General features: G+C 67.3%; 55 protein-coding genes (2 of these 55 cut by a window edge). 22 read left to right on the top strand and 33 right to left on the bottom strand.

Going from position 1 to position 53854, the window contains the following annotated elements; translation table 11 throughout:
* Positions 1–1182, top strand: partial view of a lytic transglycosylase domain-containing protein gene (locus tag A7V84_RS18080; RefSeq protein WP_115638916.1) — the 3' portion only. It extends 936 nt beyond the left edge of the window; 1182 of the gene's 2118 nt are visible here — the last part of the coding sequence; its start codon lies beyond the left edge, outside the window; the stop codon is at positions 1180–1182.
* Positions 1179–2267, top strand: coding sequence for a tRNA CCA-pyrophosphorylase (locus A7V84_RS18075; RefSeq protein ID WP_025514092.1), 1089 nt, complete (start codon positions 1179–1181; stop codon positions 2265–2267). The genes A7V84_RS18080 and A7V84_RS18075 overlap by 4 nt, the downstream gene beginning before the upstream one ends.
* A gap of 27 nt (positions 2268–2294) precedes the next feature.
* On the opposite strand, the gene A7V84_RS18070 is transcribed toward A7V84_RS18075, so the two are convergent.
* The 5 genes from A7V84_RS18070 to A7V84_RS18050 all read right to left on the bottom strand — a co-directional run bounded on the left by A7V84_RS18070 (position 2295) and on the right by A7V84_RS18050 (position 7979).
* On the bottom strand, positions 2295–3473 hold the full coding sequence (locus tag A7V84_RS18070) for a class I SAM-dependent methyltransferase (RefSeq protein WP_063491725.1): 1179 nt from the start codon (positions 3471–3473) through the stop codon (positions 2295–2297).
* Positions 3474–3548: 75 nt separating this feature from the next.
* Positions 3549–5324: a DEAD/DEAH box helicase gene (locus tag A7V84_RS18065; protein ID WP_025514088.1), complete on the bottom strand. Its 1776-nt coding sequence runs from the start codon at positions 5322–5324 to the stop codon at positions 3549–3551.
* Positions 5325–5588: 264 nt separating this feature from the next.
* Positions 5589–6347 carry a uracil-DNA glycosylase gene (locus A7V84_RS18060; protein ID WP_025514085.1) on the bottom strand — a complete coding sequence of 253 codons (759 nt, stop codon included), beginning with the start codon at positions 6345–6347 and terminating at the stop codon, positions 5589–5591.
* Between the two features lie 4 nt (positions 6348–6351).
* Positions 6352–7110 (bottom strand): 5'-methylthioadenosine/adenosylhomocysteine nucleosidase, encoded by a 759-nt coding sequence (locus tag A7V84_RS18055; RefSeq protein ID WP_063491726.1) that lies wholly within the window; start codon positions 7108–7110, stop codon positions 6352–6354.
* A complete protein-coding gene (locus tag A7V84_RS18050; protein WP_025514081.1) occupies positions 7107–7979 on the bottom strand; it encodes a LysR family transcriptional regulator in 873 nt (290 codons plus the stop codon). The genes A7V84_RS18055 and A7V84_RS18050 overlap by 4 nt, the downstream gene beginning before the upstream one ends.
* A gap of 73 nt (positions 7980–8052) precedes the next feature.
* Between A7V84_RS18050 and A7V84_RS18045 the strand changes: the two genes are divergently transcribed.
* Complete coding sequence (locus A7V84_RS18045) at positions 8053–9543, top strand: MFS transporter (protein ID WP_033535142.1); 1491 nt, start codon at positions 8053–8055, stop codon at positions 9541–9543.
* Here the strand turns inward: A7V84_RS18045 and A7V84_RS18040 are convergent.
* Entirely contained in the window at positions 9520–10302 is a 783-nt protein-coding gene (locus tag A7V84_RS18040; protein WP_147297410.1) for an AraC family transcriptional regulator, read from the bottom strand. The two genes, A7V84_RS18045 and A7V84_RS18040, sit on opposite strands and share 24 nt — an antisense overlap.
* A gap of 125 nt (positions 10303–10427) precedes the next feature.
* On the opposite strand from A7V84_RS18040, the gene A7V84_RS18035 reads away from it, so the two are divergent.
* Positions 10428–10859 carry a transcriptional repressor gene (locus A7V84_RS18035; protein ID WP_025514077.1) on the top strand — a complete coding sequence of 144 codons (432 nt, stop codon included), beginning with the start codon at positions 10428–10430 and terminating at the stop codon, positions 10857–10859.
* The gene (locus A7V84_RS18030) at positions 10856–11269 is read left to right on the top strand and encodes a hypothetical protein (RefSeq protein WP_025514075.1); all 414 of its coding nucleotides are present in this window, start codon (positions 10856–10858) and stop codon (positions 11267–11269) included. Before A7V84_RS18035 ends, A7V84_RS18030 begins: the two co-directional genes overlap by 4 nt.
* Before the next feature lie 9 nt (positions 11270–11278).
* On the opposite strand, the gene A7V84_RS18025 is transcribed toward A7V84_RS18030, so the two are convergent.
* The 4 genes from A7V84_RS18025 to A7V84_RS18010 form a co-directional block, all read right to left on the bottom strand.
* The gene (locus tag A7V84_RS18025) at positions 11279–11749 is read right to left on the bottom strand and encodes an HIT family protein (RefSeq protein WP_025514074.1); all 471 of its coding nucleotides are present in this window, start codon (positions 11747–11749) and stop codon (positions 11279–11281) included.
* Positions 11746–12198, bottom strand: coding sequence for a GNAT family N-acetyltransferase (locus tag A7V84_RS18020; protein WP_025514072.1), 453 nt, complete (start codon positions 12196–12198; stop codon positions 11746–11748). Before A7V84_RS18020 ends, A7V84_RS18025 begins: the two co-directional genes overlap by 4 nt.
* 29 nt (positions 12199–12227) lie before the next feature.
* Positions 12228–13694 (bottom strand): polyphosphate:AMP phosphotransferase, encoded by a 1467-nt coding sequence (gene pap, locus A7V84_RS18015; protein WP_025514070.1) that lies wholly within the window; start codon positions 13692–13694, stop codon positions 12228–12230.
* Between the two features lie 74 nt (positions 13695–13768).
* Positions 13769–14632: an MBL fold metallo-hydrolase gene (locus tag A7V84_RS18010; RefSeq protein WP_025514067.1), complete on the bottom strand. Its 864-nt coding sequence runs from the start codon at positions 14630–14632 to the stop codon at positions 13769–13771.
* Between the two features lie 81 nt (positions 14633–14713).
* Between A7V84_RS18010 and A7V84_RS18005 the strand changes: the two genes are divergently transcribed.
* From A7V84_RS18005 to A7V84_RS17995, 3 genes are read left to right on the top strand one after another with little or no spacing between them, the layout of a single operon-like run.
* A complete protein-coding gene (locus A7V84_RS18005) occupies positions 14714–15049 on the top strand; it encodes an ArsR/SmtB family transcription factor (RefSeq protein ID WP_025514065.1) in 336 nt (111 codons plus the stop codon).
* On the top strand, positions 15046–15477 hold the full coding sequence (locus A7V84_RS18000; protein WP_025514063.1) for a YeeE/YedE family protein: 432 nt from the start codon (positions 15046–15048) through the stop codon (positions 15475–15477). Before A7V84_RS18005 ends, A7V84_RS18000 begins: the two co-directional genes overlap by 4 nt.
* A 1-nt stretch (position 15478) precedes the next feature.
* On the top strand, positions 15479–15898 hold the full coding sequence (locus A7V84_RS17995) for a DUF6691 family protein (protein WP_025514061.1): 420 nt from the start codon (positions 15479–15481) through the stop codon (positions 15896–15898).
* A gap of 19 nt (positions 15899–15917) precedes the next feature.
* Here the strand turns inward: A7V84_RS17995 and A7V84_RS17990 are convergent, their stop codons facing one another.
* From A7V84_RS17990 to A7V84_RS17960, 7 genes are all read right to left on the bottom strand, one after another.
* On the bottom strand, positions 15918–17183 hold the full coding sequence (locus tag A7V84_RS17990; RefSeq protein ID WP_025514059.1) for a phenylacetate--CoA ligase family protein: 1266 nt from the start codon (positions 17181–17183) through the stop codon (positions 15918–15920).
* 51 nt (positions 17184–17234) lie between these two features.
* The gene (locus A7V84_RS17985) at positions 17235–18065 is read right to left on the bottom strand and encodes an ABC transporter ATP-binding protein (protein WP_025514057.1); all 831 of its coding nucleotides are present in this window, start codon (positions 18063–18065) and stop codon (positions 17235–17237) included.
* 55 nt (positions 18066–18120) lie between these two features.
* A complete protein-coding gene (locus tag A7V84_RS17980; RefSeq protein WP_033535141.1) occupies positions 18121–19452 on the bottom strand; it encodes an ABC transporter substrate-binding protein in 1332 nt (443 codons plus the stop codon).
* A 107-nt stretch (positions 19453–19559) separates the two neighbouring features.
* Positions 19560–20624, bottom strand: coding sequence for a branched-chain amino acid ABC transporter permease (locus A7V84_RS17975; RefSeq protein ID WP_025514054.1), 1065 nt, complete (start codon positions 20622–20624; stop codon positions 19560–19562).
* Between the two features lie 16 nt (positions 20625–20640).
* Positions 20641–21570, bottom strand: a complete 930-nt coding sequence (locus tag A7V84_RS17970; protein ID WP_025514052.1) for a branched-chain amino acid ABC transporter permease — start codon at positions 21568–21570, stop codon at positions 20641–20643.
* Positions 21571–21586: 16 nt separating this feature from the next.
* Positions 21587–22393: an ABC transporter ATP-binding protein gene (locus A7V84_RS17965; protein WP_025514050.1), complete on the bottom strand. Its 807-nt coding sequence runs from the start codon at positions 22391–22393 to the stop codon at positions 21587–21589.
* 2 nt (positions 22394–22395) lie between these two features.
* The gene (locus A7V84_RS17960; protein ID WP_063491727.1) at positions 22396–24366 is read right to left on the bottom strand and encodes an AMP-dependent synthetase/ligase; all 1971 of its coding nucleotides are present in this window, start codon (positions 24364–24366) and stop codon (positions 22396–22398) included.
* 162 nt (positions 24367–24528) lie between these two features.
* On the opposite strand from A7V84_RS17960, the gene A7V84_RS17955 reads away from it, so the two are divergent.
* The gene (locus A7V84_RS17955; RefSeq protein WP_025514046.1) at positions 24529–25227 is read left to right on the top strand and encodes a Crp/Fnr family transcriptional regulator; all 699 of its coding nucleotides are present in this window, start codon (positions 24529–24531) and stop codon (positions 25225–25227) included.
* Positions 25228–25238: 11 nt separating this feature from the next.
* Here A7V84_RS17955 and A7V84_RS17950 read toward each other — a convergent pair whose 3' ends face one another.
* Entirely contained in the window at positions 25239–25877 is a 639-nt protein-coding gene (locus A7V84_RS17950; protein WP_025514044.1) for a LysE/ArgO family amino acid transporter, read from the bottom strand.
* Positions 25878–26099: 222 nt separating this feature from the next.
* Here A7V84_RS17950 and A7V84_RS17945 point away from each other — a divergent pair, with 222 nt between their 5' ends.
* Positions 26100–26999, top strand: a complete 900-nt coding sequence (locus A7V84_RS17945; protein WP_025514042.1) for a LysR family transcriptional regulator ArgP — start codon at positions 26100–26102, stop codon at positions 26997–26999.
* 5 nt (positions 27000–27004) lie between these two features.
* Here the strand turns inward: A7V84_RS17945 and A7V84_RS17940 are convergent, their stop codons facing one another.
* Positions 27005–27703: a YggS family pyridoxal phosphate-dependent enzyme gene (locus A7V84_RS17940; RefSeq protein WP_025514040.1), complete on the bottom strand. Its 699-nt coding sequence runs from the start codon at positions 27701–27703 to the stop codon at positions 27005–27007.
* A 205-nt stretch (positions 27704–27908) separates the two neighbouring features.
* Here A7V84_RS17940 and A7V84_RS17935 point away from each other — a divergent pair, with 205 nt between their 5' ends.
* Positions 27909–29150, top strand: coding sequence for an aminotransferase-like domain-containing protein (locus A7V84_RS17935; protein WP_025514038.1), 1242 nt, complete (start codon positions 27909–27911; stop codon positions 29148–29150).
* Between the two features lie 128 nt (positions 29151–29278).
* Positions 29279–30295: an amino acid ABC transporter substrate-binding protein gene (locus A7V84_RS17930; protein ID WP_025514036.1), complete on the top strand. Its 1017-nt coding sequence runs from the start codon at positions 29279–29281 to the stop codon at positions 30293–30295.
* Positions 30296–30424: 129 nt separating this feature from the next.
* On the opposite strand, the gene A7V84_RS17925 is transcribed toward A7V84_RS17930, so the two are convergent.
* Both A7V84_RS17925 and A7V84_RS17920 read right to left on the bottom strand, forming a co-directional pair.
* A complete protein-coding gene (locus A7V84_RS17925) occupies positions 30425–30901 on the bottom strand; it encodes a membrane protein (RefSeq protein WP_025514034.1) in 477 nt (158 codons plus the stop codon).
* A 73-nt stretch (positions 30902–30974) separates the two neighbouring features.
* Positions 30975–31883: a hydroxymethylglutaryl-CoA lyase gene (locus A7V84_RS17920; RefSeq protein WP_063491728.1), complete on the bottom strand. Its 909-nt coding sequence runs from the start codon at positions 31881–31883 to the stop codon at positions 30975–30977.
* 284 nt (positions 31884–32167) lie between these two features.
* Here A7V84_RS17920 and A7V84_RS17915 point away from each other — a divergent pair, with 284 nt between their 5' ends.
* A complete protein-coding gene (locus tag A7V84_RS17915) occupies positions 32168–32503 on the top strand; it encodes a hypothetical protein (protein WP_025514031.1) in 336 nt (111 codons plus the stop codon).
* 15 nt (positions 32504–32518) lie between these two features.
* Here the strand turns inward: A7V84_RS17915 and dprA are convergent, their stop codons facing one another.
* From dprA to A7V84_RS17900, 3 genes are all read right to left on the bottom strand, one after another.
* On the bottom strand, positions 32519–33631 hold the full coding sequence (dprA, locus tag A7V84_RS17910) for a DNA-processing protein DprA (RefSeq protein ID WP_025514029.1): 1113 nt from the start codon (positions 33629–33631) through the stop codon (positions 32519–32521).
* 93 nt (positions 33632–33724) lie between these two features.
* Positions 33725–34360: a response regulator gene (locus tag A7V84_RS17905; protein WP_033535139.1), complete on the bottom strand. Its 636-nt coding sequence runs from the start codon at positions 34358–34360 to the stop codon at positions 33725–33727.
* 42 nt (positions 34361–34402) lie between these two features.
* Positions 34403–35770 carry a cache domain-containing protein gene (locus tag A7V84_RS17900; protein WP_033535138.1) on the bottom strand — a complete coding sequence of 456 codons (1368 nt, stop codon included), beginning with the start codon at positions 35768–35770 and terminating at the stop codon, positions 34403–34405.
* Positions 35771–36056: 286 nt separating this feature from the next.
* On the opposite strand from A7V84_RS17900, the gene cstA reads away from it, so the two are divergent.
* Positions 36057–38144: a pyruvate/proton symporter CstA gene (gene cstA, locus A7V84_RS17895; protein ID WP_025514027.1), complete on the top strand. Its 2088-nt coding sequence runs from the start codon at positions 36057–36059 to the stop codon at positions 38142–38144.
* A gap of 14 nt (positions 38145–38158) precedes the next feature.
* Positions 38159–38371, top strand: coding sequence for a YbdD/YjiX family protein (locus A7V84_RS17890; protein WP_051348212.1), 213 nt, complete (start codon positions 38159–38161; stop codon positions 38369–38371).
* 19 nt (positions 38372–38390) lie between these two features.
* On the opposite strand, the gene A7V84_RS17885 is transcribed toward A7V84_RS17890, so the two are convergent.
* Positions 38391–38852 (bottom strand): Lrp/AsnC family transcriptional regulator, encoded by a 462-nt coding sequence (locus tag A7V84_RS17885; protein WP_025514023.1) that lies wholly within the window; start codon positions 38850–38852, stop codon positions 38391–38393.
* 139 nt (positions 38853–38991) lie between these two features.
* Here A7V84_RS17885 and kynU point away from each other — a divergent pair, with 139 nt between their 5' ends.
* The 3 genes from kynU (at position 38992) to fmt (ending at position 41932) form a co-directional block, all read left to right on the top strand.
* Positions 38992–40242, top strand: a complete 1251-nt coding sequence (gene kynU / locus A7V84_RS17880; RefSeq protein ID WP_063491729.1) for a kynureninase — start codon at positions 38992–38994, stop codon at positions 40240–40242.
* 105 nt (positions 40243–40347) lie between these two features.
* Complete coding sequence (gene def / locus A7V84_RS17875; protein WP_033535137.1) at positions 40348–40860, top strand: peptide deformylase; 513 nt, start codon at positions 40348–40350, stop codon at positions 40858–40860.
* A 133-nt stretch (positions 40861–40993) separates the two neighbouring features.
* Positions 40994–41932, top strand: a complete 939-nt coding sequence (fmt, locus tag A7V84_RS17870; RefSeq protein ID WP_025514013.1) for a methionyl-tRNA formyltransferase — start codon at positions 40994–40996, stop codon at positions 41930–41932.
* 13 nt (positions 41933–41945) lie between these two features.
* Here the strand turns inward: fmt and A7V84_RS17865 are convergent, their stop codons facing one another.
* The 8 genes from A7V84_RS17865 to A7V84_RS17830 all read right to left on the bottom strand — a co-directional run bounded on the left by A7V84_RS17865 (position 41946) and on the right by A7V84_RS17830 (position 49583).
* Positions 41946–42572, bottom strand: coding sequence for a pyridoxamine 5'-phosphate oxidase family protein (locus A7V84_RS17865; protein ID WP_063491730.1), 627 nt, complete (start codon positions 42570–42572; stop codon positions 41946–41948).
* Between the two features lie 15 nt (positions 42573–42587).
* The gene (locus A7V84_RS17860; RefSeq protein ID WP_025514009.1) at positions 42588–43235 is read right to left on the bottom strand and encodes an HAD hydrolase-like protein; all 648 of its coding nucleotides are present in this window, start codon (positions 43233–43235) and stop codon (positions 42588–42590) included.
* Complete coding sequence (locus A7V84_RS17855) at positions 43232–43819, bottom strand: LOG family protein (RefSeq protein WP_025514007.1); 588 nt, start codon at positions 43817–43819, stop codon at positions 43232–43234. Before A7V84_RS17855 ends, A7V84_RS17860 begins: the two co-directional genes overlap by 4 nt.
* A 91-nt stretch (positions 43820–43910) precedes the next feature.
* Positions 43911–45239 (bottom strand): 30S ribosomal protein S12 methylthiotransferase RimO, encoded by a 1329-nt coding sequence (gene rimO, locus A7V84_RS17850; protein WP_025514005.1) that lies wholly within the window; start codon positions 45237–45239, stop codon positions 43911–43913.
* Positions 45240–45426: 187 nt separating this feature from the next.
* A complete protein-coding gene (locus A7V84_RS17845; RefSeq protein ID WP_025514003.1) occupies positions 45427–46194 on the bottom strand; it encodes a GntR family transcriptional regulator in 768 nt (255 codons plus the stop codon).
* A gap of 16 nt (positions 46195–46210) precedes the next feature.
* Entirely contained in the window at positions 46211–47785 is a 1575-nt protein-coding gene (locus tag A7V84_RS17840) for an AMP-binding protein (protein ID WP_025514001.1), read from the bottom strand.
* A gap of 10 nt (positions 47786–47795) precedes the next feature.
* On the bottom strand, positions 47796–48833 hold the full coding sequence (locus tag A7V84_RS17835; protein ID WP_025514000.1) for a cyclase family protein: 1038 nt from the start codon (positions 48831–48833) through the stop codon (positions 47796–47798).
* 36 nt (positions 48834–48869) lie between these two features.
* A complete protein-coding gene (locus A7V84_RS17830; protein WP_063491731.1) occupies positions 48870–49583 on the bottom strand; it encodes an SDR family NAD(P)-dependent oxidoreductase in 714 nt (237 codons plus the stop codon).
* A gap of 204 nt (positions 49584–49787) precedes the next feature.
* Between A7V84_RS17830 and A7V84_RS17825 the strand changes: the two genes are divergently transcribed.
* The 4 genes from A7V84_RS17825 to A7V84_RS17810 form a co-directional block, all read left to right on the top strand.
* Positions 49788–50747, top strand: a complete 960-nt coding sequence (locus A7V84_RS17825) for a tripartite tricarboxylate transporter substrate binding protein (RefSeq protein WP_025513995.1) — start codon at positions 49788–49790, stop codon at positions 50745–50747.
* A 5-nt stretch (positions 50748–50752) separates the two neighbouring features.
* On the top strand, positions 50753–51940 hold the full coding sequence (locus A7V84_RS17820) for an acyl-CoA dehydrogenase family protein (protein ID WP_033535131.1): 1188 nt from the start codon (positions 50753–50755) through the stop codon (positions 51938–51940).
* Positions 51941–52010: 70 nt separating this feature from the next.
* Entirely contained in the window at positions 52011–53345 is a 1335-nt protein-coding gene (rsmB, locus tag A7V84_RS17815; protein ID WP_025513992.1) for a 16S rRNA (cytosine(967)-C(5))-methyltransferase RsmB, read from the top strand.
* A gap of 42 nt (positions 53346–53387) precedes the next feature.
* Positions 53388–53854, top strand: the 5' portion of a protein-coding gene (locus A7V84_RS17810; RefSeq protein ID WP_025513989.1) for a DUF4390 domain-containing protein. It continues 118 nt past the right edge of the window; only the first 467 of its 585 coding nucleotides appear in the window; the start codon lies at positions 53388–53390; its stop codon lies beyond the right edge, outside the window.

Genomic DNA, 53854 nt, shown 5'->3' with positions numbered 1-53854 from the left:
TATCTGCAGCGCGAATGGGCCAGCCATCTGCCCAAGCCGCACGTGGCCTGGGTGCGCGGACAGTACGCGCTGACAGCGGCGCTGTCGCAGAATCCTCGTGCGCATGAGTGGTATCGCGCCGCCGGTGACCAGCGCATGACCGACTACAACCATGCCTGGCGCGTGCGGGCCGCCTTGCGCCAGCCACGGATCGACTGGAAGGGCGTGATCGCCGCCATCGACGCGATGGGGCCGGCGCAGCAGTCCGAAGCGGTCTGGGTGTACTGGAAGGCGCGCGGGCAGGCGGCGCTGGGGCAGCACGAGGCCGCGCAGCGCGGCTATGCCAGCATTGCCGACCAGTTCAATTTCTACGGACAGCTGGCCACCGAGGAGCTGGGCCGGCGCATCGTGCTGCCGCCGCAGGCGGCGCCCATCACCGAGGCCGAGTGGCGCGAGGCGCGCAATCATCCCGGCCTGCAGCGCGCCGTGCACCTGTTTCGCCTGGGCTGGCGCGCCGAGGCCGTGCCGGAGTGGAATTTTGCGCTCCATGGCATGACCGACCGCCAGTTGCTGGCCGCCGCTGAGCTGGCGCGCGCCGAAGGCATCTACGACCGGGTGGTCAACACCTCCGAGCGAACCGAGCGGGAATACGATTTCTCGCAACGCTTCATTGCGCCCTTCGAGGGTCGCGTGTCGGCCAAGGCGCGCGCCATCGATATCGATCCGGCATGGGTGTATGGGCTGATCCGCCAGGAGTCGCGCTTCATCATGGATGCGCGCTCGCATGCAGGGGCTTCCGGGCTGATGCAATTGATGCCTGGCACCGCCAAATGGGTGGCCGGCAAGATCGGCATGACCGACTTCAAGCCGGGCAGCGTGAACGATTTCGACGTGAATACCGAATTGGGCACGCAGTACCTGAACATCGTGCTGCAGGGGCTGGACGGCTCGCAGATGCTGGCCAGCGCGGGCTATAACGCCGGCCCGGGCCGCCCGCGCAACTGGCGCGCGGCTTTCGCGCATCCCGTCGAAGGCGCGGTGTTTGCCGAAACGATTCCGTTCACCGAAACGCGCCTCTACGTCAAGAACGTGATGTCCAACGCGGTTTATTACGCGGCGCTCTTCAGCGGCCAGCCGCAATCGCTCAAGGAGCGTCTGGGCAGTGTGCAGCCGACGGCTGCCGCCCTGGCGTCGGCGCCATGAGCGAGCCGGCTGACCGCGCAGTGGCAGGGCTGCAGGTATACATCGTGGGCGGCGCCGTGCGCGATGAGTTGCTGGGGCGCCCAGCCGGCGACCGTGACTGGGTCGTGGTGGGGGCGACGCCGCAGGAAATGACGCGGCGTGGCTTCATCCCGGTGGGCGGCGATTTCCCGGTGTTCCTGCATCCGCAGACCAAGGAGGAGTACGCGCTGGCGCGTACCGAGCGCAAATCGGGGCGCGGCTACAAGGGGTTCACGTTCTATACCGGCACCGATGTCACGCTGGAGCAGGATCTGCGCCGGCGCGATTTCACCATCAACGCCATGGCGCGCAGCCCGCAGGGCGAACTGGTCGATCCCCTGGACGGGCAGGGCGATCTGCGCGCGCGTTGCTTCCGTCATGTGGGCGAGGCCTTTGCCGAGGATCCGGTGCGCATCCTCAGGCTGGGCCGTTTCGCGGCCCGCTTCACCGACTTCGCCGTGGCCGCCGAGACCCTGGCGCTGTGCCGCCGCATGGTGGACGATGGCGAGGTCGATGCGCTGGTGCCCGAGCGGGTCTGGAAGGAGTTGTCGCGCGGTCTCATGGAGGCCCAGCCCGCGCGCATGTTGCAGCTCTGGGAGGCGGTCGGCGCCTTGTCGCGCGTGATGCCCGAGCTGGAGCAGGCCGGGCAGGCCGGCACCGACCTGGATCATGCCGCGCGGCTGGGGCTGCCTCTGGCGGGACGGTATGCCTTGCTATGCCGCCTGAGTCCGCGGCGCGACGCCCTGGCGGCGCGCTTGCGCGTGCCGGCCGAATGCGCCGATCAGGCCCGGCTGCTGCCGCTGTGGCTGCAAGCCCAGCCGGTGCAGGATGCCGAGTCGGCGCTGGCCGTGATCGAGCGTTGCGATGGCCTGCGCAAGCCCGAGCGCTTCATGGCGCTGGCTCAGGCTGCGGGGGTGGTCACCAGCGTGGACGCGCCGCGTTGGCAGGCTGCGCTGGCGGCGGTGCGCGGGGTGGACGCCGGCGCCATTGCCAGAACCTGCGCCGGCGAGCCGGCACGTATCAAGGTTGCCCTGCGCCAGGCGCGGCTGGCGGCGTTGGGCGCCTGACGCGCCGGGTGCGGCCAAAGGGTGACGCTACAGGGTGGCGCGGCGGTCGCCCCGAGCAAAACCCATCGAATCGCAAGGCACGTCGCGTCCCAGGGCCATGACCTTGAACAGCTCGCCCATTTCGGCTTCGGACAATAGTTTCTGCACCGGCGCGACCGTCTGGGCATAGCGGCGCGTGTCGGCCGGATCCAGGCGCGCCAGCATGTCCAGCAGGCCGGCGTTCATGAGAAAGCGCGCCTGCGAGGTGTAGCCCAGGACTTCCAGGCCGCCATCGAGTGCCGCATCGGCGATGGCGGTGAAGTCCACGTGGCCGGTGATGTCCTGCATGCCGGGCGCGACGAAAGGATCGGCATGGGCATGGTGGCGAAGATGGCACATGAGCGTGCCGCCGGCGCGCTGCGGATGGTAGTACTCGTGCCGCGGGAAACCGTAGTCGATCAGCAGGGCCGCACCGCGCTTGAGCCAGCGGCCCATCTCGCGCACCCAGGCTTCGGCTTGCAGATTGATTTCGGAGGCATAGCCCGGCAGCGCGGGCATGCGGGCGGCGAGCGCCTCGGTCAGCGCCGGCTCAGCCGGGCGGTCGACCCAGATGAAGCCATTCTGCCAGCTTACGCCGCGCTCCTGGAGCCGTCCCTGTTCGTCATAGCGGAACAAGCGTAGCGGCATGGCGTCGAGCACCTCGTTGGCCAGCACCACGCCCTCGAACGCTTCGGGCAGGGTGTCGAGCCATTGGACGCGATCGCCCAGGGGCGCCAGACGCGCCTGTTGGCGGGCGCGCAGATCGGTCGAGATTTCGACGATGCGGTAGGAGCAGGGCAGGCCCAGGCGGTCCAGCTCGGCGAGCACGCCTTCGGCCAGCGCGCCGGTGCCGGCGCCGAATTCAAGCACCTCGGTCGTGCCGGTGGCCCGCAGCCATTGGGCGACCTGATGGGCGAGCGTATGGGCGAAGAGGGGGCTGAGTTCGGGGGCGGTGACGAAGTCGCCGGCAGGCAGGGCGGCCGAGGCGACGTCGCTGGCCAGCTTGACGGCGCCTGCGGTGTAGTAGCCCAGCCCGGGCGCATAGAGCGCCTGGGTCATCCATGCTTCGAAGGGCAGCCAGCCGTTGCTGGCGTCGATGTGGGCACGCAGGTGCTCGGTGACGGCGGCGCTGTGGGCGCGGGCCGCGGGATCCAGTTCAGGCAAAGAAGAAGGGCGGGTCGGTTGCATGGGCGTATTTTCCCATGACCCGAGCCCGCCCTGGTGTACTACACCGGCGACAGGGCGCCGGTGGTACTGGCCGGTTTAGCCGCGCCGCGCGCCGGCCGGCTTGTGAAAGGGCTTGCCGCCGCCGCTGCGTTGCGGGCGATCGCCGAAGCTGCGCTGGGGACGGTCGCCGAAGTCACGCTGGGGGCGGTCGCCGAAGTTGCGCTGGGGACGATCGCCGGCGTCGCGCTGGGGACGATCGCCGAAGCTGCGCTGGGGACGGTCGCCGAAGTCGCGCTGGGGGCGGTCGCCGAAGCTGCGCTGGGGGCGGTCGCCGAAGTCACGCTGGGGACGATCGCCGAAGCTGCGCTGGGGGCGGTCGCCGAAGTCACGCTGGGGACGGTCGCCGAAGCTGCGCTGGGGGCGGTCGCCGAAGTCGCGCTGGGGGCGGTCGCCGAAGCTGCGCTGGGGGCGGTCGCCGAAGTCGCGCTGGGGACGGTCGCCGAAGCTGCGCTGGGGGCGGTCACCGAAGTCGCGCTGGGGGCGGTCGCTGAAGCTGCGCTGGGGACGGTCGCCGGCGTCGCGTTGGGGGCGGTCGGCGAAGTCGCGTTGCGGACGATCGCTGAAGTCGCGCTGGGGGCGGTCGCCATAGTTGCGTTGCGGGCGATCGCCAAAGCGCTTGCCGCCAGCGCCCGGACGGGGGCCGCCGGTGCGCGGGCCGCTGCTGCGCGGCAGGCGTTGCGGCTCCAGGCCGGCGATGATTTCCGGGTTGATGGTCTGGCCGATGTAGTGCTCGATACGGCGCACCTTGTGACGCTCGCCGTGCACGGCCAGCGTGTAGGCCAGGCCGTCGCGTCCGGCACGGCCGGTGCGGCCGATGCGGTGCACGTAGTCTTCGGCCTGCAGCGGCAGGTCGAAGTTCACGGCGTGGCTGATGCCTTGCACGTCAATGCCGCGCGCAGCCACGTCGGTGGCCACCAGCACGCGGACCTGGCCGCGTTGCAGCTGGGTCAGGGTGCGGGTGCGCTGGCGCTGGTTCATGTCGCCGTGCAGTGCAGCGGCGGAGAAGCCTTGCTCGCTCAGGCGGTCGGCCAGATCGTCGGCGCCGCGCTTGGTGGCGGTGAAAACGATGGCCTGGTCCAGGCGGGTGTCGCGCAGCAGGTGGTCCAGCAGACGCATCTTGTGCGAGGCGTCGTCGGCATACAGCAGGGTTTGTGTGATGTTGGTGTGCTTGTCGCGGTGGCCGGCGATCTCGATGCGCTCGGGTTCACGCATCATCTTTTCGGCCAGACGGGCGACGCTGCCATCCAGGGTGGCCGAGAACAGCAGGGTCTGGCGGCTGTTGGGCAGGCGCTCGATGATGGTTTCGATATCTTCGATGAAGCCCATGTCGAGCATGCGGTCGGCTTCGTCGAGCACCAGGGTATGCACGGTGTTCAGCTTGACGCGGCCAGCCTTCAGGTGGTCGATCAGTCGTCCGGGCGTGGCGACCAGCACGTCCACGCGGCGCGACAGGGCCTTGAGCTGGGCGCCATAAGGCACGCCGCCCACGACCACGGCGGTACGCAGGCCCGGCAGGTTGGCGCCGTAGGCGGTGGTCGCATCGCTGACCTGCATGGCAAGTTCACGCGTGGGGGTCAGCACCAGCACCTGCACGCCGACGCCGCGGTTGGCCGACTGGCCGGCGATGCGGTTCAGGGCCGGCAGCATGAAGGCGGCGGTCTTGCCGCTGCCGGTCTGGGAGGAGACCATCAGATCCTGGCCGGCCAGTGCGCGCGGGATGGCGGCGGCCTGGACGGGCGTGGGTTCGGTGAAACCCGCGGATTCAACAGCCGAAAGAATACTGGGCACCAAGCCCAAGTCTGCGAAAGACATGACTTTTCCTTGCCGCTCACGGCGGCGCAGGTGCGAGGAGACGGGCGGATAAAAGGCCGGTTCCAGGCAACGGTTGATGGAAGCATCGTGCCGACCGAATCAACCGTGCGCGTGGTGCAGGCAACAGAATGGCCTGCGGGGCGAAAGGAAAGAGGTCAGGAAGCGATGAGGTTCGGCATGGGCCCTGTGTATGCGGGCTGAGACTGCGAAATCGCCTTCAGTGGCGAGGAATGAATGCCGAATCTTTTTTGTGCAGCGCAGCGATCATAACGCAAATTCTCCCTGTTGGGGGATTTTTTTAAAGCTGCTGGTCCAGTCAATAGGGGTTTGACCTCGGGATTGCAGCCAGGCGTTGACCTGCGTGAAGTGGCCGCAGCCCAGGAAAGGCACGGGCGGGCGGCTGGCCGACAGGGGCGAGGGATGGTTGGCGCAGAGCACCAGATGCGGATGATCGGCTGCCAGCAGGGCCGCCTTGGCCTGCGCGTGGGCGCCCCAGAGAAGAAAGGCCTTGGGTGCGGGATCTGCCGCCACGCAGCGAAAGAGCGCATCGGTGACGGTTTCCCAGCCGCGCTTGGCATGCGAGCCGGCCTGGCCGTCTTCGACCGTGAGCGAGGTATTGAGCAGCAGCACGCCCTGCTCGACCCAGGAGCTCAGGTCGTGTCCGGGCTGCCCGGTCAGGGGATGGTCGCGGCCGATTTCCTTGAACATGTTGCGCAGGCTGGGCGGGCACTTGCAGCCATCGGGCACCGAGAAAGCCAGGCCCTGCGCCTGGCCTGGGCCGTGGTAGGGATCCTGGCCCAGGATGACCACGCGGACCTGTGCCGGCGACAGGCTGTCGAGCGCACGAAAGGGCGTGGCCGGATAAACCACGGCGCCGGCGGCCAGGCGGGCCTCGACATGGGCGATGACGCGTTGCAGCGCCTCGCTGACGGCCGGCTCGCGCAGGGCAGGGGCCCAGGCCGGGGGCAGGGCGGCGCTCTGGGCGGCCAGTGTGTCGGGGAGCAGGCGGTTGTCGGGCGTCATGGCGTCATTGTTGCATAGGGTAGGGGTCGCCTGCCGCGACCTGGCGACGCAGAAAGTCCTGCAGGATGCCATGCGAATAGACGCTCGCCACCTCGCGCAGAAAGCGCAGGAAGTCCTGTTCGGCCTGCGCATCGGCATGATCGGAAATGGTGCGCAGCACGGCCCAGGGGACGCCGAATTCATGGCACACCTGGGCCACGGCCGCGCCCTCCATCTCGACGCACAGTGCATCCGGCAGCCGTTCACGCAACTCATGGCCGGTGCCGGCATCGCCCACGAAACGGTCGCCGGTCAGGATGAGGCCGCGATGCACACGGCTGGCGCGGCCGGCCAGGAAGCGCCGGGCGCTGGCCTGCAACTGTTCGCTCAGGGCAGGGTCGGCCGGCAGCCGGTCCACCCCCAGCAGCGGCAGCTCGTGGCGGGCGAACAGGGGGCGCGCGTCCATGTCGTGCTGCAGGGCCTGGCTGCCGATCACGATGTCGCCCACGCGGACATCGCGATGCAGTCCGCCGGCCACGCCGGTGAAGATCACGCGGCCTACGCCAAAACGCTGCAGCAGCGTGGCGGTGGTTGCAGCGGCGGCCGCTTTCCCCACGCGCGTCAGGGCGATCACGCAAGGCTGGCCGTGCAGGATGCCCTGATGAAAATCGCGCAGACCGATGCGGTGGACTTGCGCGCCCGGTTCGAGGGCGGCGATCAGGTCCCGGATTTCGTCGGCCAGCGCGGCCAGGATGCCAAGGGGGGCGATGGTGTTCTCCTTCAAGGGCGGTGCAGCAGTTCCTGCATGCGTTCCTGCACCCACAGGGCCGCAGGGCCGGCAATACTGCCCTGGCGCCAGAGCGCGCGCAAGCCGACCGGCGGCAGCACCAGCTCGGCGCAGCGGATCTGGCGCAGATCGCCCCGGTAACCCCGGTATTCGGCGATGTTCAGGGGCAGGATGGCCCAGCCGAGGTTATCCGCCACCATGGCGGCGATGTTGTAGAAGCTGTCGGCGCGCCAGGTGTTGGGGCTCAAAATCATGTCGCTGCGGTCATCCATGTGCATCACCAGCTGTCGGTGGCGCGCCAGGTCCTGCACGCGCAGCCCGGGCTGGTGTGCCAGCGGATGGCGTCGGCCGACATAGATGGCCTGCTCCACGCTGCCCAGGTGGCGGTAGGCAAAAGTCGGCGCCGGTTCGCCCCGGTCGAAATGCATGGCCAGGCTGGCGCGTCCCTGGAGCACGTAGTCGGCCACTTCGCTGGCCGTGCCCGAGAGCAGCGTCAATTCCAGGCTGGGGTGGCGTTGCGACAGCTCGTTGAGCAGGGTGTCCAGCACGGCGTCGGGCAGGGCTTCGTCGATGGCCAGGGCCAGTCTGGCCTGGGCGCCGGCCGACAGGGCCAGCGCGCGCTGATGCAGGCCGGCGGCCTGGCGCAGCAGTTCGCGCGCCTCCAGCAGCAGGACCTGCCCGGCTTCGGTCAGCGCCGGACTGCGGGGACGGCGGTCGAACAGTTCTATGCCCAGGTCGGCTTCGAGCAGGCCGATGGAGGTGCTGATCGCCGATTGCGCGCGGCCCAGGTGGCGGGCGGCGGCCGAGAAAGAACCGGCCTCGGCCGCGGCCACGAAGTGGCGCATCTGTTCCAGCGTCCATTGCATGGCTTTATCCATCTATTTTATTGATGGATTTTAACTGGTACCGGCGCCTGAATAGATGGAGAATCGCGCCACTATGCTTTCCGTGCCGACTTCTTCTTCGCCCGCCGCCGTGACGCCGCAGCGCTGGCTGGTGCTGTTCATCGTTTCCAGCGCGCTGTTGCTCATCGTGGTCGACATGACCGTGCTGTACACCGCCCTGCCGCGCCTGACCCATGAGCTGGGGGTCTCGGCCTCGGCCAAGTTGTGGATCGTCAATATCTACGGCCTGGTGGTGGCCGGGTTGTTGCCCGGCATGGGCACCCTGGGCGACCGCCTGGGCCACAAGCGCATGTTCATGGGCGGGCTGGCGATCTTCGGCCTGGCTTCGGCGGCGGCTGCCTATGCGCCCAGCGCTGCGGTGCTGATCGCCGCGCGCGTGCTGCTGGCCGTGGGCGCGGCCATGATGATGCCGGCCACCCTGTCGATCATCCGCCTGACGTTTACCGACGCGCGCGAGCGCGCCGTGGCCATCGGGGTGTGGGCCTCCGTGGCTTCGGGAGGGGCGGCCGTCGGGCCGGTGGTGGGCGGCATGCTGCTGGAGCATTTCTGGTGGGGGTCGGTGTTCCTGGTAAATGTGCCCATCGTGCTGCTGGCCCTGCCGCTGGCCTGGCGCTGCATTGCGCGCAGCGTCCCGCAGGCGGCCCACCCCTGGGATGTGCTCGGGTCGCTGCAGGTGATGGTGGGTCTGGTGTGCTCGGCCTATGCCCTGAAAGAGCTGGGCAGGCCCGCGCCGGCGCTGGACGTGGCGCTGGCAACCGGGCTGGCGGGGGTGGTTTTCCTGTGGATCTTCGTGCGCCGCCAGCGCGGCATGGCCTACCCCCTGATCGACTTCAGCCTGTTTCGCAACCGCCTGTTCTGCTCGGCGGTGGCTGCGGCCGTGCTCACCACCGCGGCATTGCTGGGCATGGAACTGGTGCTCACCCAACGTCTGCAGCTGGTGCAGGACTACTCGCCGCTGGAGGCGGCGCTGTTCATCCTGCCGATTCCGGTTGCCGCCTTCGTGGCCGGGCCGCTGGCCGGCTGGCTGCTGCCGCGCGTGGGCGAGCGGCGGTTGCTGGCGGTATCGCTTTTGCTGTCCGGGCTGGGCGCAGGCGGCTACTGGCTGGGTTATGACGGCGACCAGACATTGCAGATGCTGGTGCTGGCATTGCTCGGGCTGGGCCTGGGCGCGGCCATGACGGCGGCTTCCAGCACCATCATGCAGAGCGCGCCGCCCGATCGTGCCGGCATGGCCGCCTCGATCGAAGAGGTTTCCTATGAACTGGGCGGCGCGGTGGGCGTCACCCTCATGGGGTCGTTGCTGTCGGCCGTCTATGCCCGTGGCCTGCCGCAGGACATGAGCGCGCGGGTGCGCGACAGCCTGGATGAAGCGCTGGCGATGGCGCAGACCCTGCCGCTGGAGGCGGGCGCACAGCTGGCCGGAATGGCCAAGGGCGCTTTCGATGCCGGATTCTTCGCCGTGATGGCCGGGGTGACCGCGCTGCTGCTGGGCGCCGCCCTGCTAGTGGCTTGCAATCGATCCTGAGGGCGTCAGCAGCGTCGTCGGCGGGGGGCCGGCCATGTACCGGCTGGGCGTCACGCCGAACTGTTCACGGAAACTGCCGATGAAGGCGCTGGTGCTTTCATAGCCCACTGCCAGCGCCACCTGCGTGACGGCCTCGCCCTGCGCAAGCAACTCCAGCGCGCACAGCATGCGCGCCTGGGTGCGCCATTGCCCCAGGGTGACGCCGGTCTCGGCCCGGAAGCGGCGCATCAGGGTACGTGGCGACATGGCCAGCGCCTGGGCCCAGGCTTCGATGCCGCGTGCGTCATCGGGCGTTTCCAGCAAAGTGGTGGCCAGTTGCAGCAGGCGCTCGTCCTGCGGCAGCGGCAGTGACAGGCCGCAGGTCGTGTCCAGCGCCAGTTCGGCCACCAGCAGCTCGAACAGGCGGCGCGCATGCAGATCATCCATGCTGGCCGGCAGGCCGTTGGCCAGCCGCAGGAACAGTGCTTCGGTGAGCGGAGTCGTGCGCCAGCCGTGCGTGGTGGCGGGCAGCGCCTGGCAGGCCTGCGCCCGCACGAACAGGCAGGTGCCGCGCGCGCGGCCGAACCAGCGCGCCTGCAGCGGCATGCCGGGTGGAATCCAGGCCAGTCGACCCGGCGTCAGTGACGCGAAACCCTGGCCGCACTGCAACGACAGCAGGCCTTCCTGGACCAGCAACAACATGCCATCGATATGCGAGTGCGGGGGCACGGCGATGCCGCGCGGCTCGCGCTCGCGCGCCAGGATGTGGGGGTCCAGCAACCAGTGCGGATCCGGTGCGGGGGGAGGATTGGCAGCTTTGAGCAAATTGATGACGGCTTTTCGTTAGCGCTCGGTGATGAAAATGTACATCATTCTCATTGAGTTCGCATTTCAGGAGAGCCTCGATGGACCAGACATCCTTGCGCGGAGCCGGCATGAAGGCGACCTACCCGCGTTTGAAGATCTTAGAGCTCTTCGAGCTTTACCCCGAGCGTCATCTGAGCGCAGCCGACGTCTACCGCCTGCTCATGCAGAGCAGGGTGGATATCGGCCTGGCCACGGTGTATCGGGTATTGGGCCAGCTATCCCACGCGGGATTGCTTGCACGGCATCAGTTCGATGCCCAGACCAGCGTTTTCGAACTGGCCGCCAAAGGCCAGCACGACCATCTGGTCTGCACGGCCTGCGGGGCAGTTGCCGAAAGCAGCGACCCCGCCATCGCCGAACAGGCGCGCCGCCGCGCCGCGCGCCATGGTTTTGTGTTGGACAGCTATAGCTTGTCCCTGTATGGGCGTTGCGCGCAGTGCCGCAACGCGATCAAAGGAGTTTTTGAATGAATCCCGTGCACTTTCAATACCATGATCTGAGCCAGTTCCCGCTGGTTTTCGCGCGCCATGCCCAGGCGCCCCAGGGTTGCGCCGAGCAATGGATCCGCGAGATGGAAATGCTGACCGCCAGCGAGGTGCCTTATGTGCTGGTGGTGATGAATCTCGATGCCGAGATCGATCACGAGGATCGCAAGCAGATGGTGCGGTGGCAGACCGACAACATGCCGCGTCTGCGCCAGAAGTGCCGCGGTTTCGTGGCGGTGCAGCCGGATCCTCAGGCCTTGATTCGCGTCAGCCAGCAGGCCGAGAAAATGAGCCGGGCCTTCGAGGTGCCGTTCGTGGTCGCCCCGGATGAGCCCGGCGCGCGCGAGGCCGCCTTGCGCCTGTTGCGCGGCGTGGCGCTGGGAACCACGCGCTGAGGCCGGTGTTCAGCCGGCGCCCAGCAGCCAGTTGTCCATGGTTTCGACCAGGCGGTTGCGGTAGCGCGGCAGGCGCTGCGCGAGCGCTTCGCGGCGCGCCAGGAAAGCCGGCGGCTCGGCCCCGGCGCCGAAGCTGGGCGCCGCCCAGACCGCGTTGGGAAAGTGGCGATCCTCGCGCCAGCGCGGGATGATGTGCCAGTGCAGGTGCGGCACCATGTTGCCCAGCGAGGCCAGGTTGACCTTGTCCGGATGCAGCGTGTCGCGCTGAGCCTGCTCCACGGCGTAGACCGCGCGCATCAGCAGATCGCGGCCATGGTGCGACAGGCTGGTCATCTCGGGCAGATGGGCGTTCCAGACCACGCGCGTAAAGCCCGGGTAATCCGGATCGTCCACTTCGATCACCCGCAGCTGCGGCCCTTGCCAGAGCAGCGTGCCGCCCTCGCTCTGGCAAAGCGGACAGTCCGGGTCGCGTGTGGTCATGCCATCACCTTGCGGTACTGGATGAACCCGGAGCGGTCGGCGATGCGGTCATAGAGCTGGATGGCGGTCTGGTTGCTTTCGTGGGTGAGCCAGTACACGCGCGCCGCGTCATGGGCGCGGGCATCCGCGTAGACATGCTCGATCAGGGCGCGGCCGGCGCCGGTGCCACGCGCATCGGACGTCACGTAGAGATCCTGCAGATAGACATAGGGCCCCTGGGTCCAGGTCGAGCGGTGATAGATCCAGTGCACCATGCCGATGGCGCGTCCTTTGGCGTCGATGGCCAGCGCAAGGTGCATGGGCTCGGCCGGGTCGAGCAGGCGCTGCCACGTCTGGCGCGTGACGTCATCGGCGATGTCGACCTGATAGAAATCCTGGTAGCCCTGCCAAAGCGGCAGCCAGGCGTCGAAGTCGGCGGCGGTGGCGGGACGGATGGTAATCGTGCTCATGGGAGGCTCCTGGTGGATGGCGGGCAAGACTAGAGGCGGGACTCGAGCGCGCTCACGATGGCGCGCAGCACCTGCAGGCGGGCATGGCGCTTGTCGTTGGCCGGGATGAGATGCCAGGGGGCGTGCGGCAGATCGGTGCGCGCCATCATTTCGTTGGCCGCCAGGGCGTACTCATCCCATTTGTCGCGATTGCGCCAATCCTCGGCCGTGATCTTGTAGCGCTTGAAGGGTGTGGCCTCGCGCTCTTTGAAGCGTTCGAGCTGGACGTCCTGGGTGATCGCCATCCAGAACTTGAGCACGATGGCGCCGCTTTCTGTGAGCTGGTGTTCGAAGTCGTTGATCTCGCCATAGGCGCGTCGCCACAACCCGGGCGGGGTGAGGCCTTCGACCCGTTCGACCAGCACCCGGCCGTACCAGCTGCGATCGAAAAGGGCGACGCGGTTGTGGGCCGGCACGTGGCGCCAGAAGCGCCACAGATACGGGCGCGCCTGTTCATAGGCGGCCGGCGCGGCGATGGGCGTGATGTCGTACTGGCGGGCGTCCAGGGACTCGACCACGCGCTGGATGGCGCCGCCCTTGCCGGCGGCGTCCTGGCCCTCGAAGGCCAGGACCAGCGAGCGTTGCGCAAAGGCAGGGCTGCGCACGGCGCGCGCAAGGCGGCCCTGCAGCAGGCCCAGTTCGCTGTCGTAGTCGTGCTTGGCTTCGTGAGCGTCGTAATCCAGCTCGCCCAGCCGATCCGGGATGGGCCCCAGGCGCGGCAGTTGCTGGCTGACGCGCGCCACCACCGGGATAGCGCGGCGCTTCATGGTGGCCAGAATGGTCTCGGCGCAGCGGATGGTGCGCAGATTGTCGTCGGCGCTGGGGATCACCACCCAAGGGGCGTGGTCGATATCGGTCTGCGCCAGCGCGAGTTGCGCCGCATCACGGATGCGGTCGAACTTCTTCTGCACCTTGTAGTCGTCGGGCGAGACCTGCCAGGAGGTTTCCGGGCTGGCGTTCAGGCGCTCTATGCGCGCGGCCTGAGCCTGGGGCGACAGATGGAACCAGAGCTTCACGATCTGCACGCCTTCGGCGGTCAGCATGGTTTCGAAGCGGCGGATCTGCGCGGCCAGCGCCTCGGCGCGCTCGGGGTTGAACTTCTTGCGGTAGCACTCGCGCAGCAGTCGCGAGTACCAGGAACCGAACACCACGCCGGTCTCGCCCTTGGCAGGCATGGCGTTCCAGTAGCGCCACAGCGGCGGGAACTGGTTTTCGCGCGCATCCGGTTCGCCGAAGGCCAGCGTGTGGATGTGGCGCGGGTCCATCCAGTTGTTCAGCAGGTTGATGGTCTGGCCCTTGCCGGCGCCATCGATGCCGGCGACCACGATGAGCAGGCTGCGATCGGCCCGTTCCAGGCGTGCGTACTGGGCCTTGAGCAGCGCAGTGCGTAATCGCAGCGCGCGGGGTTTGTATTCGTCGGCCGACAGGGTGGGGTCGGTTTCGGCTTCGCTGAACATGGAGGCTCCGGTAGGCGATTCAGCGCCCGATGTTGCGTGATAACCGCCGCCCGCGCAAGCGCCACGCCGAAGCTTTATAGCCGGTCCAGCGGAATCTTCAGGTAGCGCGTGCCGTTGTCTTCGGCCGCCGGCAGCTGGCCGGCGCGGATGTTGACCTGGATCGACGGCAGGATCAGCGTCGGCATCGCCAGGGTGGCGTCTCGCGCCTGGCGCATGGCGACGAAGGCGGCCTCGTCCACGCCGTCGCGCACGTGGATGTTGCCGGCGCGCTGCTCGGCCACGGTGCACTCCCAGGCCGGTTCGCGTCCGGGCGGGGGATAGTCGTGGCACATGAAAAGCCGCGTCTGCGGGGGCAGCGCCAGCAGGTGGCGGATGGAGCGGTAGAGCCGGGTGGCGTCGCCACCGGGGAAGTCGCAGCGTGCCGTGCCGACATCGGGCATGAACAGGGTGTCGCCGACGAACACGCTGTCACCGATCTGGTAGGCCATGTCGGCCGGCGTGTGGCCCGGCACATGCAGGGCGCGCGCGGTGAGCGCGCCGATGGCGAAGGTTTCGTCGGGCGCAAACAGATGGCCGAACTGGGAGCCGTCGGGCGTAAAACCCGGCTCCAGGTTGAAGATGGGCTTGAAGGTAGCCTGTACGTCGCGGATGCCCTGGCCGATGGCGATGACGCCGCCAAGCAGGTTCTGCAGATAGGGGGCGGCAGAGAGGTGGTCGGCGTGGGCGTGGGTCTCCAGGATCCAGTCGCAGCGCAGCCGCTGTTCGCGCACGAAAACGGCCAGGCGGTCGGCGTTGGCCGTCGAGGTCCGCCCGGACTTGGGGTCGTAGTCCAGCACTGCGTCGATCACCGCGCAATGGCCGTCCGGGGCGTCATAGACCACGTAGCTGATCGTGCCGGTCACGGCATCGAAAAAAGCCTGGATATGCGGTGTCGTCATCGGGCGCTCCTGGGTTAATAATTTATTGATTTATAGTATATCAATAAATATAATGTTTTCTTCCTCATTCAAGTCCCTCCCATGGATGCTCCTCTGACTGCGGCAGATATCCAGGCCTTGCGCGCCTCGGCCGACGAATGCAGCGCGCTGCTCAAGGCCCTGGCCAACCCGGATCGCCTGCTGCTGCTGTGCCAGTTGCTCGAAGGCGAGCGCAATGTCGGCGAGCTCGAGGCCGGCAGCGGTATTCGCCAGCCTTCGCTGTCGCAACAGCTCGGCGTGCTGCGCGATGAAGGCCTGGTAGCCACCCGGCGCGAAGGCAAATATATTTACTACCGCATGGCCCGCCGCGAAATCACGCAAATCATGAAAACCTTGTCGGGGCTGTTCTGCGGCCAGACCCGGGAGCTTCTGTCATGACGATAGCCTGGGCGTCTTTCACGCCTTTTTCATCCCTGATCGGGGGCCTGATGATCGGCGCGGCCGCCGTGCTCCTGATGGCGACGCTGGGTCGTATCGCGGGGATCAGCGGCATCCTGGGTGCGCTGGTGCCGCCGGCGCCGGGCGGCGCCTGGCGGGTGGCGTTCGTCGCCGGGCTGGTGCTGGCGCCCTGGTTGTACCGGGTGTTTGCCACGCCGCATGCGCCCGAGATCACGGTATCGACGCCGGTGCTGATCCTGGCCGGCCTGCTGGTGGGCTTCGGTTCGCGGCTGGGTTCGGGCTGCACCAGCGGCCACGGCGTATGCGGGCTATCGCGCGGGGCGCCGCGTTCGTTTGCGGCGGTGGCCGTGTTCATGGCGACCGCCATGGCGGTCGTCGCCGTCATGCGTCACGTCATCGGAGCCTGAAATGCACCTGCTATTTGCCTTGTTGAGCGGCCTGCTGTTCGGCCTGGGCCTCATGGTTTCCGGCATGGCCGATCCGGCCAAAGTGCTGGCGTTCCTGGATATCGGCGGGCAGTGGGATCCGTCGCTGGCGCTGGTGATGCTGGGCGCCATCGCGGTCACCGCACCCGCCTATGCGCGTCTCAAGAAACGAGGCGTGACGCTGACCGCCGGCGCGCCCCTGCAGTGGCCGACGGCATGGCGCATCGATCGGCGTCTGTTGGCCGGGGCGGTGGTGTTCGGCCTGGGCTGGGGGCTGGTTGGCCTGTGCCCGGGGCCGGCCATCGTGACGGCCGCGCAGGGCTATGAAGAGGCGCTGACCTTCGCCATCGCCATGCTGGTGGGCATGGGGGCCTTTTCGCTCTGGTCCGGGCCGCGCCGCTGAGCGCGGCGCGGCCAGGGGCTCAGTCGTAGCGGCGCAGGTCTTCGATGACCTTGCCATCGTTGGGCAGGGAGCCCGGCCGGGCAGGGGCGATGTCGGCCCGCAGCTTGGTGACGTCGCGCACCGAGTCGGCCAGCCGCCGGGCGTGGGCGTCGTCCAGTTGCCCGGCCTCGACGTGCAGCGTCATGGTTTCGGCTCCGGTGGTGCCGGTGATCACCAGCCGCGCGCGCCCCAGTTCCGGGTGGCGGCGCAGGATGTCGGCCACCTGTGACGGATGCACGAACAGGCCGCGCACCTTGGTGGTCTGGTCGGCGCGGCCCAGCCAGCCACGGATGCGGGTATTGCTGCGCCCGCAGGGCGAGGCGCCCGGCAGCACGGCCGACAGGTCGCCGGTGCCGAAACGCACCAGGGGATAGTCGGGGTTGAGGGTGGTGATGACGACCTCGCCGACCTCGCCGTCAGGCACCGGCTCGCCGGTGCCGGGCCGCACGATTTCCAGGATCAGGTCTTCACCCAGCACCAGGCCTTCGCGCGCCGGGGTTTCGAAGGCGATCATGCCCAGGTCGGCGCTGCCATAGGCCTGGTAGCCTTCGATGCCGCGCGCGGCCAGCCAGTCGCGCAGCGACGGCGGAAAGGCTTCGCCCGAGACCAGCGCGCGCTTGAGCGAGGGCAGCGCCACGCCGATCTCATCGGCTTTCTCCAGGATGATCTTCAGGAAGCTGGGCGTGCCGGTATAGCCGGCCGGCGCCAGGTCCTGGATGGCGCGCACCTGCTGTTCGGTCTGGCCGGTGCCGCCGGGGAACACGGTGCAGCCCACGGCGTGCGCGGCGGTTTCCATCATGGAGCCGGCCGGGGTGAAGTGATAGGAAAAGCAGTTATAGGCCAGCTCGCCGGCGCGAAAACCGGCGGCATAGAGCGCACGCGCGAAACGCCAGTAGTCGCTGCGCGGCGTTTCGGGTTCATAGATGGGGCCGGGCGAGGCGAACACGCGCGCGGCCTGGCCCCAGCCGACCGTCGAGAAGCCGCCGAAGGCCTTGGCGGCGCCGGCCGGCGCCTGGCTGGCGCGGCTTTGCTGCTGCAGCGCAAGCAGTTCGTGCTTGCGTAGCACCGGCAGGCCGGCCAATGCCTGCCGGCTGGTGACGCTGGCGGGATCCACGCCGCGCAATTGGGCGGCGATGGCCGGGGCGTGGGCCTGGGCATGGGCGATGGCTCCGGGCAGCGCGGCCATCAGGGCCTGCTCGCGTGCCGCGGGGTCTCGGGTTTCCAGGGTATCGAAAAACTCGGACATGGATCTGCACCCTCTTGTGTGCGCGTGGGTGGGTTTGACGGTGAAACCGGGTCAGGCGAGCCAGCGCTTGCGGCGGCGATAGAACTTCTGGTCGCGGAAACTCTTGCGCTCGCCGCTGGAGATGCCGAGGTAGAACTCTTTGACGTCTTCGTTCTCGGCCAGGTCGGCGGCCGCGCCGTCCATCATGACGCGGCCGTTCTCCAGGATGTAGCCATAGTCGGCGTAGCGCAGGGCGATGTTGGTGTTCTGCTCGGCCAGCAGGAAGCTGACGCGCTCGCGTTGGTTGAGATCGCGCACGATCTCGAAGATCTCTTCGACGATCTGCGGGGCCAGGCCCATTGAGGGCTCGTCCAGCAGGATCATGTTGGGGCTGGCCATCAGTGCGCGACCGATGGCGGTCATCTGCTGTTCGCCGCCCGAGGTGTAGCCGGCCTGGCTGCCGCGGCGCTGCTTGAGGCGGGGGAAGTACTGATAAACCCGCTCGAGCGCGGCGTCGACCTCTGCGCGCGACAGGTTGCGGGTGTAGGCGCCGGTCAGCAGGTTCTCTTCGATCGTCAGGTGGGCGAAGCAATGGCGGCCCTCCATGACCTGCACCACGCCGCGCTTGACCAGCTCGGCCGGCGAAAGCCGTTCGATGCGCTCGTCGCGGTACTGGATATAGCCTTTGGTCACATCGCCGCGCTCGCCCTTGAGCAGGTTGGAGACGGCGCGCAGGGTCGTGGTCTTGCCCGCGCCGTTGGCGCCCAGCAGCGCCACGATGCTGCCCTCGGGCACACGCAGGGACACACCCTTGAGCACCAGGATGACGTGGTTGTAGATCACTTCGATGCCGTTCACATCGAGCAGGATCGGAGCGGAAGGGGTAGGGGTGGCGTCGGTCATGGCGTTTCCTGCGGGATACAAAGGCCGCCGGCCTTGGCCGGCGGCGCGCTGCACATCAGTCCTGGCACTGGCGCGGAGTGATGTTCTTCTCCTTGGCGTACTTGGCCGCCAGCTCCTTGACCATGGGGTCGATGATGCTCTTGTCGGCCTGGTACCAATCGGAGACGACGTTGAACTTCTTGCCGTCCCATTGCACGATGCGGGCCCAGTCATCCCCCATGTGGTTGCTGCAGCTGGTCTTGACCGGACGCATGATCTCGCCGAAGCCCAGTTCGTCCAGGCGCTCCTTGGTCAGGTTGAGATTCTCGAAGCCCCAGCGCACCTGCTCGGGCGTGAGCGCCTTGCCCTTGCCGAATTTTTCCTGCGCGGCGCGGATGGCCTCGACCTGCAGCATGGAGATCATCATGCCACGCGTGTGGGCAATGGTGCCCAGCGTGGTGGTGCCGGATTTGTCGGAGCCCTGGCCCTTGTCGTAGACGTACTTCTTCAGATCGTCATAGACCTTGCCGGTGCCGCCGCTGTTGTGGATGGTGATGGCGTTGTAGCCCTTGGCCACGTCGCCCAGGTCACGCACGTCGCCTTCCGAGCCCGCCCACCAGACGGCGTACATCTTGTCGCGCGGATAGCCGCTGGCCTGCGCTTCGCGGATGGCCGTGGGCGTCATGATGCCGGCGCTCCAGAGCAGCACGTAGTTGGGACGCTGCTGGCGGATCTGCAGCCAGGTGGACTTCTGTTCCACGCCCGGGGCGGTCACCGGATAGAGCAACAGCTCGAAGCCTTCCTTGGCGGCACGTTTCTGCAGCAGCTGGATGGGCTCCTTGCCGTAGGGCGAGTCGTGGTAGACCAGGGCGATCTTCTTGCCCTTGAGCTTGTCCATGCCGCCTTCTTTCTTGGCGATGTCCTGGATCATCGAGTCCGCGGCGGTCCAGTAGGTACCCAGCAGCGGGAAATTCCACTCGAACACCGAACCGTCGGCCGACTGCGACAGGCCGTAGCCCATGGTCTCGACCGGCACCTTGTCCACGAAGGCCTTGTCGGTCACCGCAAAGGTGATGCCGGTGGACTGGGTGTCGAAGCCGGAGGCGCCGGTACCCTTGCCCTTGAGGCGCTCGTAGCACTCCACGCCCCGGTCGGTGGCATAGGCGGTTTCGCATTCCTCGTAGGCGATTTTCACGCCGTTGACGCCGCCGTCACGCTCATTGACCAGCTTCAGATAGTCGAGCTTGCCGTCGGCCCATGGAATGCCCAGGGGAGCGAATGAGCCGGTGCGATACACCATCAGCGGCACGAACTGCTCTTCGGCTGCCATGGCGGGCGTCGCGATGGCGCCCATTGCGCCGGATGCGGCCAGTACGGCGGCGGCCAGTTTCAGGTTAAGACGCTTCATCTCCAATACCTCCTGCGTGGTGCTTGTCTAACACCGGGGTTGGCCCGGTCTGTAGCCGGGTTGTGAGGGGTGGCGCGAACCGGGAGGGTTGCCCGGCCCGCGTCAGGTCAATGCGGGAACGGCCAGATGCGCAGCTTTTCCTTGCCTATGCTCCACAGACGTGCCAGGCCATGCGGCTCGGCGATCAGGAAGAACACGATGAGCGCGCCGAACACCATGTGTTCGACGTGGGCCGCCGTGTCGACCGACAGCGACAGCCCGAACAGGTGGGGCAGGTTGGTCAGCACCACCGGCACCAGCACGATGAATGCGGCGCCGAAGAAGCTGCCCAGAATCGATCCCAGCCCGCCGATGATGACCATGAAGAGCAGCTGGAAGGAACGGCCCAGGTCGAAGGCCAGCGGCTCCCATGAGCCCAGGTGGATGTAGCCCCACAGTGCGCCGGCCACGCCGACGATGAAGGAGCTGACCGCGAAGGCCGACAGCTTGGCGTACATGGGGCGGATGCCGATGACGGCGGCAGCGACGTCCATGTCGCGGATGGCCATCCACTGGCGGCCGACGGCGCCGCGCACCAGGTTCTTGGCCAGCAGCGTGAACACCACCACCAGGATCAGCACGAACAGGTACTTCTGCAGGGCGGTCTGCACCGGCAGGCCGAAGGCGGTCAGCGGCGGCACCGAGACGTTGCCCGAGGACGAGTAGTTGGTGAAGAAGGGAATGCGCAGAAACGCCCAGTCGACGAAGAACTGCGCGGCCAGCGTCGCCACGGCCAGGTACAGGCCCCGGATGCGCAGGCTGGGAATGCCGAAGATCACGCCCACCAGCGTGGCGAAGCCGCCGCCGATCAGGATCTGCACCAGCAGCGGCGAGCCGGGAAAGCGCACGCCGATGTTCCAGGCCGCATAGGCGCCCACCGCCATGAAGGCGCCGGTGCCCAGCGAGATCTGGCCGCAATAGCCCACCAGGATGTTCAGGCCCACCGCCGCCAGCGACAGGATCAGAAAGGGAATCAGGATGGCGCGCAGCAGATAGTCGCTCGAGAGCATCGGCACGGCCACGAAGGCCACCAGCATCAGGAGCGCGAAGAAGATGCGGTCCTGGCGGATGGGGAAGATCTGTTGGTCGGCCCGGTAGTTGGTTTTGAACTGGCCGTTTTCACGATAAAACATGTTGATAGCCTCCGGCCTAGACTCGATCGATGATTTTTTCGCCGAACAGCCCCTGCGGCCTGAACAGCAGGAACACCAGCGCCAGCACGTAGGCGAACCAGATCTCGATGCCGCCGCCGACCAGCGAGCCGAGATAGACCTCCGAGAGCTTCTCGCCCACGCCGATGATCAGCCCGCCCAGGATGGCGCCCGGCACCGAGGTCAGCCCGCCCAGAATGACCACCGGCAAGGCGCGCAGCGCCGCCGTGGACAGGGTGAACTGCACGCCGAACTTCGAGCCCCAGATGATGCCGGCCACCAACGCCACCAGGCCCGCCACGCTCCAGACGATGACCCAGATGCGATTGAGCGGGATGCCGATGGATTGCGCGGCCTGGTGGTCATCGGCCACTGCGCGCAGCGCCCGGCCGGTGGAAGTGAACTGGAAAAACAGCGCCAGCGCGGCCACCAGCAGCGCGGCGATCAGCGCGGCGGTCAGGTCTTCGAGGTTGATCAGCAGGCCGCCCTCGAACACCGAGTCCAGCACCAGCCAGGGCTCCTTGGGCATGCCCACGTTGATCGAGTAGACCGAGCTCCCGAAGATGATCTGGCCCGAACCGTCCAGGAAATAGCTGATGCCCAGCGTGGCCATCAGCAGGGTGGTCAGGTCCTGGTTGACCAGGTGGCGCAGCACCAGGCGCTCGATCAGCACGGCCAGCAGGAACATCAGCGCGGCGCTGATGATGAAGGCCAGCACGTTGGCCACCAGCATGTTCTGGAAGCCCAGCCACTGCGGTATCCACTCGGAGAATCGGGCCATCGACAGCGCGGCCACCAGCACCATGGCGCCCTGGGCGAAGTTGAATACGCCCGAGGCTTTGAAAATGAGTACGAAGCCCAGCCCGATCAGCGCATACAGCATGCCGCTCATCAGACCGCCCAAAAAGGTTTCCAGAAAGAATCCCATCGTCTGTCCCGTCCCTTCAGCCCTGGTCCGCGCTCACGCCCAGATAGGCGCGGATCACGTCCGGATTGCCCCGAACTTCGTCGGGGGTGCCATCGCCGATCTTCTTGCCGTAGTCCAGCACCACGACCCGGTCGGAGATGTCCATCACCACGCCCATGTCATGCTCGATGAGCACGATGGTGGTGCCGAACTCGTCGTTCACATCCAGGATGAAGCGGCTCATGTCCTGCTTCTCTTCGATGTTCATGCCCGCCATTGGCTCGTCGAGCAACAGCAGGCGAGGTTCCATGGCCAGCGCGCGGCCCAGGTCGACACGTTTTTGCAGGCCGTAGGGCAGGCGCCCGACGGGTACTTTGCGATAGGCCTGGATCTCCAGGAAGTCGATGATGTTCTCGACGTACTCGCGGTGCGCGATTTCCTCGCGTTCGGCCGGCCCCAGGCGCAGCGCCTGGGCCAGCAGACCGCACTTCATGCGCAGGTTGCGCCCGGTCATGATGTTGTCCAGCACGCTCATGCCCTTGAAGAGCGCGAGGTTCTGGAAGGTGCGGGCGATGCCCATTTCGGCGGCACGGCGCGGGTTCATCTTACTGAAGCGTTCGCCGCGCAGCATGATGCCGCCTTCCTGCGGGGTGTACACGCCGTTGATGACGTTGAGCATCGAGCTCTTGCCGGCGCCGTTGGGGCCGATGATGGAGCGGATCTCGTGCTCGCGCACGTTGAAGGAAATGTTGGTCAGCGCCTTCACGCCGCCGAACGACAGCGAGATGTTCTGCATGTCCAGCATGACCTCGCCGATCTGCTGGTCGCGGGTGGATGTGCTCATGATTACGCGGCCTTGGCGGGAATGGCGGGATAGGTCTTGGCCGGGCTGATGCGCAGGTCGGCCGAAATCTTGCCGGTGCGCCCATCCTCGAACTTGACTTCGGTTTCGATGAACTGACGATCCTTGCCGCTGTAGAGCGCATCGATCAGCACGCCGTACTTCTGCGCGATGAAGGCGCGGCGCACCTTGCGGGTGCGGGTCAGCTCGTCATCATCGGGGTCCAGCTCCTTGTGCAGGATCAGGAAACGATGGATCTGCGAAGCCGTCAGGCGCGGGTCCTGAGCCAGGTCGGCATTGACCTTCTCGACGCAGTCGCGGATCAGGTCATAGGTTTCCTGCTTGCCGGCCAGATCGGTGTACCCGGCATAGGGCATGCCGCGGCGTTCGGCCCAGTTGCCGACGGCTTCCAGGTCGATGTTGATGAAAGCGCAGGCCTGGTCGCGGTCGGCGCCAAAAGCTACCGCCTCCTTGATGTGGGGGAAGAACTTGAGCTTGTTCTCGATGTACTTGGGTGCGAACAGGCTGCCGTCGGCCAGCTTGCCGACGTCCTTGGCGCGGTCGATGATCTTGAGCTGGCCGTCGGCGTCGAGATAGCCCGCGTCGCCAGTGTGATACCAGCCGTTCTCGTCGCGCGCCTCGGCCGTGGCGGCGGGGTTGCGGTAGTACTCCTTGAACAGCCCCGGGCTCTTGACCATGATCTCGCCGTTGTCGGCCACGCGGATTTCCACGCCCTTGACGGGCGGGCCCACGGTATCGTCGCGCACCTTGCCATCGGGCTGCACGCAGACGAATACCGAGGTCTCGGTCGAGCCGTAAAGCTGCTTGAGGTTGATGCCGATCGAGCGGTAGAAAACGAACAGATCCGGGCCGATGGCCTCGCCCGCCGTGTAGGCCACGCGTACGCGGCTCATGCCCAGGGCGTTGCGCAAGGGACCGTAGATCAGGATGTCGCCCAGGCGGTAGCGCAGGCGGTCCCAGGCGCTGACGGACTCGCCGTCAAGAATGCGGGTGCCCACTCGGCGCGCCAGATTCATGCAGAGGTGAAACAGCTTGCGCTTGAGGCGGCCGGCATCTTCCATGCGGATCATCACATGGGTCAGCAGTTCTTCCAGCACGCGCGGCGGCGCAAAGTAATAGGTCGGCCCGATGTCGCGCATGTCGATGGCGACCGTGTCGGGCGACTCGGGATGGTTGACCGTGAATCCCGACACCAGCAGCTGCGTGTACGAGAACATGTTCTGGCCGATCCAGGCCGGCGGCAGATAGGCCAGCACGTCCTCGCGGTCACCCAGGCCCTCCATCTCGGCCACGGCGCGAGCGCGATCGATCAGCGCATGATGGGTCAGCACCACGCCTTTCGGCTTGCCGGTCGTGCCCGAGGTGTAGAACATGGCGGCAGTGTCGTCCGGCTTGACGTTGCGCGCCGTCTGCAGATAGAAGTCCGGGTGCTTGTCGGCATGCTGGCGGCCGGTCTGCTCCAGCGTCTCGAACGACAGCAGCATGGGGTCGTGATAGTTGCGCATGCCGCGCGGGTCGTCATAGACGACATGCTTGAGGGCGGGGCAGTCTTCGCGCACCTCCAGCATCTTGTCGACCTGCTCCTGGTTCTCGACCACGGCGACGCTGATCTCGGCATCCTGCAGCACATAGACCATCTCCTGCGCCACGGCGTCCTGGTAAAGCGGCACGGGGATCGCACCCAGCGCCTGTGCGGCCATCATGGCGATGTACAGGCGCGGGCGGTTCTCGCCGACGATGGCCACGTGCATGCCGGTGCCGATGCCCAGCACGGCCAGGCCGTGGGCGGCCAGACGCACGTGTTCGGCCACTTCGGCCCAGGTAAGGGTTTGCCAGATGCCGAGATCTTTCTCGCGGATCGCAGGCTGCGAGGCTCGCGCGCTGGCATGTTCGAGCAATAGTGCAGGAAATGTCTGCGCCACGGCCGGTCCTGCCGAGGGCTGGGAATGCGCCACGTTGTCTCCTCCGGTTCGCGCGCCGGGCGACGGCAGCCGAAAGGCTTCCGTTCAGGCGCATGACCAGTTCGTTTTAGGTTTACGGCTGCAGTTAAGGTATAAGGTTGGGTTGTCGCCAACTGTCACCACCACGACATTCGAGGAACTTTTAGGGTATTCCCGATGCAGCTCACCGACTCGCTACATCTTGCCGCAGCCTGGTTCCGAGAGCTCGACAGCGAACAGCGGGCGCGGGTCGAGCGCGACATCTCCGTGCAGCACGCACAGGCCGGAACGATCATAGAGCGCAAGGGTGAACTCGCCCAGGCCTGGATCGGCGTGCTGGCGGGGCTGGTGAAAGTGTCGGTCGGCAATGCCGAAGGCAAGGTGGCCTCATTGACCGGCGTGCCGGCCGGGGGCTGGATCGGCGAGGGCTCGCTGCTCAAGCGCGAGATCCGCAAGTACGACGTCGTGGCCCTGCGTGATTCGGTGGTGGCGCGGCTGCCGGCGCCCACCTTCGAATGGCTGCTGGACACCAGCATCGCCTTCAATCGTTATCTGCTGCACCAGCTCAATGAGCGCGTGGCGCAGTTCATCGGCAAGGCCGAGTATGACCGCCTGCTCGATCCGGATGCGCGGGTGGCGCGCTGCCTGGCGGAGCTCTTCAATCCCATGCTTTATCCCGGCATGGGCATGCGCCTGACGATCACCCAGGAAGAGGTCGGCTATCTCGCACGGGTCTCGCGCCAGCGCGCCAACCAGGCCTTGCGCAAGCTGGAAGATGCGGGCCTGCTCAAGGTCGAGTACGGCGCGGTGCGCGTGCTCAACCTCGATGGCCTGAAGGGGTATGGCGCCGACGTGGCGGGCCTGGAAGACGACTAGCGCTGCGGAGATCAGCCGGCCTGGGCCAGGTCGCCCGTGGCCAGCGACCAGGCCAGCAGCAGCATCACCACGGCGATCAGGCCGTCCAGCACGCGCCAGGCGCGCGCATCAGTGAAAAAGGGCGCAAACAGGCGCGACCCCACGCCCAGCACGGCCAGCCACATCACCGAGGCGGTCAGTACGCCGGCGGCGAAAGCGATGCGTGCGTCCGCAAACCCGTGGGCCAGCGAACCCACCACCACCATGTCGAGCCAGAAGTGCGGGTTGAGCAAAGAGAAACCCACCGCGCCCAGCAGCGCCGCACGGCGTGACGGGACGGCTTCGCGGCAATGGGCCAGCGGGCCGCCGCGCCAGGCGCGCCGCGCCGACTGCAGCCCGTACCAGGCCAGGAAGGTCACGCCGAACCACAGGATGGCCTGAGTCAGGCCGGGGATGATTTCGGTCAGGCGCTGCAGGCCCCAGACGCTGCCGAAAATGAACACGGCGTCGATCAGGGCGCAGGTCAGCAGCACCGTGAACAGATGCGCGCGCATCAGGCCCTGGCGCAGCACGAAGGCGCTTTGCGCGCCCACGACGGCGAACAGGCCCAGGCCGGTAGCGGTGCCACTGGCCCAGGCGGTCAGGAAAGCGGGAGAGGCGAGGGTGAACATGGTCGGCGCTGCAAACAAAAGGGGGAAATGACAAGGCGCCGGGATGCCGCTAGGCCGTATCCGGGCGCCGCCATGAAGTTGAGGCTATTCTGGCTTGTCCTGGATATGAAATACAGCTAATTTCCATAAACCATATTAAGCAATTCTTAATATGTCCCTTTTTCGCTTTCCGATCCTCGGAATTGGCACGATGGTTTTGCGGCTCACAGGGAGTGCGCTTTCATGAAATTCGATCACGATCACCTGCGGGCGCTGGCCGCCGTGGTGCGCGAAGGCAGCTTCGAGCGCGCGGCCGGCGCGCTGCATGTCACGCCCTCGGCCATCTCGCAGCGCATCAAGGCGCTGGAGGACCGCAGCGGCCGTCTGCTGGTGCAGCGCACGGTGCCGGCCCGGGCCACGGCCGATGGCCAGGTGCTGGTGCAGCTGGCCGAGCAGATGGCCGTGCTGGAACACGATGCGATGTTGCGTCTGGGCATGCCCGAGGACGAGGGTACACAGGCCAGCATTCCGGTGGCGGTCAACCATGACAGTCTGGAAACCTGGTTCGTGGATGCGGCGGTGCGTTTCGCGGCGCGCTCGCGCATTACCCTGGATCTGCAATCCGAAGACCAGGATCACACGGCCGCGCTGTTGCGCAACGGCTCGGTGCTGGGCGCCGTCACCACGCTGGCCGAGCCGGTGCAGGGCTGCCGCATCCATGCCCTGGGCAGCATGCGCTATGTGGCGACCTGCTCGCCGGCGTTTCGCGAGCGTTATTTTTCGGGCGGCGTGAATGCCCGCACGCTGGCCAATGCGCCGGTGCTGGTGTTCAACCGCAAGGACGGCCTGCAGGCGCGCTTTGCGCGGCGCATCATGGGTAGCGAACCCTGGCAGCCGCCGGTCTGGTGGGTGCCGTCCTCGCGTGCCTTCGTGATGGCCACGCTCGATGGTCTGGGCTGGACCATGAATCCGCTGCCCATGATTCAGGACGAGCTGGCCAGCGGCCGCCTGCAGCCTTTGCGCGCCCGCGCCTGGGAGGATGTGCCGCTGTTCTGGCAGCACTGGCGGCTCAACTCGCAGGCCATGCAGGCGCTGACCGATTCGGTGCTGGCGGCCGCCGGCGCCCTGGTGCGCAAGCGCTGAGGGCTTCAGGCGGGATAGCTGCGCGCGCCGAACAGGGCGCTGCCGATGCGGACCTCGGTCGAGCCTTCCTCGATGGCGATCTCGAAGTCGCCGCTCATGCCCATGGACAGCCGCGCCAGCGGCAGCGCCGCGGTGGCGTGGCGTTCGCGCAGTTCGCGCAGTCGCCTGAAGCAGGCGCGCACGGCGGCCGGATCGTCGCTGTTGACGGCCATGGTCATGAGGCCTTGCACGCGCAGGGCCGGGCAGTGCTGCTGCAGGTGCGCGAGCATCTGTGGCAGGGCTTCGGGGTCCAGGCCGAACTTGCTGGGCTCGGGCGAGGTCTTGATCTGCACCAGCACATCCAGGCTGCGGCCGGCATCGTGCAGGCGGCGTTGCAGGGCATCGGCAAGATCCGCCCGGTCGAGCGACTGGACCTCGGCCACGTCGCGCGCGACATCCTTGGCCTTGTTGGTCTGAAGGTGGCCGATCATGACCCAGGACAACCCCAGGTCGGCCAGAGGATCGGCCTTCTGGCGGATCTCCTGCGTTTTGTTCTCGCCGAAGCGGCGCAGGCCCAGGGCGGCGGCCTCGCGCACGGCCCGGGCGTCGAAGGTTTTGCTAACTGGCAGCAGCGCCACGCTGCCTGGGGCGCGGCCGGCGCGTTGGCAGGCCTGGGAAATGCGATGTTCGATGGCGGCCAGGCGGCTGGCCATGGAGTCGGTCATGCGAATCTCTGCGGAAGGGGCAGCCCCTGGGCGGGGCGAACCCGCATAGTGTATGCCTGCGGGCGGGCCGCGCCACGCAGGTGCGTTGCCCGCCGGCAATGGGCCGCATAGAATCAGGAAAGATTCTGACACTTCCCTTCACAGGCCGGCCTGGCGTGGCGAAGGGCCGACTTCTCTCATTGCGCCAGCGCCTTCAATCGCCGCCATGTCCACTGCTGCACCCGACTACGCCTTTGCCTCGGCTTTCCAGGCTCCTTATATCCCGCCGATCCGCTCGCTGATGCCCTACGCCCTGCGCGAAGGCACCATCTCGATGGCGGGCGGCTATCCCGCCCAGGAACTGTTCGACATTCCCGGCCTGAGTGAGGCCAGCATCCAGGTGCTCGGGCGTCTGGGCGCCTGTCTGCAGTATTCCAACGTCGATGGCGAAGCCAGCCTGCGTCACCAGCTGGGCCGTCTGACCGAGGCGCGCGGCCTGGCCTGCGATCCCGACACGGAGCTGCTGGTGACGGGCGGCTCGCAGCAGGCGTTGGCGCTGCTGGCGCGGGTGATGCTGCAGCCGGGCGATCATGCCGTGCTGGAGAACCCGAGCTTCCCCAATTCCCTGCAGGCGCTGCGCTACACCGGCGCGACCGTGCATGCGGTGGCGTCCGGCCCCGAGGGGATCGATCTGGATGCGCTCGATGCCTTGGCTGCCGAGGTCAAACCCAAGATGGTTTGCGTGGTGGCGTCCTTTTCCAACCCCTGCGGCGCCACGCTGACCCGCCAGGCCCGCCTGCGCCTGCTGGATCTGGCGGTCAAGCACCGTTTTCTGATCGTCGAGGACGACCCCTACGGCGAACTGCGTTTTTCGGGTGAGACCGTGCCGCCGATCGCCGCCCTGGCCCAGGGCGAACAGCGCAATTGGGCGGTCTATATCTCCAGCATGTCCAAGACCATGGCCCCGGGCCTGCGGATCGGCTGGCTGGTCGGGCCGCAGGCGGTGCGCCGCCGCTGCGTGACGGCGAAATCGGCTGACGACATGGCCTGCCCGGTCTGGATCCAGGAAATCGTGGCGCAGTACCTGGACAATGGCAGCTACGCCAAGCATGTGCCGCACATCCGCGCAGCCTACGGCTCGCGTTGCAATGCGCTGGCCGAGGCGCTGGAGCGCGAACTGCCGGGCGAAGTGGCGTTTTCCAAGCCCGAAGGCGGGATGTTCTTCTGGGCCCGCCTGACCGGCGATATCGACGCCACGCGCCTGTTGCCCTATGCCATCGAGCACGAGGTGGTCTATGTGCCCGGCTCGTCGTTCTATGTCGAAGGCACGCAGGCCGACCCCTACGCCATGCGCATGTCCTTCGCCACCATGAACGAGGAACGCATTGCGCTGGGGATCCGGCGCCTGGCCCAGGCGCTCAAGGCCTGCGAGGCGGGTGCGCCGGTCTCGATCACGCTGCCGGCCTGAGGCGCGACGCTTCAGAGGCGGTGGTTATAAGGGCGTGGCGATCGCTTATTTGGCGCGCGCCATGCCTGCCGTTACGCTTGCGAATGTTCCGGCGCAGGGCGCCTTGCTGAAAAAAAGAGGAGTACGGTATGAAGATCACGACTTTGGCTGCCGCAGCCACGCTGGCGTTGGCCGGCCTGCAGGGCGCGCAAGCGGCCACCCTGGACGTCGTCAAGAAGCGCGATGCCGTGGTGTGCGGCACCACCACCGGCTTTGCAGGTTTTTCGGCGCCTGACGCGCAGGGCGTCTGGCGCGGCCTGGACGTCGATCTGTGCCGGGCGGTGGCGGCTGCCGTGCTGGGCGACGCCAACAAGATCAAGGTCGTACCCCTGAATTCGCAGCAGCGTTTCACCGCACTGCAATCCGGCGAAGTGGACGTGCTTACGCGCAACACCAGCGTGACCCAGCAGCGCGACACGGCGCTGGGCATCATCCACGCCGGCATCAACTTCTACGATGGCCAGGGCTTCATGGTGCCGAAGAAACTGGGCGTCAACAGCGCCAAGGACCTCGATGGCGCAACGATCTGCATGCAGACGGGCACCTCCAACGAGAACACCCTGGCCGACTGGGCGCGCGCGCACAAGATCACCTACAAGCCCGTGGTGATCGAAACGTTCAACGAAGTGGTCAACGCCTTTGCCGCCGGCCGCTGCGATGTGTTCACCACGGATGCCTCGGGCCTGGCCTCGATCCGTATTTCCAAGATGGAGAAGCCGGATGATTACGTGGTGCTGCCGGAAATCATCTCCAAGGAGCCTCTCGGGCCGTTCGTGCGCCAGGGCGATGATGCCTGGCTGAACATCGTGAGCTGGACGCTGGCGGCCATGATCGAGGCCGAAGAGTACGGCCTGACCACGGCCAACGTCGACGAGCAGCTCAAGAGCGACAATCCCAACGTGCGCCGCATCCTGGGCGTGACGCCGGGCGCCGGCAAGAACATGGGCCTGGACGAGAAGTGGGCCTATAACATCATCAAGCAGGTCGGCAATTACGGCGAAAGCTTCGAGCGTAACGTCGGCCAGGGCAGTCCGCTGAAGATCAAGCGCGGCCTGAATGCGCAGTGGGCCGATGGCGGCCTGATGTACGCCCTGCCCATCCGCTGATAGGCCGGACCGCGTCGTCAGGCGCGGTCGGCCGGCTCATCGCCCGGCCGCACAGGGTCGGGTGGCCTGCCGGCGGGCTGCCAGGCAGCTCCGCAGCAGCGCCAGCGCCGTCAGTGCGGCGGCCTGCGCTCAGAGGGGGCGGCGGTAAAGCTGGGAAATCCTGGCGAAGGCGGACTGCAATTCGCGCGTGCCGCCCTGGAACACGATGGGGCGGCCCCGGCGGGTGAAGATCACCAGGCGCTTGGAAAACAACAGCGGCACGAATCTGGCGGACTGGATGTCTTCCCAGGCGACTTCGCGCCGGGTGAACCAGCGCTGGCGCAGGCCCCGCTCGTCGATGGTGGTGATGGAAACCTGCATGTTCCAGGACACCACGGCCAGGCCGAGGAAGCACAGCCCCACGCCTGCGGCCAGGATGGTGTTGAGCTGGCTGGCGGGCATCCGGATCCCGGTGCTGATGAGCTGCATGCCGAGCAGGGCAAGCAGGATCCAGGCCAGGATACGCACCCAATCGGGCCAGGCCTGGCCCGACAGGGGCAGGGGGCCGATCTCGCGCAGCAACGCGGCGTGGTCTTGGGCCGAAGGCGCGGCAGTAGGCGTGGTCATGGCGGGGCTCCGGCGGTAAACGCGCATTCTACGCTGGCCGCCGGCCTGGCCCGGGCAGCAGCGGCCTGCGGCTTCAGGCAGCCCGCTTGGCCGCCACGGCGTTGCCGGCCCGGCTGGAGCCCTTGCGGCCCAGGTGGGCGGCGATCCACTGGCCGGTGTCGACCACTGCATCGAAGTCCACGCCGGTGTCGATATCCAGTCCGCGCAACAGGTAGAGCACGTCTTCGGTGGCGACGTTGCCGGTGGCGCCCTTGGCGTAGGGACAGCCGCCCAGGCCGGAGACGGAGGTGTGGAAGATGCCGATGCCGGCTTCCATGGCCGCCAGGATATTGGCCAGGGCCTGGCCATAGGTGTCATGGAAATGGCCCGAGATGCGCGCCGGATCGATGATCGCGCTGACGGCGGCCATCACGTCGCGCACCCGGCGCGGCGTGCCCACGCCGATGGTGTCGGCCACGTCGAACTCATCGCAGCCCAGCGCCTGGAAACGGCGCGCCACGTCAACCACGCTCTCGATGGGCACATCGCCCTGGTAAGGGCAGCCCAGGGCGCAGCTGATGCTGCCGCGCACCCGCAGGCCGGCTTCGCGCGCGGCGGCGGCCACCGGCTCGAAGCGGGCGATGGATTCGGCGATTGAACAGTTGATGTTCTTCTGTGAAAAGGCTTCGCTGGCGGCGCCGAAAATCACGATTTCGTCTGCGCCGGCGGCCAGGGCGCCTTCCAGGCCCTTCATGTTGGGCGTGAGCACCGAATACAGCGTGCCGGGGCGGCGCGTGATGCGGGCCATGACTTCGGCGCCGTCGGCCATCTGCGGCACCCACTTGGGCGAGACGAACGAGGCGGCCTCGACATTGGGGAAGCCCGCGACAGTCAGGCGGTCCACCAGCTCGACCTTGATGTCGGTGGGGACGAATTCCTTTTCGTTCTGCAGGCCGTCGCGCGGTGAAACTTCGACGATCTTGACTCGGGTGGGCAAAGACATGTCTGTTCCTGATTCGGGGCGCCGCCGGCGGCGCAATCCGCCTAGTGTAGAGCAGCCGCGAGGGCGGCGGCGCAGCAAAGGGAGGCCGGCCAATTGTTCGATTTATTTGCTGACGGGCGATGTTTGGTAAGAATTAATTAAATGTCGCTTTCCTGGCCCCAGGGGCGGGCTATCCTGGGTCGGATCGGCCTGCTGCCCGGGGTTCGCCCGGTCGGCAGGAGCGCGAATCGGGCGGAAGGCGGCAAGCCTTCTGCGTTGATCAATCTCGAATCAAGGTTGGGTATATGCGGACTTATCTTCGGAATGTTTCCCTCGCGGCTGCGCTGTCCCTGGCGGCAGGTGCTGCCATGGCGCAGGGCGCCGATGCGCTCAACAACCAGGCCCGCATGGGCGGTGTCATGCAGGCAGCGGCCCTGTCCTGCGGCGGCTATACCGATGCCCAGCTGCGTGACCTGAAAGCGAAGCAACAGAAGGCGCTGGCCGAGAACGGCATGTCGGGCGCGGCGTTCGAAGCGGCCTTTGCGGCCGGTGAGGCGCAGGGCAAGCAGGCCATCAGCCAGGCCAGCGCCGAACAGAAAAAGCAGATGTGCGATGAGCTGAAGTCTGCCGGGGTGCGTTAAGCGCCGCGCGCCGCCTCAGCGCAAGCGCTGCAGGCGGCCGTCTTCCAGGCGGGCCACCCAGCCCGCCAGTTCCAGCTCGGTGAGCTGGGCGTTGAGCGTTGCCATGTCGAGCGCCATTTCCGCAGCCAGTTCATCCGGGTGGCGCGGGTCATGACCCAGGCACGCCAGCAGGGCCGGATGCGGCGCTGGCGGCGTCTGGGCAGCTTGTGCAGGGCGTGGCGACGGGTTCGGGCTGCCGAGTTCATCGGTGATGTCCTGTGCCGTTTCGACCAGCTTGGCGCCCTGGCGGATCAGGGCATGGCAGCCGCGCGACAGCGGCGAATGGATGGAGCCCGGGATGGCGAAGACCTCGCGCCCGTTCTCGCCGGCCAGCCGGGCGGTGATGAGCGAGCCGCTCTGGCGCGCCGCCTCGACCACCAGCACGCCGCGCGTCAGGCCGGCCACCAGCCGGTTGCGCTGCGGGAAATGATGAGCCTGCGCGCCCGTTCCCAAGGGAAATTCCGATAGCAGCAGGCCCTGCGCCGCAATGGCATGGGCCAGTTGGCGGTTGGCGGCCGGATAGACCCGGTCCACGCCGGTGCCCAGCACCGCGATGGTGGCCGCGCCTGCTTCGCCGGCCGCCAGGGCGCCCTCGTGGGCGGCGGCGTCGATGCCCTGCGCCAGGCCGCTGACCACGCACCAGCCATGGCTGGCGAGGTGGCGGGCGAAGGCGCGCGCATTCTGCGCGCCCATGGGCGTGGCGTGACGCGCGCCGACCACGGCCAGGGCGGGCTGCTTGAGCAAGGCGGGGCGGCCCTTGGCGTACAGCAGCACCGGCGGATCGCTGATGCTGAGCAGGGCCTGGGGGTAGCCGGGATCGGCCAGGGTCAGGACATAGTGGTCTTCGCCCTCGACCCATTGCAGGGCTTGCGCGATCTGTTCGGCCATTGCGGCCGGCGCGGGCGCGGCCAGTTGCAGGGCCAGCGGCTGCGGCAGCTGGCGCATCAGGGCGGCGCTGCGCTGGGCATACAGGGCCTGCGGCAGGCCGAAAGCGCGCAGCAGGCCGCAGGCCGTCACCGGGCCGACGCCAGGCTCGAGCGACAGGCGCAGCCAGGCGGCGAGTTCGTCAGGGTCATGAAGCAGAGGCATGGTGAAAACCAGAGGGAAGGCGGTTCAGGGGCCAAGCGTAGCAGGCGCCAGGCGCGCGAGCAGCCCGCAGCGCGGCGTTTGGAGCGCGCGTGCTCAGAGCACCCGGTGCTCGATGGCGAACTTGATCAATTCGGCCTGACCCTCGATGCCGAGTTTGCGCTTGAGGTTCTGCCGGTGCGTCTCGACCGTGCGCACCGAGAGATCGAGCGTCTGGGCGATCTGCTTGTTGGCCAGGCCGGCGCCGATGTGGCGCAGAATCTCGCGCTCGCGCTGGGTGAGCAGCGACACCGGCGCGCAGCTGTTGGCCAGTTTCATGGATACCCTTGCGCTGAAATAGCGCTGACCGGCCTGCACCGCGGCGATGGCATTGATGATTTCTTCGGCCGGCTCGTCCTTGAGCAGATAGCCGCGCGCCCCGGCGCGCACGGCCTGCAGCATGTATTCGACGTTGTCGTGCATGGACAGGATCAGCACGGCGATTTCGGGGTAGCGTTCGTGCAGTTGCGTGGCCAGCTCCAGGCCGTCCATGCCGCGCATGTAGAGATCGAGCAGGATGATCTGCGGCATCTGCGCCGGACCGCATTCGGCCAGCCAGCGCAGTGCGGCCTGGGCATTGTCGGCCTCGCCGACCACGCTCAGGCCGGCTGCGGCCTCCAGATGCAGCTTGAGGCCATCGCGCACCAGGGCGTGGTCATCGATCAGCAGGACGCGGGCGGGAGGGGCGGGCATGATGGGGTTCCTTGCTTGGGCTGACAAACGGGACAGGCAGGGTTAGCGGGGCAGGCGGGCGCAAAGCGTGGTGCCCTGGGCGTTGCTCTGGATGTCGAGTTCGCCGCCCAGCGTGACCATGCGTTCGGTCATGTTGTGCAGGCCGATCCCGGCTTGCGGGTCCTTGCGCACGGCGCGCAGGTCGAAGCCGCAGCCATTGTCGTCGATGATCAGCTCGGTGGCCTCGGGCAGATAGCGCAGCCGCATCTCGACCCGGCTGGCGTGGGCGTGGCGCAGCGCATTGGCCAGGGCCTCCTGGGCCAGGCGGAAAAGGGCCGTGGCCTGGTGGTCGGGCAGCGGATGCGGCTTGCCCTCGATACGCAACACTGCCTGCAGTGTTCCTTCGGGCGTTTCCCAGGTTTCGCGCGTCAGGTGCTCCAGCGCGGCCGGCAGGCCCAGGTCGTCCAGCAGCGAGGGCCGCAGATTATGCGATAGTCGCCGCACTTCGGCTACCGCGCCTCCCAGGCGCTGCAACGCGCCTTCGAGCAGCGGATCGACCGGCGCCTGAGAGGCCGCTGGCGCGGCCCGCAGCCGGCTGCGGGCGGCTTCCAGTTGCAGCTTGATCGAGATCAGCAACTGGCTCAGCCCGTCGTGCAGCTCGCGCGACAGCCGGGCGCGCTCGTCCTCCTGGCTGCGCACGACCTGGCGCGCCAACAGCCGCAGCTTGGCCTCGGCCTGGCGATGGTCGCTGATGTTGAGCGCCCACCCGCCGAAGGCCACGACCAGCAGCCCCAGCGCGGCGATGCCGCCCACCCAGCGGATCATGACGGCGATGCTGGCCTGCACCTGCTCGTCGATCTGATGCAGGGCCTGTTGTACATCGTCGATGTAGATGCCGGTGCCGATCATCCAGCCCCAGGGCTGCACGGCCTGCACATAGCCCAGCTTGGCGACGGTTTCATGGGTCGAGGGTTTTTCCCAGAGATAGCGCACGGCGCTGCCCTGTGCGCCGCCGGCCTGCGCCACGGACAGCAGGTTCTGGATCACCGGGTTGCCTTCGATGTCGCGCATCTCCCAGTGGCTGCGTCCCACCAGCGCCGGCTGGCGCGGATGCATGAGGTTCACGCCCTGCAGATTGAAAACGAAGAAGTAGCCGTCGTGCCCGAATTGCATATTCGCCAGCAGGGCCAGCGCCTGTTCCTGGGCCTGCCGGGTGTCGGCCGAACGCAACAGCGGCGCAATCGCGCTTTGCGCCAGCCGCACGTAGTGACGCAGCTCGGTGGTCTTGGTCTCCATCCAGGCGGCAGCCAGCACGGCTTTCTGGCGTTTGGCCAGCTCCAGCGTCTGCAGGGCGATGCCCAGCGCGATGATGGTCACGGCCACCACGAAGGGCACCACAGCCAGCAGCAGGATCTTGGATCGGAGTCTCATGGGGGGCGGAACGGGCGGGGGAAGGGGATTGCGTTTTGCGCCATTTTCGCCCAAATTGACATTGGCCTTCGGGCATTCCGCCTGATGCGACTACGTAGCAATTACGTAGTAATACGTACCCTGGCTGCGTAGTGGCGCGCTTGTTCCCGGTCCGCCCAATGTCAATACTATTGGCCGCCCTATCCGGGCAGGGGACGGGATGAGCCGCCCCATCACGAATCGCGGGTGAAGGCTGGCCGCCTCCGGGCAATGACACAGCCGCTGAAGCCCGCTGGAGGAGCCTTTCATGCATACCAGCAAGGGACTGGGCCAGCATATGGTCTGGCTGGGGGTGGCGATTCTGGGCGCGTTTGCGCTCGGCACCGTCGCACTGAGCCGCGGGGAAACCGTCAACGCATTGTGGATGGTCATCGCTGCGGTCTGCGTTTATCTGATCGCATACCGCTATTACAGCCGCTTCATCGCCGACAAGGTGTTCATGCTCGATCGCACGCGCATGACGCCGGCCTGGAAGTACAACGATGGCCTGGATTATGTGCCGACCAACAAGCACGTCTTGTTCGGCCACCATTTTGCCGCCATTGCTGGCGCCGGCCCGCTGGTCGGCCCCGTGCTGGCCGCCCAGATGGGCTACCTGCCGGGCATGCTGTGGATCCTGGCCGGCGTGGTGTTCGCCGGCGCGGTGCAGGATTTCACCATCCTGTTCATCTCCACGCGCCGTGACGGCCGCTCGCTGGGCGAGCTGGTCCGCGAGGAGCTGGGCACCATCCCGGGCGTGATCGCGCTGTTTGGCGCCTTCATGATCATGGTCATCATCCTGGCGGTGCTGGCCCTCATCGTGGTCAAGGCCCTGACGCATTCGCCCTGGGGCACCTTCACGGTTGCCGCCACGGTGCCGATCGCGCTGTTCATGGGCGTGTACCTGCGGTATATCCGGCCGGGCCGCATCGGCGAGATCTCCATCATCGGCTTCGTCGCCCTGATGGCCGCCATCGTCTTCGGCCAGGACGTGGCCGAAAGCGCCACCTGGGCGCCGTACTTCGACTTCGACGGCGTGGGCCTGACCTGGGTCCTGATCGGCTATGGCTTCGTGGCCGCCGTGCTGCCGGTTTGGTTGCTGCTGGCGCCGCGCGACTACCTGTCGACCTTCCTGAAGATCGGCACCATCGTCGGCCTGGCCATCGGCATCCTGTTCGTGGCGCCCCAGCTCAAGATGCCGGCGCTCACGCAGTTCGTGGATGGCTCCGGGCCGGTCTGGTCGGGCAACCTCTTTCCCTTCCTGTTCATCACCATCGCCTGCGGCGCGGTGTCGGGCTTTCATGCGCTGATCTCCTCGGGCACCACGCCCAAGCTGATCGAAAACGAAACCCAGGCGCGCTATATCGGCTATGGCGGCATGCTGATGGAGTCCTTCGTGGCCATCATGGCGCTGGTGGCCGCCTGCGTGATCGAGCCGGGCATCTACTACGCCATGAACAGCCCCGCGGCCGTCATCGGCACGTCGCCCGAGCAGGTCGCACAGGTGGTCTCCAGCTGGGGCTTCGTGATCACGCCTGCCGATCTGGTGCAGACCGCCAAGGACGTCGGCGAGAACACCATCATTTCGCGCGCCGGCGGCGCGCCGACCCTGGCCGTGGGCATGGCGCACATCCTGCATCAGGCACTCGGCGGCCCGGCCATGATGGCCTTCTGGTATCACTTCGCCATCCTGTTCGAGGCGCTCTTCATCCTGACGGCGGTGGACGCCGGCACGCGTGCCGGGCGCTTCATGCTGCAGGATCTGCTGGGCACCTTTGTGCCGGCCCTCAAGCGCACCGAATCGCTGCCGGCCAACCTGATCGCCACCGGGCTGTGCGTGGCGGCGTGGGGCTACTTCCTGCATCAGGGCGTGGTCGATCCGCTGGGCGGAATCAATACGCTGTGGCCGCTGTTCGGCATCGCCAACCAGATGCTGGCGGCCGTGGCCCTCATGCTCGGGACGGTGGTGTTGTTCAAGATGAAGCGCGACCGCTACGCCTGGGTCACCATCCTGCCCACGATCTGGCTGCTGGTGTGCACCCTGACCGCCGGCTGGCAGAAGATCTTCGATGCCGACCCCCGCGTCAGCTTCCTGGCGCATGCGGCCAAGTACAACGCCGCCATTGCCGAAGGCACGGTGCTGGCGCCGGCCAAATCGCTGGCGGAAATGGGTCGCGTGGTGTTCAATGACTACATCAACGCGGCGCTGTGCGGCATCTTCATGTTCGTCGTGATCAGCATCGTGGTGTTCGGCATCCGTTCGGTGCGGCGCGCCCGCGCCAATGCCCAGCCGACCGCCCAGGAAACCGCGTATGAACCGCTGCCGCCGGAAACGGCCGCAGCCACTGCCAGCTGAGCAAGGAGGCGCGTATGTTGTTCAACAACTTGGGACAGGCGGCCGGCACGGCGGGCCGCTACCTGGGCCAGACGCTCAGGCTGATGGTCGGCGTGCCTGACTACCAGAACTACGTCGACCACATGCGCCGCACTCACCCGGACCAGGAGCCCATGAGTTACGAGGCTTTCTTCCGGGAGCGGCAGGACGCCCGTTACGGCGGCGGCAAGCGCATCGCCTGCTGCTGACCGGGCTGCGCCCGGCGCGTCACGCGCGCGCCGGGCGCAGCGGGCTCTTGACCTTGCGCATCACGATGTGCGAGCAGATGTCGCGTACCCCGGGCGTCTGATTGAGTTTGTCCACCACGAAGTTCGAGAAGGCCTCCAGGTCGGCGGTCTTGACCTGCAGGACGTAGTTGCTTGCGCCAGTCACGATGCTGGCTTCATGCACCTCGGGCCAGACCTGCAATTGCGCCATGAAGGACTCATGCCAGCCGGGCTGGGTCTGATCCAGCGATACCTGTACGATGGCCTCGAAACGTTGCCCCAGCAAGGCCGGATCCACAATGGCCTGGTAGCCGAGGATCACGCCGCTTTCTTCCAGCGCGCGCAGGCGCCGCAGGCAGGCCGACGGCGACAGCGCCACCTGGTCGGCCAGTTGCTGGTTACTGATGCGGCCCTCTTTCTGTAAGAGGGCGATGATCCGGCAGTCAATCCCATCCAGCGTCATTTTTCGCAGATTCCTTCAGTATTGGCTTCTATATTCGCATCTTCATGCAAATCTCCGGGCCTGTCATGGGGAATTTGCAATGCAGGCGAGTGGTCGCGCTGCTAGCATAGTCCGATACTTTCTTGCCTGGACCGAACCCATGAAAACCCGTGACGACTGCCTGGCCGCCGATCGCCAGGATCCGCTGGCCCACCTGAAGAGCCAGTTCGCGCTGCCCCAGGGCGTGCTCTATCTGGACGGCAATTCGTTGGGGGCGCAGCCCGTGGCCGCCCTGGCGCGTGCGCAGGAGGTCGTCAGCCAGGAGTGGGGCCAGGGCCTGATCCGCAGCTGGAACACGGCGGGCTGGTTCGATCTGCCCGCGCGCCTGGGCGCCAAGCTGGCGCCGCTGCTGGGGGTGCCGGGCGACGATGTGGTGGTTACCGATAGCACCTCGCTGAATCTCTTCAAGGTGCTGGCCGCTGCCCTGCGCATCCAGGACAGCCAGGCGCCCGAGCGCCGCGTGATCGTTTCCGAGCGCGACAATTTTCCCACCGTTCTGTACATGATCGAAGGCATGATCGACTTTCTCAAGCAGGGCTACAGCCTGCGCTTGGTCGATGAAAGCCTGCCGCTGCAGGAGGCGCTGGGCGACGATGTGGCGGTGCTGCTGCTGTCGCACGTCAACTATCGCAGCGGCGCCATGTACGACATGGCGGCCGTGTCGGCCATGGCGCATGCGCAAGGTGCGCTCGTCATCTGGGATCTGGCCCATGCCGCAGGCGCCGTGCCGCTGGCCCTGCAGGCCGATGGCGCCGACTTCGCTGTCGGCTGCACCTACAAGTATCTCAATGGCGGGCCGGGGTCGCCGGCCTTTCTGTGGGTGGCCGGGCAGCACCAGAACGCCTTCTGGCAGCCCTTGTCGGGCTGGTGGAGCCATGCGCAGCCGTTCGCCATGTCGGACCGCTATGCGCCGGCGCAGGGCATCCGCCGCTACCTGTGCGGCACCCAGCCGATCACTTCGCTGGCCATGGTCGAGTGCGGCCTGGACGTGGCGTTGCAGGCCGACATGGCCGAGGTGCGGCGCAAGTCGCTGGCCATGAGCGACCTGTTCATCGAGCTGGTGCGCACGCGCTGCGCCGCGCATCCTCTCACGCTCATCACGCCCGAGGATCATGCCGCGCGCGGCAGCCACGTGAGCCTGCGCCACCCGCAGGGCTACGCCGTCATGCAGGCCCTGATTGCACGTGGGCTGATCGGCGACTATCGCGAGCCGGAAGTGCTGCGCTTCGGCCTCACGCCGCTTTATCTCGGCTATGCCGACGTCTGGGATGCGGTCGAGATTCTGCGCGACGTCCTGGACACCCGGGCGTGGGATCGTCCGGCGTTCCTGGCGCGCGCGCAGGTCACCTGAAACGAAAGGGTCTATGGGCGCTTTAGCGGAAAACGATTAGAAATCTCGATCTGGTTGAACTAACATATCAATCAACGTCTTATTGTTCCGCAAAACCGACTTTTCATGGCATTGCTTCCCATCCTCCGCTATCCCGATCCCCGTCTGCACAAAGTGGCCAAGCCGGTACAGATCGTGGATGACCGCATCCGCCAGCTCGTCCAGGACATGGCCGAAACCATGTACGACGCGCCGGGGGTGGGGCTGGCCGCCACCCAGGTCGATGTGCACGAGCGGGTCATCGTCATCGATGTCTCCGAAGAGGGCAACGAACTGCGTGTGCTGATCAACCCGGAAATCACCTGGCGCAGCGAAGACCAGAAAGTCTACGAAGAAGGCTGTCTGTCGGTGCCGGGCATCTACGACGAGGTCAAGCGCGCGGCCAGCATCCGTTGCAAGGCGCTCGACGCTCAGGGCCAGCCCTACGAGTTCGAAGCTGACGGCCTGCTGGCTGTGTGCGTGCAGCACGAGATCGATCACCTGGATGGCAAGGTGTTCGTCGAGTACCTGTCCATGCTCAAGCAGGACCGCATCAAGACCCGCCTCAGGAAAGCCGAGCGCGAAGCCCAGCGCGCCTGACACGCCGCGCCCGTGCCAGCGGCCCGCCGACTTTGCGGCGGGCTTTGTCTTTGGCGGGCGGCGGTTTCACAATAGCATTCAGCCCTTGGTACGCCCGCTTGCCGCGGGCGGCCTCTTTTCTGGAAGATTCCCGATGCGCCTAGTCTTCGCCGGTACGCCCGAGTTCGCCCGCCACGCCCTGCAGGCCCTGATCCAGGCCGGCCACGAGATCGCGCTGGTGCTGACGCAGCCCGACCGCCCGGCCGGCCGCGGCCTGAAGCTCACACCCAGCCCGGTCAAGGCCGCTGCCCTGGAAGCCGGCCTGACGGTCGCCCAGCCGCGCAGCTTGCGCCTGGACGGGCGCTATCCCGACGAAGCCGCCCAGGCGCGCGAACAGTTGCTCGCCGCCGCGCCGGACGTGATGGTGGTGGCCGCCTATGGCCTGATCCTGCCGCGCTGGACGCTGGAACTGCCGCGCCTGGGCTGCCTGAACATCCACGCCAGCCTGCTGCCGCGCTGGCGCGGCGCCGCACCCATTCAGCGCGCCATCGAGGCCGGGGATGCGCGTACCGGCGTCACCATCATGCAGATGGATGAGGGGCTGGACACCGGTGACATGCTGCTGGAGCGCGAAGTGCCTATCGGCGCCGACACCAATGCTGCCATGCTGCATGACGCATTGGCCGAGGTGGGCGCGCGCGCCATCGTCGAGGCGCTGGACGCCCTGGCGGGCCCCGGCCTGGTGGCGCGCAAGCAGCCGGCCGAAGGCGTGACCTATGCCGCCAAGCTGGAGAAGGCCGAGGGGCTGCTTGCGCTGGAAGAAAGCGCGGCCGTGCTGGAACGGCGCATCCGCGCCTTCAATCCGGTGCCGGGGGCCAGCGTGCGCCTGCCGGGCCTGGCCGAGCCGGTCAAGATCTGGCGGGCGCAGGCGCTCGAACAGACGAGTGACGCGGCGCCGGGCACGGTATTGCGCGCCGACGCGCAAGGGGTCGACATCGCCGTGGGCCAGGGCGTGCTGCGCCTGCTGGAGTTGCAGAAGGCCGGCGGCAAGCGCCAGCCGGTCGAGGTGTTCGTGCGCGGCTGGCAGCCCTGAGGGCGGCCCGGCCTCAGTAGAGGGTCTTGCCCAGGCGTTCGGGCAGATCCCGGTCGTAGGCCGCGCCGTCGATCTCGCCGGCGCTGAAATCACCCAGCATGCGGCCGGTGCTGGGCAGGGCCGAGCGCGGGATCTGGCTGTCGGCCTCCCAGAGCCGTGCGCGCACCACCGCGCGCGAGCACTGGAAATACACCTTTTCCACCGCCACCACCATGACCGAGCGTGCCGGCTTGCCATCCATGGCGTAGTGCTCCAGCAGCTGCGGATCCACGCTGATGATGGCGCGGCCGTTCACGCGCAGCGTCTCGCCCACCCCCGGGATCAGGAACAGGAGCGCCACGCGAGGATCTTCCAGCACGTTGCGCAGGCTGTCGATGCGGTTGTTGCCGCGCCGGTCCGGCAGCATCAGGGTGTGCGCGTCGTGCACCGCCACGAAGCCGGCGGGGTCGCCGCGCGGCGAGGCATCGAGCCCTTCGGCACTGCTGGTGGCCAGCACCGCGAAGGGCGCGGCCTGGATGAAGGCCTGGTAGTGCGGATGAAGGTAGTCCAGTTCTTTGGAGAGCGAGGCCTGGCCGGGCTCGCCATAGCGCTCGGCCAGGGCCTGGACATCGGTGATGCGGTAGCGGGGATCGGGCGTCATGGCGGGTTCCTGAGGTCAGGCGGGAGCGAGCAGGGAGGGGGCCAGGTCACTGACCTGGTTGAACAGCAGATCGGGATGCCGGGCCGCCAGCGCATCGGCGCGGTTGTAGCCCCAGGCGACCGCGCCACTGGCCACGCCAGCCTCGCGTGCGGCGTCGATGTCGCGCAGTTCGTCGCCGATCAGGATGGCTTGCTGCGGGGGCAGCCCGTTGTGGCGCAGCAGGTGCGCCATCTTGGCTGCCTTGCCGAAGATGTCCGTGCCGCAGGCGAAGTCGCTGATCAGCGGCGTCAGGGCGGGGCCGAGCGCGGCGCGCACATTGGCTTCGGCGTTGGAGCTGAGCACCGCCAGGCGCAGGCCGCCGCGGTGCAGTGTCTGCAGGGCGTGGCCGATGCCGTCGAACAGCCCGATGCCGCCGGCGGCCTGCGCCTGGCGCATATAGGCCAGCAGGGCGGGGGCCTTCCACAAGGAAATGTCGAGCCGCTTGAGGATGTGCAGGACGTCATGGCCGCGCAATTGCTCGACTTCTTCGGCGTCGGGGGCGCGAAAACCGAACTTGCCGGCGGCCTCTGTCAGCACCGAGCGCAGCCAGGGCAGCGAATCGGCCAGCGTGCCGTCGAAATCGAAAGCGGCCAGGCTGTAGCGGGGGGTGGGCGTCGGGTTCACAGTTCAGCCTGGTCGATCCACTTGGACACCGTGGGCGGCTGGTAGCTTGCGAAGCGGTCCAGCAGCGCGGCAGGGTCGCTCTCGACGGCCAGCATGGCGCGGTGTTGCGGGCGCATGAACGCCTCGGCCACCGTGTGGTCCAGGAAGGTCGCCAGCGCATCGTAGTAGCCGGCGATGTTGAGCAGGCCGCAGGGTTTGCGGTGCATCTCCAGCTGGGCCCAGGTCCACGTCTCGAAGATTTCCTCAAGCGTGCCGACGCTGCCGGGCAGGGCCACGAAACCGTCGGCCAGCTCGGCCATCATGGCCTTGCGCTCGTGCATGGTCTGCACCACGTGCAACTCGGTCAGGCCCTTGTGGGCCAGTTCTTTGTTGATGAGGTGCTCGGGGATGATGCCGATGGCGCGGCCGCCGGCTTGCAGCACCGCGTCGGCGACCGCGCCCATCAGGCCGACGGCGGCGCCGCCGTAGACCAGGGCGATGTCGCGCTTGACCAGTTCACGGCCGAAGGCGCGGGCCTGTTCGAGGTATTCGGGTTGGCGGCCGCTGTTCGAGCCGCAATAGACACAGATTTTTTCCAGGGGCATGGCTGCAAAGGCGCGGCGCCGGCGAGAGGCCGGCACCAGGGTTTAGACCACCCTAGTTTACGCAATTGCCGCCCATGCCACGGGCCGGGTCTCAGAGACGGTCGGCCCAGAGATCGTATTCGTCGGCGTCGGTCACGCGGGCGCGCACCAGATCGCCCGGCTTGAGCGGCTGCTCGCTGGAGACATACACACAGCCGTCGATCTCGGGAGCATCGGCGCTGGAGCGGCCCACGGCGCCATCCTCGTCGACCTCATCGATCAAGACCTCGATCTCGCGGCCCACGCGCGCCTGCAGGCGCTGCGCGGAGATTGCCTGCTGGTGCTCCATGAAGCGCTCCCAGCGCTCTTGCTTGACCTCGTCGGGCACGGGGTCCGCCAGGGTGTTGGCCGGCGCGCCTTCGACCGGCGAATACTGGAAACAGCCCACGCGATCGAGCTGCGCCTCGCTCATCCAGTCCAGCAGGTATTGGAAGTCGTCTTCGGTTTCGCCGGGGAAGCCGACGATGAAGGTCGAGCGGATGGTCAGGTCCGGACAGGTCTCGCGCCACTTGCGAATGCGCGCCAGCGTCTTGTCTTCGAAGGCCGGGCGTTTCATGGCCTTGAGGATGCGCGGGCTGGCGTGCTGGAAGGGGATGTCCAGGTAGGGCAGCACCTTGCCCTCGGCCATCAGCGGGATGACCTCGTCGACGTGCGGGTAGGGATAGACATAGTGCAGGCGGGTCCATACGCCCAGACTGGAGAGCGCGTCGCACAGTTCCGTCATGCGGGTCTTGACCGGCCGGCCGTTCCAGAAGCCGCTGCGGTACTTCACGTCCACGCCATAGGCGCTGGTGTCCTGCGAGATCACCAGCAGTTCCTTCACGCCGGCGCGCACCAGGCGCTCGGCCTCGTTGAGCACATCGCCCACCGGACGGCTGACCAGATCACCGCGCATCGAGGGGATGATGCAGAAGCTGCAACGGTGATTGCAGCCCTCGGAAATCTTCAGGTAGGCATAGTGGCGCGGCGTGAGTTTCACGCCTTGCGGCGGCACCAGGTCCACGTAGGGATTGTGATCCTGGCGCGGGGGAGCTACCCCGTGCACGGCGCGCACCACTTCCTCGTACTGCTGCGGCCCGGTCACGGCCAGCACGCTGGGATGCACCTGGCGGATGGCCGATTCCTCGACCCCCATGCAGCCGGTGACGATGACCTTGCCGTTCTCGGCCAGGGCTTCGCCGATGGCCTCCAGCGACTCGGCCTTGGCGCTGTCGATGAAGCCACAGGTATTGACGACCACCACATCGGCGTCGTGGTACTCGGGCGTGACTTGATAGCCCTCGGTGCGGAGCTGGGTCAGGATGCGCTCGGAGTCGACCAGGGCCTTGGGGCAGCCGAGTGAGACGAACCCCACGCGCGGAGTGTGGTCTTTAGCGTTCATGGATTTGCTTTTCAGGAGGTCGCCCATGCAGGGCAGGGGCGGGGCGACGCAGCGCCCGGAGAAACGAAGCTGGCGATGATTTTACCGTGCGGGCGGGGCGGCTCACAGCGTGGCGTGCGGCCGGGGGTCAAAACCGTGGCGCGCACGCCGCCGCAAGACGTCCCGCCGGCCCGACGCTGCGCCGGCCTCAGCGGCAGAGGTCGAATTCCAGGCGCACGAACTTGGTGGGAAATTCCAGGCGGGCGAAGTAGATCAGGCAATGTTCGTCGCAGGCGTAGCGGCGCACCTCGGCCACGCTGTCGCCGACGGTCAGGTCCAGCGCGCGTGCGGATTCGACGCCGGCGTCGGCGATGGTGATCTTCTGGCGGGCTTCGCGGATCTCCAGGCCGGGGATGCGTGCGATCACGGAGGCGGCGGCCGCTTTCAGAAAGGCGGCCTTGTGCTGCTTGAACAGCGTCTCGTCGAGGTAGACCTCGCTGAAGCAATAGGGCACGCCGTCCTTGACGTGCAGGCGTCGCAGGTGGCGGTAGGCCTTGGCGAAGCGTCCGCTGAAGGCCATGCCCAACTCCGGCAGTTCGGCGATGGCGTGTTTGCCGTCATAGAGGCTTTCCGTGCCCAGCAGGTCGCTCAATGCCACGGTCTCGGCCCAGTTGGAGGGGATCTGCAGCTCCGCCACGCTGGGGATGTTGTTGCGCACGAAGGTGCCTATGCCGCGTCCGCGCCGGATGTAGCCTTCTTCCTCGAGAATGCCGATGGCATTGCGCAGCGTCATGCGCGCCACGCGATACTGCTCCATCAGCGCTTCGAGCGAGGGGATCTGCTGGCCGGGTTGCCACACGCCCTGGGCAATGTTGCGCCGGAACTCGGCTGCCAGCTGCAGGTAAAGCGGAAGCTTGCTGCGCGACAGGACTTCGGAGGCGTGGGCTTGCGGCAAGGAGGAGGGGCGGGCGGCCATAGACGTCGTGGTCAGGTTATCCGGGCGGGTCCAGGAGATCCTGGGCCTGCCGGCGCAATACGTGCTTTTGCACCTTGTTGGAGTTGGCGCTCTGGACCATGGGGAACGCATCCACGAAGACGACCCGTCGCGGGACCTTGAACTTCGCCATGGCGCGCTGGCAGGCGCTAATGATAGCTTGCTCGTCCAGCGGCCCGCCGGCCGGGCGCACGAAGGCGACCGGCACGGTCTTGCCGTGCTGCTCGGCGCCTACCACCTGAACGGCCGCGACCCCGGGCAGGGCTTCGATGAAATGTTCGATTTCCCGGGGCGAGACGAGAAATCCGCCCAGGCGCAGTTGATCGCCGTCACGGCCCTGAAACAGGAACTGGCGCTCATTGACGGTCTGGCCCAGGTCGCCCGTGCGGAAGTAGCCATCGGCGCTGATGGCCTGTCGGGTGGCCTGGGGGTCGTTCAGGTACTCGGCCATGAGGCTGGGCGCAAGAATCTCGATCAGGCCGGTGGCCCCATGCGGCAGGACGGCGCCGGTCTGCGGGTCGATGGCGCGCACACGCGCCTGGGCCGCGGCCAGCGTGCCGCCGGCCTGGCGCCGCTGCGCCCAGTCGGCATCCAGGCGCTGGCCGGCCACCAGGGCCTGCAGTTCGCTGGAGCCATACAGGCCGGCAATCGGAATGCCGGCTGCGCGGGCGCGCTCGGGCAGATCGTCCATGGAGGGCGCGAAGCTGGCGTAGCCCACATAGCGCAGCGAGGGGTAGGGCGGATGAGTCGGTCCGGCCTGCTGCAGCAGGTGGTCGATGAATTCGTTGTTGGCGAAAGTATGGGTCACGCCGTGGTCGCGGATCTGCGCGGCAGTGGCGGCGGCCTCGAAGACCGGCAGCGACACCAGGGTGGCCCCCTGGGTCAGACCGCAAAGCAAGGTTGAAAAACCGAAGGCGCCGCACATCGGCGCGGCCAGCAGCACCACGCTGCCGGCGTCGATGCCGTAGGCCGCCGCAGCCATGCGCCCGTGCCCGATCAGGCCGGCCTGGCGGTGCAGCACGAGCTTGGGGGCCGAGGTGGTGCCCGAGGTCGTGTACACCAGCGCCCCGTCTTGCCGGCCATCGTGGCGGGGCGCGGCGGCGGGGGCGGCGGCGGCATAGTCCAGCACCGGCGGCAGCGACGTCAGCGCATGCAGCGCCTGGCTGTCGCCGACGCCGATGATGCCGCGCAGGCCGGCCAGGGTGGCCGCGTCCAGGCGGCTCAGGATGTCCACGAAGGGCAGGCCCTTGAAGGCCGGCCACATGGCCAGCCAGCGGCACTCGCCGCGCGTGAGCAATTGGGCCACCTCATGTTCGCGAAAGCGGGTGTTGACCGCCACGACCGTGATGCCCAGGCGGGCGCAGGCCAGGAAGGTGACCAGCCATTCGATGCAGTTCGGCATCCACAGAGCCAGGCGTTCGCCGCGCTGCGCGCCCTGCGCATGCAGCAGGCCGGCCAGCCGTTCGACCTCGGCCTGCAGCCCGGCGTAGTCCAGGGCCCGGTCCGCGTCCTGGAAGGCGCAATGGCCGGGGCGCGCCTGCGCATGCTGGTGCAGCAAGGTGGTGAAGTCCATGCCGGTCTCCTTACAGCGTGGCGATGGGCGTGACGGGCGAGCCGACCGCGCCGGGCAGGCGCAGCGGCGGGGCCGTCAGCAGAAAGCGGTGGCGTCCGGCGGCCTCGAGGGCCTGCGCCAGGTCTTTCAGGTACCAGAGTTCGGCCAGGGGCAGCCCCAGCTTGAACAGGCAGTGATGGTGCAGCGGCAGCAGCGATTTGCGCCCCGGGCGCTCGCGGGCCGGATAGGCCTCGACGGCATAGTTATCGGCACAGATGGCCGCGATGCCGCTGTCGGTGATCCATTGCAGCAGCGCGTCGTCGGCGCCGTCCAGCACGCAGCAGGCCTGGTGCAGCTGTTCGGCGTCCGGCTGGCCGGCCATCTCCATGATGAGTTCGGCGAAGCCGGTGCGCAGCACCAGCATGTCGCCCGGCTCGACCTGCACGCCGTCCTTCTCCATCACATCCATCAGCTCGCGATAGCCGATCAGCTGGCGCTTTCGGCCGTAGTGGCGCACCAGGTCGATCAGCACGCCGCGGCCCTGCATGCCTTTGGCGGCGAGGTGCTCGATGCCCAGCTTGAGCGCGCCCATGGCGTGGCCGCCGCCGCAGCAGCCGGCGTCGGCCGGCGTGTCGGGTCCGAGGATATCCGTGCCGGCCTGATAGCCGTTGTAGTAGACCTTGCGCGGCGTGCCGCTGCCATCGGTGTCGAAGTAGGCGCCGACATGGGCCAGCGCATCCCACTGGGTGGAGTACTGCAGCGACATCACGACCTGGTCGTCGCTGAGCACGTCGATGGAGGAAGGGTCCAGATTCTCCATGGCGAAATTCATATAGGGCACGCCATCGCGTTGCGTGCCGCTCAGGCGGGGCGGCTGGCGGCGCGGGTTGAGCGCCATGCCGCCGGGCAGGTCCAGTGGCAGCGACAGGCAGAAGACCAGACCCTGGCGGACTTCCTGTATGCCCTTGAGGACCTGCTGCGGGCCGATCAGGTTGACCCGGCCCAGTTGATCATGTTCGCCGAAGTCTCCCCAGTTGGAGCCTTGCGGCCGATGCGTCCAGCGCTTCATGTGCTTCCTTTGCTTCTGTGCGGAGGTGGGTTGCGATCAGGCCGCGCCGATGGTCAGGCCGCCGCAGACGAAATGAGTCTGTCCGGTGACAAAGCCACAGCGCTCGTCCATGAAATAGGCCACGGTGTGGGCCACGTCGGCCGGCGTGCCCATGCGGCCGACGGGGATGCCGTCGAGCAGCGCCTGGCGGCGGGCCGGCTCGTTGGCGGCGGCAAAGAAGCCGGTTTCGATCGGACCGGGTGCGATCGCGTTGACCGTGACGCCGGCGCCGGCCAGCTCCAGCGCCCATGTGCGGGTCATGCCGATCAGGCCGGCCTTGGTCATGCTGTAGATGCTGCGCTCGGGCTTGCCCAATGCCGCGCGCGAGGCGATGTTCAGCACGCGGCCCTGCTTTTGCTGGCGCATGCCGGCGGACAGGGCCTGGGTGAAGCGGATCGCGACTTCGATGTTGAGCTGGACCGCCTGGTAGAGGTCGCCGGCCGTGACGTCCGGCAGCGCGCCGATGGGCACGATGCCGGCGTTGTTGACCAGGCCGTAGAAGGGCGTTTCATGCCGCAGCGCCACCAGGAAATCCTCCACGGCGGCCCGGTCGCTGAGATCCAGCGAATGGAAGTCCAGGCCGGCGAGCCGTTGGGCCGGAGGGGTGCGGGCCACGCCGGTGACGGCGTAGCCCTCTGCGATCAGGCGTTCACAAATGGCTTTGCCGATGCCTTTGCTGGCGCCGGTGACGAGGACGCGTTTGGGGGTCATGCCATGGGTCTCCTGCCGCCTTGGCGGAACGGTTCCGGATGAATACCCGCAGCGTAAACAACGCCCTCCATCCAGACCATTAGTACAAACATCTATATATATGATCTATTAGCCGGGCAAAATAAAGCCGGTCCGGGGTGGGTCCCGGCCGCTACAAAAACAGCCGGCCAAAGGCCGTGCGGCATTCCACGGAGACAGATCGACATGACACACCCTTTCATCCCGAGGCTGGCGGCCTGCGCCTGCCTGTGCCTGGCCGCGGCCCATGCCGGCGCCGCCGACTATCCCGTCAATCCGGTGAGCCTGGTGGTGGGCTACGGCGCCGGCGGCGGCACCGATGTCTGCAACCGCATCCTGGCGCAGGATGTCGCGCAGCGCCTGGGCCAGCCCATGATCGTCGAGAACAAGCCGGGGGCCGGATCCTCGCTGTCGGTGACCTACATCCAACGCCAGCGCCCGGACGGCTACACCATCGGCTCCCTGTCCACCGGGGGCGTGCTCAATCAGGTGCTGAACCCGGGCAACAAGTACGACGTGCGCCGCGACCTCACTCCCATCGCCCTGGTGGCGCAATATCAGGTGGGCCTGCTGGTGCGCGCGGACTCGCCGCACAAGACCCTGGCCGACCTGGTCGCGGCCGCCAAGGCGGGCAAGGCGCCGATGAGTTACAGCACCGCGGGCGTCGGCACGCCCCAGCACCTGACCACCGAACGGATGGCCCAGGCCATCGGCGCGCAGTGGGTGCACGTGCCCTACAAGAGCGGGCCGGAGACGGTGTCGGCCCTGATGCGTGGCGATGTCGATTTCATGGCGCAGACCGCTGAATGGGTGCCGTATGTGCGCGATGGCCGGCTGCGGCTGCTGGCGGTCTATACCGATGGTCCCATGAGGGGTTTCGACGCACCGACCCTGCAGGCGCAGGGCTATGACCTGGTGGCGCCCAGCCTGCTGGGCATCGTCGGGCCGGCCGGCATGGACGCTGCCGTGGTCAAGACGCTGCAGGATGCGTTCGAGGCCGCCGCCCGCACACCGGCTTTTGCCCAGTGCGCCGATCAGTTCGGCCTGAAAGTGGATTTCCGTGATGCGGCCGCCTTCGGCCGCTATCTGGATGACACGCTGCGCAGCTGGACCCCGTTATTGCAACAGTTTGCCGTCAAGGAGTGAGAAGCATGTCCGAAGCCCATACCGATGCCTGGCTGCAATGGCCTTTCCTGGAGCCCGGCCACCGTGAGCTGGCCGCGGATTTGCGCAACTGGTGCCGCGAGCAGCCCGTGCCGGATCCGGATGCAGACGCCTTGGCCACCTGCCGCCACTGGGTGCGGGCGCTCGGGCAGGCAGGCTGGCTGCGCTATTGCGTGCCGGCCGGCCCCGGCGGCGTGCTGGGTGGCATGTTCCCGCAGCTCGATGTGCGCAGCCTGTGCATCCTGCGTGAAACCCTGGCGCAGCATCACGCGCTGGCCGACTTTGCCTTCGCCATGCAGGGCCTGGGCAGTGGCGCCATTGCGCTGGCGGGCAGCCCGGCTCAGCAGCAGGCCTATCTGCCGGCGGTGGCGCAGGGGCACAGCATTGCAGCCTTTGCCTTGTCCGAACCTGAGGCGGGCTCGGATGTGGCGGCCCTGGCTTGCCGGGCGCAGGCCGATGGGCCCGACTACGTGCTCAATGGCCGCAAAACCTGGATTTCCAACGGGGGGCTGGCCGACTTCTATTGCGTGTTCGCGCGCACCGGGCAGGCGGGTGCGGACGGCATCTCCGCGTTCATCGTCGAGGCTGGGACGCCCGGCCTGGTGATCGAGTCGCAGATCGAGGTGATGTCGCCGCATCCGCTGGCCACGCTGCGCTTTGAGGATTGCCGCGTGCCGGCCGCACAGCGCCTGGGCGAGGTGGGTCAGGGCTTCAAGCTGGCGATGCGCACCCTGGATGTATTTCGCACATCGGTGGCGGCGGCGGCCGTGGGCTTTGCCCGGCGGGCCCTGGCCGAAGGCCTGGCCCATGCCCGGCAGCGCCGCCTGTTCGGCAAGACCCTGGCCGAGTTCCAGCTCACGCAGGCGGCGCTGGGCGATGCGGCGACCGAGATCGACCAGTCGGCCTTGCTGACCTACCGCGCGGCATGGGTGCGGGATGTCCAGCAACGCGCCAGCACCCTGGAGACGGCCATGGCCAAGATGGCCGCCACGGAATCGGCCCAGCGGGTGATAGACCGCATGTTGCAGCTCTTTGGCGCGCAGGGTGTGGTGCACGGCCACATTCTGGAGCGCCTGTATCGCGATATCCGTGCCCTGCGCATTTACGAGGGCGCCACCGAAATCCAGAAGCTGATCATCAGCCGGGCCCTGCTGCGTCCTGCCCGGACCGGCTGAGGCGCGCGGGGCCAGCCAGCGGCCGGCGGCGGCACCAGCTACCATAGCGCCTGTTGATTGGGATATTCGCATGGTTGCCGTTTCAGAAAAGGCCGTTCTGGCCCCCCCGTTGTCGTCCATCTTGCTGACCAGCGCCGTTGCGGTGCAGGAAGTCATGCATGGGCGTTCCCTGACCGAGGTGCTGGCCGAGACCGAGGCGCGGCTGCGCCCGGCCACGCAGGCGGTGGCCTTTCACGCCATGCGTCACCTGGGGTGGGCCGATGCCGTCGCGCTGCAGTTGGTGCCGCGCGATCCGGCGCCCCTGGCGGCGGCCCTGCTGCGGGTGGCCCTGAGCCTGCTGCAGGAGGACGGCCCCGGCGGGCCGGTGCCGGGCATGCCGGTCTATGCCCCGCATACGGTGGTCGATCAGGCGGTGCGCGCCGCCGATGGCCATCGGCGGCTGGCGTCATACAAGGGGTTGATCAATGGCAGCCTGCGGCGTTTTCTGCGTGAGCGCGAGGCATTGACCGCCGCCGTGGCCGAGGACCCCATCGCGCGCTGGAATCATCCCCAGTGGTGGATCAAGCTGCTGCGCCAGGCCTACCCGCAGCAATGGCAGGAGTTGCTGCGCAGCGCCAATGTGCCCGCGCCGCTCACCCTGCGCGTGAACCGGCGTCGCGCCACGCGCGAACAGGTGATGGCGGCATTCGAGGCGGCCGGCATCGCCTCGTGCGCCGTGGGTCAGGCCGGCCTCATGGTGCTGGTGCCGCGTCCTGTGCTGCAACTGCCCGGCTACGCCGAGGGATGGTGGTCGGTGCAGGATGCCGGCGCCCAGCTGGCCGCCCAGCTGCTGCCGCTGGCCGACGGCATGCGGGTACTGGACGCCTGCGCCGCGCCAGGGGGCAAGACCGCCCACATGCTGGAGCTGGCCGATCTGGAGATGCTGGCCCTCGACGCCGACGAACGGCGCCTGCAACGGGTATCCGAGAATCTGCAGCGCCTGGGACTGGATGGCCCGGGCGTGCGCCTGGCGGCCGCCGACGCAGCCGACCTGTCCGGCTGGTGGGACGGCCGGCCCTTTGACGCGGTGCTGGCCGACGTGCCCTGCACCGCCTCGGGCATCGTGCGCCGTCACCCCGACATCCGCTGGCTGCGGCGCGCCCCGGACGTGGCGCGAACGGCCGCCCAGCAGGCGCGCATCGCCGACGCGCTCTGGCAGGTGGTGGCCCCGGGCGGGCATCTGCTCTATGTCACCTGCTCAATTTTTCCGGCCGAAGGCCAGGCCCAGGCCGAGGCGTTCGCCCGTCGCCATGCCGACGCCCAGGCCTTGCCGGCGCCGGGTCAATTGCTGCCCGTTGCGCTGGATGCAACACCTGAGCTTGCGCAGGATGGTTTTTTCTATGCCCTGTTTGCCAAGCGGCGCTGAATCGCCAAGAATAGGGACAAAGCCGTGACGCTGTGAAAGTCCATGATTGTTCGTTTATTTGCCGCCTTCCTGCTGGCTATGTCCGCTCTTCTGCCTGTCGCCGAGGGGCAGACTCACGTTGCCGAGCCGAAGGTGGTGTCGATCGACCCGGTCATCGCGGATAAGCGGCTGGCCATCAACGCCGATATCGACTTTCCGCTCAACGAACAATTGCGTGACGCCGTGGAGCGCGGCGTGCCGCTGTACTTCACGGCCGACATCAAGATTTCGCGTTCGCGCTGGTGGTGGTTCGATCGCGAGATCGCCGACGCCAGCACGACCTGGAAAGTGAGCTACAACGCCCTGACGCGCCAATGGCGCGTGGGTCAGGGCGATCTGTCCCTGAATGTAGGTTCGCTTGACGAGGCCATGGGCGTGGTGCGCCATATCCGCGACTGGCGGGTGGCCGACGCCGACGAATTCGAGGCCGGCACGGTCTATCACGGGCAGTTGCGGGTACGGCTGGATAC

It is taken from the genome of Bordetella trematum, from assembly GCF_900078335.1.
GTDB lineage: Bacteria > Pseudomonadota > Gammaproteobacteria > Burkholderiales > Burkholderiaceae_B > Bordetella > Bordetella trematum.
Note: the sequence above shows the minus strand (reverse complement) of the source record. Positions and strands in the feature narration are given on the sequence as shown.

Excerpts from the sequence above, each read along its gene's own strand:
- A7V84_RS18065 (WP_025514088.1), bottom strand. The coding sequence starts at position 5,324 with ATGTCTTTCGCAGACTTGGGCTTGGTGCCCAGTATTCTTTCGGCTGTT.
- A7V84_RS17935 (WP_025514038.1), top strand. The coding sequence starts at position 27,909 with ATGTCCACTGCTGCACCCGACTACGCCTTTGCCTCGGCTTTCCAGGCT.
- cstA (WP_025514027.1), top strand. The coding sequence starts at position 36,057 with ATGCATACCAGCAAGGGACTGGGCCAGCATATGGTCTGGCTGGGGGTG.
- def (WP_033535137.1), top strand. The coding sequence starts at position 40,348 with ATGGCATTGCTTCCCATCCTCCGCTATCCCGATCCCCGTCTGCACAAA.
- A7V84_RS17840 (WP_025514001.1), bottom strand. The coding sequence starts at position 47,785 with ATGGACTTCACCACCTTGCTGCACCAGCATGCGCAGGCGCGCCCCGGC.
- A7V84_RS17835 (WP_025514000.1), bottom strand. The coding sequence starts at position 48,833 with ATGAAGCGCTGGACGCATCGGCCGCAAGGCTCCAACTGGGGAGACTTC.
- A7V84_RS17845 (WP_025514003.1), bottom strand. The coding sequence starts at position 46,194 with ATGGCCGCCCGCCCCTCCTCCTTGCCGCAAGCCCACGCCTCCGAAGTC.
- A7V84_RS17950 (WP_025514044.1), bottom strand. The coding sequence starts at position 25,877 with ATGTTCACCCTCGCCTCTCCCGCTTTCCTGACCGCCTGGGCCAGTGGC.
- dprA (WP_025514029.1), bottom strand. The coding sequence starts at position 33,631 with ATGCCTCTGCTTCATGACCCTGACGAACTCGCCGCCTGGCTGCGCCTG.
- A7V84_RS17965 (WP_025514050.1), bottom strand. The coding sequence starts at position 22,393 with ATGAGCACATCCACCCGCGACCAGCAGATCGGCGAGGTCATGCTGGAC.
- A7V84_RS18070 (WP_063491725.1), bottom strand. The coding sequence starts at position 3,473 with ATGCAACCGACCCGCCCTTCTTCTTTGCCTGAACTGGATCCCGCGGCC.
- A7V84_RS18050 (WP_025514081.1), bottom strand. The coding sequence starts at position 7,979 with ATGCAATGGACGCTGGAACAGATGCGCCACTTCGTGGCCGCGGCCGAG.
- kynU (WP_063491729.1), top strand. The coding sequence starts at position 38,992 with ATGAAAACCCGTGACGACTGCCTGGCCGCCGATCGCCAGGATCCGCTG.
- A7V84_RS17890 (WP_051348212.1), top strand. The coding sequence starts at position 38,159 with ATGTTGTTCAACAACTTGGGACAGGCGGCCGGCACGGCGGGCCGCTAC.
- rimO (WP_025514005.1), bottom strand. The coding sequence starts at position 45,239 with ATGAACGCTAAAGACCACACTCCGCGCGTGGGGTTCGTCTCACTCGGC.
- A7V84_RS18000 (WP_025514063.1), top strand. The coding sequence starts at position 15,046 with ATGACGATAGCCTGGGCGTCTTTCACGCCTTTTTCATCCCTGATCGGG.
- A7V84_RS17825 (WP_025513995.1), top strand. The coding sequence starts at position 49,788 with ATGACACACCCTTTCATCCCGAGGCTGGCGGCCTGCGCCTGCCTGTGC.
- A7V84_RS18075 (WP_025514092.1), top strand. The coding sequence starts at position 1,179 with ATGAGCGAGCCGGCTGACCGCGCAGTGGCAGGGCTGCAGGTATACATC.
- A7V84_RS18030 (WP_025514075.1), top strand. The coding sequence starts at position 10,856 with ATGAATCCCGTGCACTTTCAATACCATGATCTGAGCCAGTTCCCGCTG.
- rsmB (WP_025513992.1), top strand. The coding sequence starts at position 52,011 with ATGGTTGCCGTTTCAGAAAAGGCCGTTCTGGCCCCCCCGTTGTCGTCC.
- A7V84_RS17970 (WP_025514052.1), bottom strand. The coding sequence starts at position 21,570 with ATGGGATTCTTTCTGGAAACCTTTTTGGGCGGTCTGATGAGCGGCATG.
- pap (WP_025514070.1), bottom strand. The coding sequence starts at position 13,694 with ATGTTCAGCGAAGCCGAAACCGACCCCACCCTGTCGGCCGACGAATAC.
- A7V84_RS17985 (WP_025514057.1), bottom strand. The coding sequence starts at position 18,065 with ATGACCGACGCCACCCCTACCCCTTCCGCTCCGATCCTGCTCGATGTG.
- A7V84_RS17940 (WP_025514040.1), bottom strand. The coding sequence starts at position 27,703 with ATGACCGACTCCATGGCCAGCCGCCTGGCCGCCATCGAACATCGCATT.
- A7V84_RS18035 (WP_025514077.1), top strand. The coding sequence starts at position 10,428 with ATGGACCAGACATCCTTGCGCGGAGCCGGCATGAAGGCGACCTACCCG.
- A7V84_RS18060 (WP_025514085.1), bottom strand. The coding sequence starts at position 6,347 with ATGACGCCCGACAACCGCCTGCTCCCCGACACACTGGCCGCCCAGAGC.
- A7V84_RS18005 (WP_025514065.1), top strand. The coding sequence starts at position 14,714 with ATGGATGCTCCTCTGACTGCGGCAGATATCCAGGCCTTGCGCGCCTCG.
- fmt (WP_025514013.1), top strand. The coding sequence starts at position 40,994 with ATGCGCCTAGTCTTCGCCGGTACGCCCGAGTTCGCCCGCCACGCCCTG.
- A7V84_RS17995 (WP_025514061.1), top strand. The coding sequence starts at position 15,479 with ATGCACCTGCTATTTGCCTTGTTGAGCGGCCTGCTGTTCGGCCTGGGC.
- A7V84_RS17865 (WP_063491730.1), bottom strand. The coding sequence starts at position 42,572 with ATGACGCCCGATCCCCGCTACCGCATCACCGATGTCCAGGCCCTGGCC.
- A7V84_RS17885 (WP_025514023.1), bottom strand. The coding sequence starts at position 38,852 with ATGACGCTGGATGGGATTGACTGCCGGATCATCGCCCTCTTACAGAAA.
- A7V84_RS17900 (WP_033535138.1), bottom strand. The coding sequence starts at position 35,770 with ATGAGACTCCGATCCAAGATCCTGCTGCTGGCTGTGGTGCCCTTCGTG.
- A7V84_RS17945 (WP_025514042.1), top strand. The coding sequence starts at position 26,100 with ATGAAATTCGATCACGATCACCTGCGGGCGCTGGCCGCCGTGGTGCGC.
- A7V84_RS17955 (WP_025514046.1), top strand. The coding sequence starts at position 24,529 with ATGCAGCTCACCGACTCGCTACATCTTGCCGCAGCCTGGTTCCGAGAG.
- A7V84_RS18010 (WP_025514067.1), bottom strand. The coding sequence starts at position 14,632 with ATGACGACACCGCATATCCAGGCTTTTTTCGATGCCGTGACCGGCACG.
- A7V84_RS17920 (WP_063491728.1), bottom strand. The coding sequence starts at position 31,883 with ATGTCTTTGCCCACCCGAGTCAAGATCGTCGAAGTTTCACCGCGCGAC.
- A7V84_RS17820 (WP_033535131.1), top strand. The coding sequence starts at position 50,753 with ATGTCCGAAGCCCATACCGATGCCTGGCTGCAATGGCCTTTCCTGGAG.
- A7V84_RS18045 (WP_033535142.1), top strand. The coding sequence starts at position 8,053 with ATGCTTTCCGTGCCGACTTCTTCTTCGCCCGCCGCCGTGACGCCGCAG.
- A7V84_RS17905 (WP_033535139.1), bottom strand. The coding sequence starts at position 34,360 with ATGCCCGCCCCTCCCGCCCGCGTCCTGCTGATCGATGACCACGCCCTG.
- A7V84_RS17830 (WP_063491731.1), bottom strand. The coding sequence starts at position 49,583 with ATGACCCCCAAACGCGTCCTCGTCACCGGCGCCAGCAAAGGCATCGGC.
- A7V84_RS17925 (WP_025514034.1), bottom strand. The coding sequence starts at position 30,901 with ATGACCACGCCTACTGCCGCGCCTTCGGCCCAAGACCACGCCGCGTTG.
- A7V84_RS17980 (WP_033535141.1), bottom strand. The coding sequence starts at position 19,452 with ATGAAGCGTCTTAACCTGAAACTGGCCGCCGCCGTACTGGCCGCATCC.
- A7V84_RS17990 (WP_025514059.1), bottom strand. The coding sequence starts at position 17,183 with ATGTCCGAGTTTTTCGATACCCTGGAAACCCGAGACCCCGCGGCACGC.
- A7V84_RS17930 (WP_025514036.1), top strand. The coding sequence starts at position 29,279 with ATGAAGATCACGACTTTGGCTGCCGCAGCCACGCTGGCGTTGGCCGGC.
- A7V84_RS18020 (WP_025514072.1), bottom strand. The coding sequence starts at position 12,198 with ATGAGCACGATTACCATCCGTCCCGCCACCGCCGCCGACTTCGACGCC.
- A7V84_RS17915 (WP_025514031.1), top strand. The coding sequence starts at position 32,168 with ATGCGGACTTATCTTCGGAATGTTTCCCTCGCGGCTGCGCTGTCCCTG.
- A7V84_RS17855 (WP_025514007.1), bottom strand. The coding sequence starts at position 43,819 with ATGCCCCTGGAAAAAATCTGTGTCTATTGCGGCTCGAACAGCGGCCGC.
- A7V84_RS18025 (WP_025514074.1), bottom strand. The coding sequence starts at position 11,749 with ATGACCACACGCGACCCGGACTGTCCGCTTTGCCAGAGCGAGGGCGGC.
- A7V84_RS17975 (WP_025514054.1), bottom strand. The coding sequence starts at position 20,624 with ATGTTTTATCGTGAAAACGGCCAGTTCAAAACCAACTACCGGGCCGAC.